Source organism: Pseudomonas sp. SWRI81 (assembly GCF_014268545.1).
Taxonomy (GTDB): domain Bacteria; phylum Pseudomonadota; class Gammaproteobacteria; order Pseudomonadales; family Pseudomonadaceae; genus Aquipseudomonas; species Aquipseudomonas hamedanensis.
Window position 1 is genome coordinate 1 of record NZ_JABWQS010000022.1, and the last position, 57,671, is coordinate 57,671.

The following is a 57,671-nucleotide window of genomic DNA, read 5'->3' on the forward strand; positions in this document are numbered from 1 at the left end:
CAGGCTCACTCCTACAATTGACCGCGTTCTGGCTGGAGGAATGCGGTCGAAACTGTGGGAGCGGGCTTGCTCGCGAAAGCGCCAGAAGCCTCACCCCAGACTCCGGATCAGACAGAAAGCCGCAACCGCGCCAGATCTCTTAATGGCGGCGCACCAAACAAGCGGCTGTACTCGCGGCTGAACTGCGACGGACTTTCATAGCCGACCCGGTACCCCGCCGCCGAGGCTTCCAGGCCTTCGGTCAGCATCAACCGCCGCGCCTCTTGCAGACGCAGCTGCTTCTGATATTGCAGCGGGCTCATGGCCGTCATCGCCTTGAAGCGGTGATGCAACGTCGAGACGCTGAGGTTCACGGTTTTGGCCAGATCATCGATGCGCAGCGGCTGCTCGAAGTTGCTGTTGAGCCATTTGATCGCCTGGCTGATGCGGTGGCTCTGACTGTTGGCAATCGCGATCTCATACAAGCGATGACCTTGGGGACTGCGCAGCAGGCGATAGAGAATTTCCCGGCGAATCAGCGGCGCGAGCATGGCGATGTCTTTCGGTGCATCGAGCAGCCGTGCCAGGCGCAGCACGGCGTCAAGCATCGAACTGTCGATCTGTTCGACGTACAGACCACGCCCGGTCGGTCGGGTCGGCACGCCCATCGGTCCGGCGTCGGCGATCAGGGCGGTGATTTCCGCCGGGTCGATATCCAGACGCACGGCGAGGATCGGTGCTTCTGGCGACACGTTGACCACGCGCCCGCTCAACGGCATCGAGACCGACACCACCAGATAGTTCAACGGGTCGTAATTGAAGTATTCATCGGCCAGTCGCACCTCTTTGCGCCCCTGGGCCATGATGCACAGCGCCGGCTGCGCGAGCACCGGGGCGAAGTCGTGGGACCGGGTGTGGCGCGACATGTACAGCGAACCGATGGCAGTTTCATAGCTGCCATCATCGCGGGTGTTGCGGCGTATGATTGCCGCCAGCTCCGCGCGCTGCTTTTCCATGTCAACGGTGGGTTGGGCTTGAAAATGATCGAATGACGTCATGCACGGCATCCTCGGCAGGGGAGGTGGAATGCAGCAGAGCATATGTTTGTGCAAGCAGCGGCGGTAGACACATTCTGCCAAATGCTTGCCTGATTCTGCCCGGAGCGGTGCCTGCGTCCGCCGCCATACGAACCTGTAGGCGCTGCCGAAGGCTGCGATCCGTTGATCTTCAAGACAAAATCAAAAGATCGCAGCCTTCGGCAGCGCCTACACAAAACGCGTATGACAGACGTGTGACACGGGTTTACAGGTTGTTACAGGTCGTCTGCGCAGTCTCGCAGGATTGTGCAACGCGACGGCAGGAATCGACTAACGGCGCAGATGCCCCGGCCCTTAACCTTTGCTCCAGTCGCAGCCCGTCCCCCGGCTGCCACGCGATTTCATGGAGGGTTGATCATGTCCAAGCAGATGCCTGTCAGTCATATGGCCTTCGTTCGTGCCCAGGCCGGCCGCTCGGCAGAACTCGGCGTGCGCCTGAGCGCGTTGATCGAAGTCTCGCGCGCCGCGCCCGGTTGCCTGAGTTTCTCGTTGCAGCAGTCGCAGTGCGACGCCGACCTGTGGCTGGTCAGTGGCTACTGGAGCAGTCAACAGACGATGACCGCGTATTTCAACAGTCCGTCGATGGAAGTCTTCGCCGAGCTGGTCCAGGACCTGGTGGTCAATAGCCTCGATTTCCACACCTTCAAGGACGTCTCGGCAGCGCAAGCGCTCGGTCAGTGCCCGTCAGCGATACACAAACTGGCCGGTTGAGGGTTTAATGTCCGGCTTGATTGATTGAGCCAGGATCCGCGACATGGCACGTAAAGAGTTTGAACGCTTCGAAGCAGTCTCCGCCGTCGTTCCCGTCGAACTGGGCGGCAACAAGGGGTATTACGCGGCAATCGCGGTCAAGGCCCTGGTCGATGGCGGCGCACCGCGCTTTCACAAATTGCTCGACGAGCAGGTGTTTCCCGGCGCCATCGCCGCCGATGCCGCAGCGACCGCCGAGCTGGAAAAACTCAAGGGCGTCACTGATGACGCCGAGTTGATCTGGTAATCACTTCTGCGCCCCCGGGCGCCACATTTTGAACAGCGCTTCAGGCCCCAGCTGGAAATAATCCGCCGGCCCGCCGCCGCGCAGAATCGGTTCTGCCGCGGCGGTGTCGTAGATGCCGTCCTTGAGCAGCCATCTGGCAATGTGCACGGCGACCACTTCGCCGAGGACCAGCCAGCTCGGCACGGTCTGGCCATCGGCGCGTTGCAGCTGAATGATCTGCGTGACCTTGCACTCGAAGGACACCGGGCTTTGCGCGACCCGTGGCACTGAAATCACCTTTGACGCCACCGTCGTCAGCCCCGCCAGTTCAAACTCGTTGACCTCTGGCGCAACCATCGCGCAGCTCTGGTTCATCTGCTCGGCCAACGGGCGGGTGGCGAGGTTCCAGGCGAATTCACCGGTCTGCTCGATGTTGTTCAGGCTGTCTTTGCGCCCGACGCTGGAAAAACCAATGATCGGCGGGACGTAGTTGAAGGCATTGAAGAAACTGTACGGCGCCAGATTGAGCTGGCCGTTGGCATCCTGCGAGGAAATCCAGCCGATCGGGCGCGGGCCGACGATGGCGTTGAACGGGTCGTGGGGCAGACCGTGGCCGTGGGCGGGTTCGTAGAAATGGATGTCATCGGGCATGGGCGGGTGTTCCTCAAAGGCATAGGGCAGAGGCCAATAGTGCTGGCCCGCAGAACCGATTTCCAGTCGATCACAAATATTCCTTTCCACGGCATGACCCTTGTCGGAGCGAGCTTGCTCGCGAAAGGGGCGTCACCTTCGACATTGATGGCGACTGACCTGCGGCTTTCGCGAGCAAGCCCGCTCCCACAGGTTTTGCGCTAATCGCGAAATCTGCAAACCTGAGAACGACAAAGCCCGGCCGAGGCCGGGCTTTGGCATCCAGCACAGCATTAGCTGATGGCAGCGGCGGTACCGGTTTTTTCGAAACCGTCGGCAGCAATCGCATTGGCAGTGCCGGTCTTGTCGAAGCCGTCTGCCGCGTAATGGGCAGAGCGGCCGGTGTCGATGGCAGCGCTGGCGCCGGAAATGAAGTCGGCTGTTTTGGTGCGGTCCGAACCGTCGGCAGCGAAGGTGTTGGCGGCCAGTACGGACAGGGTCAAGGCGAGGATCAGTTTGGTTTTCATGGCGGTTACTCCGGATTCGTTGGCGACGTGTGTTTCATGGGATTAATGCTACGCCAACTAAATTGATTAAAAAGTGCAAGATAATGCTAAAAACAATCGATTAAGTTGATATTAACAGCGATGCGTTGGGTTCGCTTACGGCGCGGCAGCGAGCGTTGCGCGGTTCATCGATTAGAGGACAGCAGGATGCGCGAGAAAGATTAATCAGCGATTAATTGCTTCTTGGCGGGCGTTGAGGCGGGAGATTGCGGTGGACCCATTCGCGTGCAAGCCCGCTCCCACAGGATTTGTGTCAATCATTGATCCAGTGTGGGAGCGAGCCTGCTCGCGAAGGTGTCCGAACAGCCGCCGTTGCAGTGGCTGTGTAATGCGGTCAGTCAGTCACGATGCGCGAGTGTTTCTGGGTGTCTTTCATGGTGATGTACACCAGCAGCGACACGGCAATGCACGCGGTGACGTACCAGTAGTAACCGGTTTCCATGCCGATGCTCTTGAACCACAGCGCGATGTACTCGGCGGTGCCGCCGAAGATCGACACGGTCAATGCGTACGGCAGGCCGACGCCCAGCGCACGGATTTCGGTCGGGAACAGCTCGGCTTTGACCACCGCGTTGATCGAGGTATAGCCGCTGACGATGATCAGCGCCGCCATGATCAGGAAGAATGCGCCCCACCAGGTCTGGATGGTGTGCAGGGTCATCAGGATCGGCACGGTGAAGATCGTACCGAGCACACCGAAAGCGATCAGGATCGGACGACGACCGATCTTGTCCGACAGGCCGCCGATGATCGGTTGCAGGCACATGAACAGGAACAGCGTGGCCGCCGAAATGGTGGTCGAGTCGGAAATGCTCATGCCGACGGTGTTCACCAGGTATTTCTGCATGTAAGTGGTGTAGGTGTAGAACGCCAGGGTGCCACCCATGGTCAGGCCGACCACGGTCAACAGTTCCTTGGGGTGACGCATCAAGGTGCGCATGGCGCTTTCTTTGGACTTCTCTTTTTTGGTGAACGACTCGGTCTCTTCCATGCCGCGACGCAGGTACAGCGCCACCACTGCACACAGCGCGCCGATGGCGAACGGAATGCGCCAGCCCCATGCGTACAGCTGTTCGGTGGTCAGTGTGTTTTGCAGCACGATCAACACGCCCAGCGCGATGAGCTGACCGGAGATCAGCGTTACGTACTGAAAGCTGGAGAAGAAACCGCGACGTTCCTTGGTCGCCATCTCCGAGAGATAGGTCGCCGAGGTGCCGTATTCGCCACCGACCGACAGGCCTTGCAGCAGGCGCGCGAACACCAGCAGGATCGGCGCGCCGATGCCGATGGTTTCGTAGTTCGGGCTCAGCGCGATCAGCAGCGAGCCGAAGCACATCAGGTACACCGAAGCCATCAGCGCTTTCTTGCGTCCGACCTTGTCAGCGTACATGCCCATCAGCCAGCCGCCGATCGGACGCATCAAGAAGCCCACGGCGAAGATCGCAGCGGTGTTCATCAGTTGCGCGGTGGTGGAACCGGCGGGGAAAAAGGTCTTGGCGAAGTACAGGGAGAAGGCGGCATACACGTACCAGTCATACCACTCGACCATGTTGCCGACAGAGCCGCTGAAGATCGATTTGATCCGGCTGGCGGTGGTTCTTGGTTTCGCCGGCGCGGCAGCCGACCCAAGGGGCAGGGCGTTGGAGTTATCCATTGAAGGATCCTTCATTTAATTGTTTTTGTGGAGCGCGTCGAAACGCAGCCTGCCTGAGCTATAGCAGGAGCTGTGCCAATGGGCAGAGGGCCGGTTTAGAGGGGGCGGCGGGATAATGTGAGCGGAAATCCGCTTACTGAGAGCTCAGGGTGAGCGGGAAATTGCTCATCGGGCTGAGCATTGTGCTGAGCCGGCTTCCCTCTTCGCGAGCAAGCTCGCTCCCACATTGGATCTGTGACCGGCACAAATCCCCTGTGGGAGCGAGCTTGCTCGCGAAAGGGCCTGTCCAGTCACCGCCAAGCTCCACTGTCAGGAACAAACATCTCCCGACTCAACCCATGCCGCTGCATCTTTTCATTGAAGGTCCGGCGCGGCAGTTGCAGCTCTTCAAGTACCGCTTTTACATCACCTTTATGCCGAGTGAGCGCCGATCGCAGGCACTGCGCTTCAAACGCTTCCTGCTGCGCCGCCAGCGATTGCCCCGGATCGATTCCCGGTGCCGGCTCGTCCAGGCCCAACACCTGACGCTCGGCGACGTTCGCCAGTTCGCGCACGTTGCCTGGCCAGTCATGGCTGAGCAGATGACTCAGTTGCGCTCCGGTCAGCGGCGGGAATGTCCGCCCCAGACGTTGAGCGGCGCTTTGGGCAAAGTTTTCGAACAATAGAGGAATGTCTTCACGCCGCTCACGCAGCGGCGGCAAGCGCAGCTCGGCGACATTCAGGCGATACGCCAGGTCTTCGCGAAAGCGTCCGGCTCGCGCTTCGTCGAGCAGGTCGGGCTTGGTTGCCGCGACGATGCGCAGGTCGACGCGGATACTCTGGTTCGACCCCAGTCGCTCAAGCTTCTGTTCCTGGAGGACGCGCAGCAGTTTCACCTGTTGGGCCAGCGGCATGCTTTCGATCTCATCGAGAAACAAGGTGCCGCCATCAGCGTATTCGAGCTTGCCGATGCGCTTGCCGGAGGCGCCGGTAAACGCGCCGCTTTCGTGCCCGAACAACTCGGCTTCAAACAGTTGTTCCGGGATCGCCGCGCAGTTCAGGGCCACGAAGGGTTTGTCGGCGCGCGGACCGAAATCATGCAGGCAACGCGCAACCAGCTCCTTGCCGCTGCCGGTTTCGCCACGAATCAGCACGTTGACAGGCAGCGCCGCCAGATCCAGCACTTGCCGGCGCAAAGTCTGCAAACCCCGGGACACACCGAGCAATGTCGCATCGAGTCGGGCGCGGTTGTCGGCCTGTTCGTGCAGGGCGCGGTTTTCCAAGACCAGTCGGCGTTTCTCCAACGCCCGACGCAAGCTGCCGAGCAGGGTCTCCGGGCTGAACGGTTTTTCCAGAAAGTCGTAGGCACCGTCACGCATGGCAGCGACCGCCATTGGCACATCGCCGTGGCCGGTGAGCAGGATCAGCGGCAGGTCGGCATCGCGTCGCTGCACCTGGGCGAGCAATTCCAGACCGCCCATGCCAGGCATGCGCACATCGCTGAGGATGACGCCGGGAAAGTGCGCGGGCAGGGCGGCGAGGCATTCCTCGGCGCGGCTGAACAGTTGCACCGCGAACCCCGACAGGCTCAGCCACTGTTCGACAGCGCTGCGAATGCTGCTTTCGTCGTCGACCACCATTACCGAATTGAGCATCAGACAGGCCCCTCCAGATCGATCGGCAAGGTCAGCGTGAACACCGCGCCGCCGTCGCCATTTTCGACGCTCAGGCGGCCGCCGGATTCATGCACGATGGCAAAGGATACCGCCAGCCCCAGGCCCAGACCGTCGCCCACCGGTTTGGTCGTGAAGAACGGGTCGAACACCTGATTCAGATGCTCGTCGGCAATGCCGCCGCCATTATCCATAACGCTGAGGCGCCACAATTGCTCGTCGGCTTCCAGACGAATTTCCAGACGTTTGCAGACTTTGCCCTGCATCGCATCCAGCGCATTGCGCAGCAGATTGATCAGCACTTGTTCGAGACGAATCGCATCACCGCGCATCCACGCCGGGCGCGCCAGGTGCAGGACCAGACTGACCTGCTCATCACGCAGCCGCGCATCGAGCAACTGTAGCGACTGATCGACCACTGTCGCCAGATCCAGCCGTTCGCGCAAGCCGCTCGGGCTTTTGCGGGCGAAGGTCTTGAGGTGGCCGGTGAGCGCGGCCATGCGCGTGAGCATATCGTCCACCGGTTTGAGCGCCTTGTACGCGTCATCGACGCGGCCATGTTCGAGTAGCAGGCGCAAGGTTGCCAATTGCATGCGCTGAGCGGTCAGCGGTTGATTGATTTCATGGGCCAGTGCCGCCGACATTTGCCCCAATGCGGCAAGTTTGGCCGACTGCACCAGACCCTCCTGCGCGGTGCGCAGGTCGCGGGTGCGTTCTTCTACCAGGCGCTCCAGTTCTTCGCGGTTGCGCTGACGGATTTTTGCCAGGCGCCAGCGCTGGCTGAGAAACAGCAACAGAAACACCAGCGCCAGCCACACCCCGGCGGCGGCGAGCCCGGCATTGCGCTGGTCTTCGAAGGCCACTTGCGGGCGCCGCAGCAGGTGCAAGGTCCAGCCTTCCGCCGCCAGCGGCAGTGATTCCCACAGATAATCCGCGGTGCCCTGTGGCCCTTCGACCCGGCGCAGATCGCTGTTGTCATCGAAGCGGCGCAGCGACAGATGCGTCAGCGGCACCAGCGATTGTTTGTCGTACTGACGGGTCGCCTTGATCTCGGCCAGGTCATCGGCGTCCAGCGGGCGTAACGCCCGATAGCGCCAACCCGGCTGGTTGGCGATGAAGATGATGCCGCGGGCGTCGCTGACCAGCAGGGTGTCGCTGCCCTGGCTCCACTCACGCTCCAGCTCGGGGAATTCCAGCTTGACCACCATCGCCCCGAGAAACGCATCGTTGTCGCCAAGAACAGCGCTGGACAGAAAGTACCCGGGAATGCCACTGGTCACGCCGACGGCATAAAACCGCCCGCTGCCCTGGGTGCGGGTCTGCCTGAAATAAGGCCGAAAGCCGTAGTTGTGACCGACGTAACTGCTGGGCAGGCGCCAGTTGCTCGCGGCCACGGCCAGACCGGTGTGATCGAGCAGCTCAAGCGTCGAGGACTGCGCCGCGCCATTGATCTTTTCCAGCTTGAGGTTCAACGCCGCCTGCTCCTCGGCGTCGACCGTGCCAGCCAGCGCCGCGCGTAATTGCGGGTCGAGCGCCAGCACGGCGGGCAGGGCGCGATAGCGGTCGATCAGGGTGTGCAGCGAGTTGGCATAGAGCGCCAGTTGCTGGTTGGCGCGCGCGGCATCCTCTTCCAGCGCCTGACGTTCGGCGTGGCGGATGGCCAATGTCGCGGCGAGCGCAGCACCGGCAATGATCAGCAGGGTATACAACGACAGACGCAGGAAACGGGAAGTCGGCAGCATGCTGGGCAAACGGATGGCAGGTCGGGCGGGCACGATAGCATGTCGCTCGGCAGGGTTGTCGTCACCCGCAAAAACCGGCTTGGCAGGTAATCTGGCGCACGGACAGGCCACGGCCGTCGCTCACCGCAAGTGTTGGCGTGTGCCAATGCACTGACTGATCCATCGCCCGTGGCCTTCGGTCCTGTTCAGGCGGCCTTTTTCCTGGCGGCTGCGTGTCTTTGCTTGAGCAAAAACTGATTGTCAGTGGTGCCCATCTCTTTGTACGCGCCCAGCCCGGCCTGTGCCCTGGCAATGTTCGCCAGTATTGCCTGGCTTTTCTGGCGCAGTGCCGAACGGCTGATGGGTGCCAGGGTTTCACTGGAGGTGGTGCCGTTGACGTTGGGCAGCACGCTGGCTGGAGCGACGACATCACTGCCCAGCGCATCGAAAGCGTTCTCGGCCCAGGTGGAACGTTGCTCGACGGCGGCTTTCCAGCCATCGAGCATTTTTTCGATTTTCTGAATTTTCGCCGGGTCGAGGCGGTTTTTTATGTCTTCGGCTTCCTGAGCGCGAGCGCCCATATTGAGCGCGCCGGGAATGATCCCGATGACTGAGGCCACGACCCTGTTCATAAGAAAAACCGGATTGAGTACTGCGTTGAGCGCCGGGTGCATTACCTCGTCCTTGAAGTCTCGCCAGGAGGTGATTTCCTTGACGGGGTCTTCGACTCCCAGACTTTTATCAATCGCGCTGACAGACATCTGTGAGGTTTGTGGAATTAATGGGCCGAAACGCGGGCCAACGCTCTTCACCACCGGATCCGCCATTGCACCGGCAAGGTCACCACCAATGTTGCCCCCGATCAATCCTCCCGGGCTCACAAAAGCCTGCACGTCTGCCAGCGAGGGAACCATGGCATTGAATTGATTGGTTCCCTGCCCCCCGCCTTCGTAGGCGGCTATACCGCTTAAAGTTTCCCCCAACAGATTCAGCGCCAGATTGGCCGCGATGTTTTTCTGATGGATGATGTCGTGCAGTTGCCCCAGGAGCAGTTCGGAGTTGTCGTGAACGGCTGAAGCGAACTGCGAATACAGCATGATCACGAACTCGGCCCGCGAATTGCCATCGGGGTCGGTAAAGCGCATGGGATTGTTGCCCACAAACCCATACAGATTCAGCCCGTCCACGTCCCCCGCCGAATCTGGACTGATCCAGCGCTGCAACCAAGGCGCGTAATAGCGTGCGCCGTAGTGAATCAGCCCGCTGACGTCTGTCTCCTTGCCCGAATAACGGACGAACCTGTAACTGACTTCAATGGCCGACTCGGCCGTCAGCCACGCGGTAGCGCCGAACGGGTAGTAGCCTTCGTGGCTGATGATCCGGGCGTTCTGATCCAGCTCCATCGCACAGGAACCCAGATGATCCTCAAGGCTGAAGCGCAGCTGGTCGTTGGCGATTTCCCTTGGCAGATTCTTAGCCCAATGCAGGCAGCGTGCACTGCCCACGCTGATGACGTGCAGTTCTTCTCCGTTGTCCTTGCTGCGAATTTCCAGGCCCGGCAGGTAGCGCACCTGATGGAAATGTTCAGTGCTGGCGGTGAAGGTTTCGTGGCGTTTGAACACCCGCACGCCCTGGCTGTATCCATAGTGCTCGGCGTCGTCGCGACCGCCGCGATCGACCAGCGTGATGGTTTGTACTTCGTCACGGACGTTCCAGGTCAGCGGTTGACCGGCCTGTACGTTCTGCTGGTTGCCATGGCGGTCGAACAGTTTGACGAAGTCCGGCGGCGGATCGTCGGGTTTGCAGCGCACGGCGCGGTTGCTGGTGGGGTCAATGCACATCTGCACGGTGTGACTGGCGCCGTCCCGTACGTGCACCAGTTTTTCCAGGTTGCCGCCCGCGTCGTAGGCGTAGGTCTGGGTGTAATTGAGGCGGTTGTTGGGGTCAGTCGGTTGTGGCAGGCCGGGGATGTCCGAGAGCGGGCCATCGTCGTAACCGCTGGCATGGATCAGGCGGTACAGCGAGTCATAGACAAAGTTGCGATGGCCATCGACCCGCTGGTTGGCAAACCAGCTCGGCTGGAAAGCGTGGTCTTCGATGCGGGTGATGTTGCCGACTCGGTCGTAGAAATACTCAAGGTTTTGCAGCACCGTCCCGGCGTCTTTACGGCTGGACTGGGTGTGCAGACGCCCATCGGCCGGATCGTAAGACCATAGGCTGCGCACACCGTTGCCGGCCTGTTGCTCGATGATCTGGCCGGCAGCGTTGTAGTGCGCATCGAGCAGCACGGATTGCCAGTCTGACTCTCCGTTGATCAGCAACTGCACCTGCCTGAGATGCCCGGCCAGTCCATAACGCGACTGCTGGCGGTGTTGGCCGGCATCGGTCTGTTCCAGCACTGCGCCCAGTGGGCTGAACACCCAGTGGCTGGTGAACGCCTCGCCATCGCCAAAGGTGCGGGTTTCGCGCAGTGGCTGACCGGTCAGGGCGAAGCTGTCGGTGCGCAGGGTACCGGAGCGGTCTTGCTGCTCGAGCAACTGTCCGCGCAGGTTGTGCCCGGCGTCGGCCTGGGCATCGGCGTAGGCAAACACCTCGACACCGGCTTCACCGTTCTCCTCGACCACGACCACGCGCAACTGCTCGTCGAAGGTCGTGCGCCACTGATTGCCACGGGCATCCCAGCGCCGCAGCGGCTCGCCCGCCAGCCCCGGCAGATTCAGACGCCATCCGGCGTCGACGCTGGTGGATTTGAGTACGGCGCCGTCCAGGCCATAAATCGTAGTCAGGCAGGGCTCGGGCAGGCGCGGATCCCACTGCGATACGAGTCGTCCAGCCAGATCGTGTTGCTGACGGTTGACCCGTGATTCGATCTCGCTGGCCGTGCGCAGATAGCCAATCTGGCGCACGGGCAGGCCACGGCCGTCGCTCACCGAAAGTGTTGGTGTGTGCCAATGCTCGCCGGTGTTCATGATGCTTGCGCCTTCGCTCTATCAGGTGGCGAGGCGGTGTCGTTAAAGTCGAGGTGCGTCTTATACCAGGGATGGTGGTGATCGAGGGCATAGTCGCCCTTGGCGTTGATCACTTTGATCAGCCGGCCCAGGGCGTCATAGAACAGCTGATCGAAATAACCGAGTTCACGCATGGACCGGTCATTGACGTAGCCGTGCACATCGGCGAAAAACGGCCGGAACTGGCGAATCGGCAAACCCTTGTTGTTGTATTCGACCCGCTCACTGACACGCCAGCGCGGATCGGCATACACCTCGACATACTTGCCATCCTCAATGACCAGCCAGCCATCCACGACCTTGTATGCCAGGCCCGGATCGACCAATTGCTGGGTCTGCAACGCCCGGCCAAAGCCATCCACGCACGCCTTGATGATCTGGATCTGTGCGGGCGTCTCGTCGTAGTAATCGCGGTCGGCACTGAGCACCACGCTATGCGCGGGCTCGCGATGAGCCGCTTCGATTGCCGCCAGTAATTGTTGTTCAGCCGGCGCCAGGGTGGCGCGCCGTGTAAGCCGCTGGCGGGCACTGGCGCGAATATGTCCGCTGGGCAGCAGATAGCCGTCAACGGCCCATTGGGCGAGCGTATCGGCAGGGGCGGCAATCTGTCCCATCCAGCTGAACAAATCGCGGCGCAGGGCGCTCGCGGCGTATTGCACGGCCGCTACCGGATCGGCAATGGCCGGGTCGGGTCGGTGATCTTGCGGGGGAACATATTCATCCAGCGGTCTGAATCCTGCGGCAATGCCGTTTGCAGTGCCATGGAAACTCGTCGCCAGAGGCTGTCCCGAAGGGGCACAGATGACCTCCTGGATGTTGTCGTTGAAGTCAATGATGCTCGACGGTTGCAGGAGGTGGTAGTCATGGGCGATGTGTGTCGTGCAGCAATCGGGCAACTTGACACGGACGAGGGCCAGCCCGTGGGCGTCGTATGTGGCGCAGGTGAAACCGTGGCTGAGGGTTTCGCGGTAGCGCAGGACCTTGTAAAAGCCGTCGATGCCAGCGTATTCGGCGAAGCCGAAATGCGCCGAATACAGCGCTGGATCGGCACCGGGTGGGGCGGTGGGTTCAAACAAAAACGCCATCGGCGTATAGCCGATTTCGATCAATTCGTCATGGATGTTAAACGGCGCAGGCAGGTCGCCGTACGCCGCCAGCGCGACCTTGTCCAGTTGTGCCAGTTCCAGCGGTCCGCGCAGCGCTTCGAACTCGGCAACGCCATCGTCCAATGGTGTGCCGTCCTTTTTTACATAGCGCTGCACGGACTGAGTCGTCAGAACGCGCTCGGTACGCCAGTGCGGCGAATCCTGATGAAGCTTCAACTGCTCATACGACACCTGCCCGGCACTGAGACCGGTCGGCAGTGTGCCCTTGGGCAAGACCAGGGCGTTACCGCGTTGCAGGTAAGGTAAGCCCAGCCGCCACTGCTGCGGATCGATCAGGTCAATAAATTGGGCAAGCATTTCGCTCAGATAAAACGATTGCTGCGCCGGGTCATGAGCGTCGCGCCACCATTGCTGTTCGTCTGGATCGGTAAATGGCGGCGGGCGGTCCTTCGTCAGGCGCCGGGCATAGCTCACGGTCAGGGCGTGGATCAGCGAGCCGAACGCGTTCCAGCGCATGTTGGTCTCGTGACGGCACAGTGGGTCGTCGATCACCCGGTCGTACTGATAGTTGATGCTTTCCACCAACAACGGCAGCAACACCGCGGCAGCATACTGGCCCTGTGGCCGGACCTCGCGTACCAGATAGCGCCGCTCTTCAACGCTAAACAGAGTGGCGACTCCCGGCTCGGCCACTTCGTTGTCGGCATAGGTTTCGATGCGAATGACCGAACCGACCAGCGCCCGCGCAATCTGGTATTGCGTATCGGCGTCGTGCGGGGGGAGAGGGTCATCGAAATCGTTTTCGTGCGGCGGCGTAAGGCTGAACAGCGTAGGGCCCAACGCAATGGCGTCCTTGTCGTCATTGAAGTAGCCGTCACGGGGGCGATCCATCGCTTGGCCGGTATGAAACCAGGTACACACCCGCACCGGCTGGCTGAAGCCGATATCGTCGTCGCCCGTGGCGCTTTCGCTGTCGACTTGCTGTAACTGGCCGAAGCCGCGGAACTCACGTTCCCGACTGTCGTAAACGCCTTCACGCCAGGTAAACAACTGCGTCAGGCAGTTACCGGTGATTTCATCCAGTTGTTGCTGTTTTTTGACCACGGCCACCGGGAATGGCAGATGTGAAGCCGGTGGACGACCGAGCTTGAGCAAGTTGTGTTTTTCATCGAGCCACTCCTGCGCTGAACTGCGATAGACCACGCTGGCACTGCATCCCATGTTGTTATTGCTCGTGATCAACAGATACGGCTTGGCCGCGACGAAATCGTAACGCCAGTGCTGCGGATGAACATGGGGCACCGTCAGAATCAGGCTGGCGCAGCCCAACCCCTGAAGGTCGGCGAAGCTCACCTGGCAAAGTGAGTCATAGCGCACGCCTTCGGGCCAGGGCACGCTGACCGGAATCTGCTCCAGTCCATTGCCACCGCGGTTCAGGTAGATCTCGAAGACATCGGATTTCAGATAAATCAGCGCCGGTGCCCCGGAACCATCGAGGTCGGCCAGGCGCACCCGCGAGGAATCGAACTGTTCATAGGCGAAGGGCAGTGCGCTGATTGTTTGGCCTTCGCCGAACCTGCCGTGGCCGAGGTTGGCCCAGCAGCGAATTTCATCGTGGCGAATGCGGCACAGTTCGGGCATGTCGCTGCTGAGCAAGTTGCCGAGCACCACCAGTTCAGAGCGCGAGTTGCTGAGCAATGGCAGGCGGTCGCGCTGATGGGGCACCTCTTGCGCTGCCGCGAAGCCTTGCTCGCGCTCGTTGCGATAAAGGCGCACAGCGTGCGTGCCGATCAGTGCCAGTGAAATCAAGCCATCGCCGCCGAAGTCACCTTGGGTCAACAAGGCGTGTGAATACTCCAGCGGGAATTTGTTGAACAAGACAAACCGCTCGAACTCACGCTCTGGCGTCAGGGCATGGAAGCCGCTCGATCCGGGCTGCGAAATGAGCAGATCGAGACGACCGCTGCCGGTCATGTCGATCAGTTGCGCACTGGCCCGGCCACGATCCGCGACGGGAATCTTGTCCAGCAGGGCCCAGGGTCCGTAGCTGATCTGGTCGGTGTCAGGCTCTGAGCGCATCGGTTCGCGGTAATACCAGGCCTGATCGTAGCGGCAGAGAAATCCCGGTATACCCTCCCCGTAAAGATCGACACACTGGTAAAACCCGCCGTCTTCCACGCCCGGCTGGTGGTCGGCGTCCAGCAGGCGCTGTGGGGTTTTGTTGATCTCGAATGTTGAATAATCGAACTCCACCGGCGGCGTATGTTCGACTTTGCCATTGGCATCAAAGGCCTGGTAATGCGCGGCGCTGATCTGGCTATAAGCCCACTGAGTGACATTTTGCGGGGTGTGGTATTCCAACAGCAGGCGTCGGGCCAGTAGCGGTTTTGCCCCCAGGTTGGCCGGGTTTTGATGAAACATCAGCACTTGTCGGCAAAGCCGCCGCGTGCCGATTTCAAAGCCTTGACCGTAAGTCGAAAAAGGATCCGGGCGAAGCGACCACGACCCTGATATGTCTGCATCGAACGGCGGGGTTTCGGTGAGCGAAGTCGTACGCTCGCCGTAGTCGAAGATCAATTGAAACTGCCAGGCCAGATCGCCCGGGTCGGCCACGGTCCAGGCGAACAGTTGCGCGCTGGCTGTGAAGTTGCCATAGCACACCCGCTCCAGATAACGCTGGGCGCGGTAGTCATGGATCGGATCGGGCTCCTCGTCATCGGCCTTGTAAAGGAAGCAGATGTGTTGGCCATGAGCGTTCATGCTCTCGCACAGCAGCCAACTGGCAATGCGTTGCGGATCATCCGGATCCTCGCGCCGGGACGCTGCGGTTTTGCCGTAGACGTGCAGCGAGCCATCCGCGCCATGGATCAGCCAGAACGTCGGTGGAGCGGCCTCGCGGCTTTGCCGTTGCCAGAACTCGCGCAAGGCAAAGTCACTCTCGACGCGCGGCCAGTAACGCACCACGCGGTGCAGGCCGATGTATTCACCGTTATAGGTCGATTCAACACGCCACTTCAGCGAGCCATCGGCTTCCAGTTCGGGCATCCACACTTCGCCGTCGTGACCGATGATTTCATCGTGTTCGGTATAGCGCGGCACGCCCTTATTGGTGCGTCGGCTGATCTGACTGAGCCCCAAGCCCCAACCGACACCGAACGGCCCGTTTCCGGTCTGGCTGCTGTAAGACAGGGACAACGTCGGCGCCAGGCCCCAGCCGCTGGTCAGCGGGATTGGCAACTCAAACGCCGCCGCCCCCGTCGGCCCCACGGCGCCCCAGCTTCTGCCGACGGTGGTAATCGATGAGCTCTTGGCGATGGACGGGGTGACGATGCTCAGCTCGGGTTCGGCCATGATTGCGTCCGTTGCAGGTTCGGTGGCGTAGGTGAGTTGACGCTAACAAAAAAAAGGTGGGACGTGACCTGTCAGATCTGACAGGTGCGCAAGATCGATTTGTGTGCTTGCCGGGATTTTTAATCGCGAAACCCACCGTTTAGGAGCGGGCAAGCTCCCACAACGGGTTTTGCGTGCTGGCGCGATTCTGAATACACCGATAAAAACTGTGGGAGTGGGCTTGCTCACGAAGAGGGCGTGTCAGGCAACGAATTCGTTTAATGACACCCTGCATTCGCGAGCAAGCTCGCTCCCACAATGGGATTTGCGTGTTGGCGCGATTCTGAGTACACCGCTAAAAACTGTGGGAGTGGGCTTGCTCACGAAGAGGGGGCGTCAGGCAACGAATTCGTTGATTGACACCCTGCATTCGCGAGCAAGCTCGCTCCCACAGTGGGTTTTGTGGGCTGTCGCGAATCTGGATACCACCCGCCCACAGGTTTTGGGCAGGGTGATCCGGGCACAAAAAGGCCGCCCCGGCGTTTGCCGGGGCGGCCTTTTCATTTCGGTGTCAGTGCTTACTGCACTTCTACCGCCAGGCTTTCGCTGATCTTCTGTTGCCAGATCGCGGGACCGGTGATGTGTACCGACTCACCTTTGCTGTCCACCGCCACGGTGACCGGCATGTCCTTGACCTCGAACTCGTAGATCGCTTCCATGCCCAGCTCGGCAAACGCCAGTACCTTGGACTTCTTGATCGCTTGCGCAACCAGGTAGGCGGCGCCGCCCACGGCCATCAGGTACACGGCTTTGTTGTCCTTGATCGCTTCGATTGCGGTCGGACCGCGCTCGGACTTGCCGATCATGCCCAGCAGGCCGGTCTGCTCGAGAATCTGCCGGGTGAACTTGTCCATCCGCGTCGCGGTGGTCGGGCCAGCCGGGCCAACCACTTCGTCACCGACCGGATCAACCGGGCCGACGTAGTAGATGAAGCGACCTTTCAGATCTACCGGCAGGGTTTCACCCTTGTTGAGCATCTCGACCATGCGCTTGTGCGCGGCGTCGCGACCGGTGAGCATTTTGCCGTTGAGCAGCACGGTTTCGCCCGGCTTCCAGCTCTGCACGTCTTCCGGGGTCAGGGTGTCGAGGTTGACGCGACGGGCCGACGGGCCGGCTTCCCAGACGATTTCCGGGTAGGCGTCCAGCGGTGGCGCTTCCAGCGAGGCCGGGCCGGAACCGTCGAGCACGAAGTGTGCGTGACGGGTGGCGGCGCAGTTGGGGATCATGCACACCGGCAAGGATGCGGCGTGGGTCGGGTAATCCATGATCTTCACGTCGAGCACGGTGGTCAGGCCACCGAGGCCCTGGGCGCCGATGCCCAGCTGGTTGACCTTCTCGAACAGTTCCAGACGCATTTCTTCGATGCGGTTCTGCGGACCACGGGCCTTGAGTTCGTGAATGTCGATGGACTCCATCAACACTTCCTTGGCCATCACCGCGGCTTTCTCGGCGGTGCCGCCGATGCCGATGCCGAGCATGCCCGGCGGGCACCAGCCGGCGCCCATGGTCGGCACGGTTTTCAACACCCAGTCAACGATCGAGTCGGACGGGTTGAGCATGGCCATTTTCGACTTGTTCTCGGAACCACCGCCCTTGGCCGCCACGTCCACTTCCACGGTGTTGCCCGGGACGATGGAGTAGTGAATCACCGCCGGGGTGTTGTCCTTGGTGTTTTTACGCGCACCGGCCGGGTCGGCCAGAATGGATGCACGCAGGACGTTTTCCGGCAGGTTGTAGGCGCGACGCACGCCTTCGTTGATCATGTCGTCCAGGCCCATGGTGGCGCCATCCCAACGCACGTCCATGCCGACACGGACGAACACGGTGACGATACCGGTGTCCTGGCAGATCGGGCGGTGGCCGGTGGCGCACATGCGCGAGTTGATCAGGATCTGCGCCATCGAGTCACGGGCCGCTGGCGATTCTTCGCGCAGGTAGGCTTCGTGCATCGCCTGGATGAAATCCACGGGGTGGTAATAGGAAATGAACTGCAGGGCGTCGGCAACGCTCTGAATCAGGTCGTCTTGCTTGATCACGGTCATGAGTCGCGCTCCTCTAAAAGACGGGAACATTCTATGGGGCAGCTTGAGGCTTGCGGCTCACAGCTGATCCTCTGGCACGCCGGGGCTGCTGGCGCGACGCTAAAAAGGCGCGGCAGTATAGCGCGCCTCGGTGGCAGGCACACATTGGCTTTTGGTCGGATGACGACCGTGGCGAGGGGATTTATCCCCGCTCGGCTGCGCAGCAGTCGTAAAACCTGTGAGCCCCGTGCGATCGACAGGTTGCAAGAGGCCGCTGCGCAGCCCGTCAGGGATAAATCCCTTCGCCACAGGGACCTTGCGCGGGCATCGATACAGCTCGGTCAGGTCATGCATTTGACGTCAATTTTCGAGCCTGAAAATCGGTGGTCATTTAGCGACCGGGCCTCTAAAGTGGCAGCCGGTCTGTGGAGTAGGACACTCGGTCAGCCTCTTATCGCACGGTGAGTCAACGATTGACCCATAACGCCATTCAACGCCTTTTGCTCAAACGCTTTGCCCTCGCTGCGGCCACCTACGGATTGGCTTTGCTGCTGCTGTGGCTGGCGTTTTTCACCGGGCATTACCAGCAATCCCTGAGCGGAGTGGCCATCGGCAGTGCCTTGGTGGTCATCAGCCAGGCGACTCTGTTCGGGCTATTCTGGAGCGGTCGCAACCAGCGCTTTGCCGACCCCAGCCTGACCGAAGCGCAAGTGCTGATGGGGCTGGGTTGGCAAACGTGGCTGATCGCCCATGTCGACGAGGCGCGCGGCGCGTTCCTGGTGTTTTATGTGCTGATCCTGCTGTTCGGCCTGTTCCATCTCACGCGACAGGTGTTCATCCGCTGCGCGCTGCTGGTGTTCTTCAGTTTTTCCGCGATTACCCTGTGGGACGCTTACCATTTCCGCCTGGCCGAGCCTGCGCTCGCCGCGCTGCAAGTGTGCATTCTGGCGATGGTGCTGGCATGGCTGGTGCTCTACGCGCGCTTCGTCCAGGTTTCCCGGCAACGTCAGCGCCAGCGCCGGTTTGCCTTGCAGGCGCATCAGGACACCTTGCGCGGGATGATGCGCCAGCTCGAAGACCTGGTCGCCACGGACGAACTGACCGGCCTGTTCAATCGCCGGCACTTTCTGCGCATCGCCTCACGCGAGCTGAATGCGCTGGACAGTGATGTGATGCACGGTCTGGCCCTGATCGATCTGGACCACTTCAAACGCATCAACGATCTGCACGGTCACGCCGCCGGCGATCAGGTGTTGCAGGCGTTTGCCGGCGTGGCGCAAGCGTGCCTGCGCGACGGCGATGTCCTGGCGCGCTATGGTGGCGAAGAATTCGTCGTGCTGGTGCCCGACTGCGATGCGGAGCGGCTGACCGCCTGCTGCGAGCGTTTGCGCATCGCCTTCACCGAGGTTGAATTGATGGGCTTGCAAGTGCGCAACCTGAGCCTGTCGGCCGGCATGACCCTGTTGGCCGTCGGCGATGATCTGGACGAGGCCCTGCAGCGTGCCGATCAGGCGCTTTACCGGGCCAAGCGCGACGGACGCAATCGCTGTGCAGCCGCGTGGGAGAACGTCGATGCCTGAACTTCGTGTCGGTGAACGGCAATGGTCGGTGGCGGCGGGCAGCAACCTGCTCGATGCCCTCAACCAGAACGGTGTCGCCGTGCCTTACAGTTGTCGCGCCGGCAGTTGCCATGCGTGCCTGGTGCAATGCGTGCGGGGCTTGCCCGCCGACAATCGTCCGGACGCCTTGAGTGCCGTGCAGCGTCAGGATGGCTGGCGTCTGGCGTGTCAGTGCCAGGTGATTGAAGATCTGCAAGTACACACTTTTGACCCGCTGACTGACGGGCGCCCGGCGCAGGTCGAAGCATTGGACTGGCTCAGCGACAACCTTCTGCGCCTGCGCCTGATCCCGCAGCGACCACTGCGCTACAGCGCCGGGCAACATCTGGTGCTGTGGATCGATCACATCGCCCGGCCATATTCGCTGGCGAGCCTGCCGGAAGAAGACCGCTTTCTGGAGTTTCATCTCGATTGCCGCCAGCCCGGCGAATTCGTTGATGCCGTGCAAAAGTTGCAGATCGGCGACTCGATCCGGCTCGGCGAACTGCGTGGCGGTGCGTTGCATTACGACCCGGACTGGCATGACCGGCCGCTGTGGCTGCTCGCTGCCGGCAGCGGTTTGGGGCCATTGTTCGGGGTACTTCGCGAAGCCTTGCGCCAGAATCACCAAGGCGCCATTCGCGTTATTCACCTGGCCCATGATGCACGTGAGCACTATCTGGCCAAACCCCTGGCGGCATTGGCCGCCCAGCGGGAAAACCTCAGTGTCGAGCTGTGGACGGCGGCCGACTCAGCCGCTGCTTTGGCGCAACTGCGCCTTGTTTCCCGGCAAACCCTGGCCTTAGTCTGCGGCTCGACCGCCAGTGTCGACGCCTTCGCCAAGCGTCTGTACCTGGCCGGACTGCCGCGCAATCAACTGCTGGCCGACGTATTCCTGTTCCGCAGTTAAGCGCTTGACTTTTTAGGGGCGAAGTTTGCTTGTGGCGAGGGAGCTTGCTCCCGCTTGAGTGCGCAGCGCTCATGGATTTTTTGCGACCGCTGCGCAGCCCAGCGGGAGCAAGCTCCCTCGCCACAGTTGATTTTCTTGAGCCCGACACCGTTGAGAGACGCCATGACCGAAGCCATTGAGCTGGAGCGCGAACGCGGTTTACTGACCCTGCGCCTCAATCGTCCGGACAAGAAAAACGCCCTGACCCGCGCGATGTACAGCCGCCTCGCTGAAGCGCTGAAACAGGCTGACAGCGACCCGCACATCAGCGCCGTGCTGATCACCGGCGGCGCCGAGTGTTTCACCGCCGGTAACGACATCGCCGACTTCATCCAGCAACCGCCGAGCGACCTCGACAGTCCGGTGTTCCACTTCATGCTAAATCTGCTCGAATGCCGCAAACCGGTGATTGCCGCTGTGGCCGGTGCAGCGGTGGGCATCGGCACGACGCTGTTGCTGCATTGCGATCTGGTCTACGTCGCGGGCGATGCGCGCCTACGCATGCCGTTCGTCAACCTTGGTTTATGCCCGGAGTTCGGCTCCAGCCTGATTTTGCCGCGCTTGCTCGGTCAGGCCCGAGCGGCGCAGTTGCTGTTGCTTGGCGAGGGCTTCAGCGGTGAGCAGGCCGCACAGTGGGGCCTGGCCACCGAAGCGTTGGTCAATGGCGAGGCAGCGTTGCGCAAGGCGCGGGAAGTGGCGCTGCGTTTTGATGAGCTACCGGCTGAAGCCGTGCGCATCAGCAAGCAATTGATGCGCGCGCCGGATCGCGAATTGATCCGCAAGGTGATCGAGGAGGAGGGCGCGTTGTTTACCCAGCGGTTGCGTACGCCCGAGGCGTTGGCGGCGTTGAGCGAATTCCTCAAACGGCATTGAGAACTTTGTCGGTCGGGCCGGCCCTTTCGCGAGCAAAGGGGACGATCGGTCAATCCCTCTGCTGGATCAGAAAACAAAAAGCCCCGCCATTCACATGGCGGGGCTTTTGCTTTTCAGCGCTTCACTCAGACCTGCGGATCACCGACATGCAGAATCTTCATGCCGTTGGTGCCGCCGGTGGTGTGGTAGCTGTCGCCCTTGGTCAGGATGACCCAGTCGCCTTTCTCGACCACGCCGCGCTTGACCAGCTCGTCGATGGCTTTCTGGCTGACTTCGTGCGGTTCCAGCGAAGCCGGATCGAACGGGATGGTGTACACGCCACGGAACATCGCGGCGCGCGCCTGGGTCTCGCGGTGTGGCGAGTAGGCGTAGATCGGCACCGAGGAGCGGATGCGCGACATGATCAGCGGCGTGTAGCCACTTTCAGTCAGGGCGATGATCGCTTTCACGCCCGGGAAGTGGTTGGCCGTGTACATGGTCGCCAGCGCGATGCTTTCGTCGCAGCGGGTGAATTCCTTGCCGATGCGGTGGCTGGAGGTCTTGCCGGTCGGGTGCTTTTCCGCGCCGACGCAGATGCGCGCCATCGCTTGCACAGCTTCCAGCGGGTACAGGCCCGCAGCGGATTCGGCCGAGAGCATCACGGCGTCGGTGTAGTCGAGCACGGCGTTGGCCACGTCGGACACTTCGGCGCGGGTCGGCATCGGGTTCTGGATCATCGACTCCATCATCTGGGTCGCGACGATCACCGCTTTGTTGTGACGGCGTGCGTGCAGAATGATTTTCTTCTGGATGCCCACCAGTTCGGCGTCGCCGATTTCCACGCCGAGGTCACCACGGGCAACCATCACCGCGTCAGAAGCCTTGATCAGACCGTCGAGGGTTTCGTCGTCGGCCACGGCTTCGGCGCGCTCGATCTTCGCCACCAGCCAGGCGGTACCGCCGGCCTCGTCGCGCAGTTGGCGGGCGTATTCCATGTCGGCGGCGTCACGCGGGAAGGACACCGCGAGGTAGTCGACTTCCATCTCGGCGGCGAGCTTGATGTCGGCCTTGTCTTTTTCAGTCAGGGCCGGAGCGGTCAGGCCGCCACCGCGACGGTTGATGCCTTTGTGGTCGGACAGCGGACCGCCGATGGTCACGATGCAATGCAGTTCATTGGCGGTGGCGGTTTCGACGCGCATCACCACGCGGCCGTCGTCGAGTAGCAGCTCGTCACCGACGCCGCAGTCCTTGACCAGATCCGGGTAGTCGATGCCGACCACTTGCTGGTTGCCTTCGGTCAACGGATGGCTGGTGGAGAAGGTGAACTTGTCACCGATCTTCAGCTCGATCTTCTTGTTGGCGAATTTGGCGATACGGATTTTCGGGCCTTGCAGGTCACCGAGCAGGGCGACGAAGCGGCCGTGCTTGGCCGCCAGGTCACGCACCAGCTTCGCGCGAGCCTTGTGCTCGTCGGGGGTGCCGTGGGAGAAGTTCAGACGGGCGACGTCCAGGCCAGCCAGAATCAGCTGTTCGAGAACTTCCGGCGAGTTACTGGCCGGGCCAAGGGTAGCGACGATTTTGGTACGACGGACGGACATGCAAAGACTCCTGAGTTCAAGCGCAGGCAGAGGCTACTATGCTCGAAGGGTGTAGTCATTGTTCGTTTGCACTACTTATTCGTTTTTATTTCTTATCGAACATGCTGAAGTGCTTCGGTGTAAAAACACACCGTTGGTCGGGACTGTCATTTATGTCAGGTAGGCAGATGTCAGCAGGATCGTTGTAATGCTCTGGTACTCGTCAATGACTGGCGAGGATATGGAGATGAAGAAAATGACTGCGGAAAAAAACGATCTTCCCGTTCCGGTAATCATTGAACCAGTGGAGGGGGCAAAAGTGGGGCGCTCACTAACAATTTCCGGTGCGGCAAAACCGGCTTTAAAGGGAGACATCCTACAAGTCTTCGATGTTGCGGGAGGCCTACTGTTTCAGGTCGGGATTATCACCACAGGCCAGTGGTCAGGAGTGGTTAGGAACTTGGCGCCTGGAGCGCATGGGGTCGTCGCTAAACTTGTACGCGCCGGCCAACCCTCAATAGACTCAGCTGTGCGTAACTTTATCGTTGAATGAAGGCTGGCAGGTTTTCGATCCAATGCCCCTGGATCCTCTCACCGATCAGGGGCTTTTTTGATGGAAGGACGCTGAGCGTTGCTGTTCGCAATACGGGTTGCAGTGGCTTCTATACTTTTGACTCGGTCATCGCCTTACTGAAGATTTCTGTGCAGGTGTCGATACAAAGCACAAGACAGGAGATCCCCCATGCGATTGTTGCCCATTGCCGCCCTTGCCCTTAGCGTTCTCGCCGTCACGGGCTGCACCCGTTGGTCGATGAACCATCATTTGAACAACGCTTACAGCGCCTATGATCGTGGCAATTGCGAGCAGGTCATGCTCGAACTGTCCAAAGTCGAGCGCGCCAGCCGTGCCCGGCCGTATGTGTGGCCGGAAGTGTCGATGATGCGCGGCCAGTGCCTGGAGCGGCAGAAGCTTTTCATCGACGCGGTGCAGACCTATCAGTTCATCATCGCCTCGTACCCCAACAGTGAATACGCCTACCGCGCCCGTGCGCGCCTGGAAACCCTGCAGAGCCTGGGCCATTACCCGACTCGTAGCGCGGCGGCCGTGGTGCGGCCGACCCGTTTCTGATCGGTTCGTCCTACAAAATCTGGCTGCTTGTACAAGCTGGGCTATAGTCCAATGAACCGGGTTTAGAGTTGAGTCTCTAACCGGGGCAACACCTGCAACTGGCAGTAGTAAGGTGACGGCGATGTCGCGACCGTCACACCGGAAGCGGGGAGAGCGTGCCTGCCACACCGGCGCGTTCCGAAGCAAAGGTGCGGCTCCGTGACGGGGCCTTGCATGGCGAACTGCGCATGTTTACCGACCGCCGGATCGAACGGCATCAACTGCCGTATTTCCTCAGAGTGTTCAACAGCGTTACCGACAAGCCCATCGGCTTTCTCGGTAACGTGTCCAACGACGGATTGATGCTGATCAGTCCGCTGCCGATGTGGGTTGGCGTGGATTTCCGATTGCGCTTGAAGATCCCTTGCGGCGACGGTTGCCAACAAATCATCGACTTGACCGCCTGTTGCCTGTGGTGTCACGAAGACGTCACGCCACTGCATTACGACGCCGGTTTCAGCCTGCAACAACCGCCGGCAGAATACGCGCAACTGGTCGGGGCGCTGCGCCAGTATTTCAGCTTCCAGCCACTGCCGGCCTCGGCCTGATGCATAACCGTCAAAGCTTCGCGAGCAGGCTCGCTCCCACCTTCAATCGCATTTGCAACTGAAGGAACGCAAACAACTGTGGGAGCGAGCCTGCTCGCGAAAGCGCCAGTACCGGCAACGCCTTTCCAGGCCCAGGCCAGCGTAATCGCCCGCTCGTGATCCAGCGCCTTCTGCGCAAGCAGCAAACCCGTCTCGCTCAATTAATAGATCGCCATCGCCAGGTGCCGCGGTTTACCTCGTCGCGACCTGAACGAACGAATGGGGTGGCGGCTGTAGGCAGGTTAGTCGGCCGGGAGTGCACAAACCGGCGCGCCCAAGGGCGCCCTGCGAACAGCCACCATCGAGTGCGGGGATAGGGAGTACCCGACTGGATGACGCTTGTACGCAATGCACATGACCCGGGCGACTAAACCCGACCACTGATTGGCAGCGGCACGGATCACGTTACGGGGCATCAGCAAGGCGCACAAGCCGGCGGATTCTGATTGATGTGTAGGCAAAGGCGCAGAGTGATAGAGCCGTGCGGGATTGGCTGACGGACATTGCCAGGTTGCTATGTGGGAAGAGTTACCGCTGGTCGGGACTGTCAGATCTTACAGGTGCCAAATCTTGTATTCCGGACTTTAAATGAAGCGCTCACTTGCCGACAGGACGTACAAGGAAACTCACCATGACCGAGGATTCAAATACAGGCCCCGACGCACCTGAAGACGCCCCTTCACAGCAGCCATCCTCTGCGCAAGGCGCCAAATCCGGTGCCCCGGGGGTGTTGATCAACGGGCCGGAGTATGGGCACACAGGCCCGGTACTGATTGATAAATGGGTAGATTTGACCTTCAGGATCCCACAGCGAGACGGTCTGGATCACCAGACCATAATTTGGTTCGTAACAAGCGGCGGCAGCGTAAAATTAATCGACCGTTATTTTCGCGATTACGACTGGCACACCGTTTACCTTGGCGAACTCGCGGAGGGATATCCGGGCAGATTTCATGCTCAGTGGAACTACAAGGGTAAGTGGTCAGATATGACCTACCTGGACGCGGTGGTCAGGCGTGCCGCCGCTTTTGATCCCGTTAATGTGGTTAGCGAGTGGGTGCATGGGACTGCCCGACAAGGCAGCGTCATCAAGCTTGTAGTTCCCAACAGCGCTGACAGTGCATTGAGTGAAGCGGCCACAGCCGGTGCGAACGGGCGATGGAGCGCGAGGCTGCTGCCGTCTGTAACGCAAGGCAGACGGACCTTCCTTATCCGGGAAGATCTCCCCGGGACGACAGGCCGATACACTCAAACAACGGTATTTACCGTAATCAAGCCTGTAACAGTCACTGACATTGGCGTTACGACTTTACAAAGGCCGCGTATTGAAGGTACCGGTGGCTTGCCCGATGCAACGGTAGATGCTGTCATCCAGAACACCTTAATCAAAGTGTTGGCAAACGCCACGGTAGAGAGCAATGGAGCCTGGGGAGGTACCAGCATTTATGACTTTGCACCCGGGCAAAGCCATGTCCTGGGCATTCGGCAAACTTACGGCGACGGTACCTCCGGGGCCACCATAAGCAACTTTTACGTATTGGGCCCACCTTGTATCGAGTCGCCGACATCGCTGCAAATCGTCGATACGACATCGCTGTTCAAGGGGGCCGTCCGAATCGCGGATGACAGTTCGGTCGTGATCCGTTCGGAAAATACTTCGGCCCAGATACAAACGCCGGTCAACTCCTCTTCGGGTGAATGGTCAACCTCGTTCACGCTGACGCCGGGGCCGCATTCAATTGTCTGCTGGCAAATCTACAAAGGCCAGCCATCGGTCAGCAACATCCCCTTCGGCATACGGGTACGCCCGGACAAGCCGACGGGTACGCACACGCAGCACGGCGACACCATCACCTTTTCCGGCACTGGGCATTACGATCCGAAACTCATTACACAGGTCCAGTTCTCCGTCACCGCGGGTGGAGGCGATGCGCCGCCTACTGTAACGATACCGGCGACTGGCAAATGGGAGTCATCCGTTGCCGGTTGGGACTTTGGCAGCTACACCGTCGAGGTGATCCAGAAAATTGGCGACGGTGCCAACGGCTGGATCGAGTCGCATCCCTTCCGATTCACGGTTAACCACCTGTTACCCGATGTCAGTGACGTCAAATACACCCGGGACTACCAGCCCACGTTCAGCGGCAAAGGTTATAACGGCGCCACGGTGCAACCGCGCAAACCAAATAGCGCCGATCTGGAAGCCCCCGCCGTGGTTGTCGCCAGCGGCCAATGGTCGAGCAAGGCGTTGGCAGTCTGGGGGCCTGTGTTCGAGCGTGAAGTTCACATCAAGCAGGTTCTCGACGAGCACGAGTCGCCCAACTGGGTCGTCCTCAAAGTCACCATTCCCCCTTTGGCTCCCGGCCTGGAACCGCCAGTCGAAGAGGGCCTTTCACCGTTTTTCAAAGGTACCTGCTGGCCGGGCGCTACGGTCAATATCACGTTCAGCGATGACCCCACCTCTTACGCGGCAACGGTTCAAGGTGAACTCTGGACCTTCAGACGGTCCACAGATTTTGACCCGGGTGTGCACACTGTTTCCGTCACCCAGTATTTTGCTCAGCAAACCTCGGTGGCAGTCGACGCAACCTTCACCGTCCAGATCCCCATGCTCAAACCGCGCATCACCGCACCCGCGGCGGGTGACGAGGTGGGGAGCGACGTAGAAATCTGCGGCAATAACGGTATGCAATTCGCCACGATGCAGTTGTACAACGCTCTGTTCGATCGGGCTGTGGGAAATCCCCTGCACCTGGAAAACAGCGGTGAGTGGCGCATAACGCTCAGCGACCTGGAGTTTGGTCAGTTCACGGTTTATGCCGTACAGACACTCGACTCACGCGATTCCGAGCGCAGCGAAAACCATGCTTTGAAGGTGGTGCTGTTGCCGCCGCGGATCACCACGCCGGAGGCTGGCGGCAAGTTGGCTCGCGAGGCAGCGCTTGAAGGCACCGGCAGGGCGGGAGGATGGGTCGACGTCTGGCTCGATGGCGATGACGAACCGTGGCAGCGCAATATTACCGTCGGCTGGAACAGTCTCTGGCGGCGCGAGGTGGAGTTGCCGGTGGGTAGCCATACCCTCCGGGTGCGGCAATCGTTTGATGACAACGGCACGGTGCACGAGTCCGCTTGCACCGATTGGATGTCATTCGATGTCGTCCCGGCCGCGCCTTTTATCGAGACTCCGGTCGAGGGCGAAGCGATTGGACGGCAAGCCGTGGTATCGGGTTTCGGGGTGCCTGGCGACACCGTCACGGTGACGCTGGCAGAGGGCGCGCGCTCAGTGCTGGCCAGTACCATTGTGCGTGAGGATCGCACCTGGTCGGTGATGTGCGACTGCGCTGCGGTGGCTGGAGGGCGTTACCAACTGCAAGCTGTCGCGTCTCTGGATACCTTCGAATCGGTTGAAGCGCGCCGAGCGGTTGTGCTGGGTATTTTTCTGCCCATCCTCGACGAGCCGGCCCCGGGAAGCTGGGTGGTCCATCCGTTGCAGTTTGCCGGTCGCGGCCGTCAGGGCATCGGCACCCTCGTGAGCTGGTACAACCCCGAGGTGTTCTGGGCGCCGGAGTTGGCCATCGTCGATGGGCAATGGCGCGGCGAGTCGATACGGGCACTCCCTGAAGGCGGTAACTGGTATCGGTTCAGGCAGACCATTACGGACGGCGCGGCTGGCGAGACGATTTCCGCTTGGGTCGACAGCGCACGCTTTGAAGTCGAACGCACGCGTGCGCCGGGGAGATATCATTCCGATGGACGGTCTTAATACCTGTCAAAAATGACAGTAGACACGGCGGTCGCCCGGGCGCTCAATCTTACTCATGAAACAGGCAGCCTGACGCGCAACGTCAAGCCGCCAGGGCCAGTTGCTGCCTCAAGGAATCTGATCATGGCTGATCCGCGTCGTCCCGCTCTTCGACTGTTTACTGAATTGTTTGGTGAGGAACAACAGATCCATGACGCCGGCTTGGCGAAACTCAAGGCTTACCTGAAAAACGGTGGATCGATTTTCCCTTTGGCGGAGAAGGGCGCCCGAGGTCTGAGGAGCGATTATCAGCTCGACCTGGATGCCGCGCAGCGATTCGCGCGCGGGGCCAACAGTATGGCCACGTATCTGCGCCGACAGTTCATCGAGCAGACACTGACTGGCAAGACCGCCGTATCACGCAATGGCAGCGGTTTGCTTTCAATGGTTGATGGCCCCGATTATCAAGGCTTGATCGGCACCGATTTCGCGCTGCTGTGCCCGCCGGACGCACTGGAGTCGATCACTTCGCCGGTGGCCTATCTGATTGACTTGTTACGGTGGATTCGCGACCGTATCGACAACAAGAGCCCGGAAGAAAAGTATCGGCTGCACAGTCGCCGCACCGATCTGTTGGCGTTGAATGTCGATTACAACGCGGTCTATCAGTCGGTTTCGTCGGTCGACATCATCGTGGCAGTAATGGAAGCGTTCATCGACGAAAATACAGAGTCCGCAGAAACCGTGTCGATAGAAGATGGATTGATCGAGGCGCGCTATCCCAATGGTCTGCCGTACTACCAGCATTGGGTCACGATTGACAGCATTGCGCAGTCACATGGCTTGTCGGTGGGGGATTTCGAGCACCGGACTGACCTGACTTTTCCCTATTTTCTTCAGGCCAACGCCCGTGGCCCCAACACCCGCGCCGGTTTCGCCCATGCGACGCGGTTGGGGCCCTATCAGCGGCAATTGCTCACGGAGGCGCGTGAGCAGTTTGACGATCGGGAGCTTTTTTATAACCGAAACTTCGGTACCGACAATCTCCAGAAGTACGCGAATCTCCGCCAGGTGGCGTTTCTGGGCGAGCGCACCAAGCTTGACAGCTCGCAGATCGAAGCCTTGCTGTCTATTCGAGACTTTTCCCCGGTGCGCTCACCCAATGTCAAATTTGCGGATCAGAAACCCTCGGCTCTGGAAAGTGAACGTTCAGGGTCGGTCTACATCAACAACGGCACGTCACCTGCGGTGCGGATTGACGACGAGATCGTATCGTTCCATCGATTGACCGAAAGTCCAGACGAGGAAATCGGTTTCAATCGCTATGACCGGATAAACCAAATGGTGCGACTGGCCAGTTGGATCGGACTACCATTCGACCAGGTGGATGCTGTATTGGTGGCAGCCATCAGGGCAACAGCGCTTGGTAATTCACCGAAACTTCTTCCGCTCGATCTGGATATATCGAGCGGCGCCGTGCATGCCTTGGGGCTATTTCAGACGTTGCGCGAGCGCTACGACTGCCCGGCCGCGGACTTCGCGGCGTTTATCGGTGATCTGTCGGTTTACGGGCGGGGCGAATCGCTCTCCTCGTTTGACCAGATCTACAATAATCAAGCGGGTTATCGCGAGCCCTTAAAGCTCGACAACGGTACGTTTGCGGTGACGCCGACGCCGGGCGAGGTGGATTTGACGGTCAGCCAGCTGTGCAGCGGCCTGGCGATCGACCTGCAGACTTACTCCTTCCTCGCAGCCACCGTGGCCCGGGCTCACGGCCTGACCGATACACTGCCGCGCGCTCTGCCGATCATTTCAAGCTTTTACCGTCTGGTGAAACTGCCCCGGCTATTGAACATCACACCGGTCGAAGGTGCGCTGATGCTGTCGCTGCTGGGCGGGGATGCCTGGCTTGAGCGCTTCGCGGGCATTCCTGTCATTTACGATGAGCCGGCGGATTTGCCGGATGCGCTGGAACTGATCGAAGCCATGCAAAGTTTCGTGCAGTGGTGCGCGCAAGGCAACTTGACAGTGTTGTGGGTGCTGCAACACGCCGTTGCGGCGCAACCGGCGCTGGAACCCACCACACAGGACCTGCAGTTTTTCGAGCAGGTTCGCAATTTGTTGCCAACGACCCTGTTATCCAACAGCGTATTCCTGATGGCTGGTGTACCGCGGGCCGGTGCTGCCGACTGGCTCGATTTTCTAGCGACATCCGCTGATGGCCTGAACCCGATTGTCGACGCCAATGGCGTGGTATTGCACCTGGAGGGGACATCCGAGGACTTCCTGTCCATCGTCCGCTCGAAAGTCACTTGGGCGGTCGACAATGCCTTGGGTCTCAGCGATACGATCCTGCGTCAGAGCATCATCGACATCATGGTCAGCGTGGTGGTGCAGATGCGCGATGCTCAGACATCGCTGGTCAGAGAGACCCTGGCTGTGTATGCCGAAGTGGGAGTGGAGCAAGCCATACCGATTTTGTACTGGGCACAGGCTACTGTTCCTCAATTCCTTAGCCTTGTGCATGAACAGGTGGGGATGAGTTCCGTGGGCTCGGGCCGCAATTCTGGCCGCAATGCCAATAAGCTGCTCGACCTGTTGGCTGAAGTGCGCCGACGCAGCGAGGTGGTATTGACGCTTGAACTCAGTGCCGAGCTGTTGCAGGACTATCTGGATTACGGCTATCTCGCCTGGCTCGATCAGTCGGACAAGTATGCGTTGACGATACGCACACTCTATTACCTGACGACACTCACCCGTGCTTTCGCCCTGGGCGACCAGCCGGCGCAGAAACTGTTGGATTACCTGCGCCAGGTCAATGCGCTGCCGTATGTCACGGGTGACGCCGCTGCGCTGGCGCGGCAGGCAGCTGCGATCAAGCTGGCTGACTTTTTTGGCTGGAGCGTGCAGGAGGTGCGCGAGTGTGTCAGCCGCATCGATTCCACCGATCTCAAAGTATTGAAAAGCCTCACTCAGCTCGATTTTCTGATACGTGTTCTAGAACTGTCCCGCGAAACCGGCATGGATGCACTGACGATTTTCCTGATCGGCAATTTGCCCGAGTCCATTGACAAACAAGCCTATGCCGATGCCGCCGAACTTGCTCTGCTGGGCGCGTCCGGTGCGCGAGCACCGTTGATGCCAGTGCCGGGTGATCTCAACGCGTTGGTCACGATCGTCTGCGAGGTGATGGGTGACAGTACCGTCGTCGCCAACAAGCCAGGGGAAAAAGTCACCTATAAAGTGACCCTCAAAAACGCCGCGGGGAAGGCGCTAAGCGGTGTCAGCGTCTACTGGCGGGCGGCTCTGGGCAAGATTGCAACCGGCCACACCGACCTGGACGGAGTACTGCTTGCCACGTTTACCCCCGGCAAGATCATGGGCATTGACACGCCACTGTTATGGCTGGACTTGTTCGAGCCGCAGTACGCGCCGCCTGTCGAGATCACCACCGATCACTCTTCGTTCTCTTTTCCGCTTGCCGAACTGTCGCCGACTCCTTTGACGGACGTGCCTGCCGGGCAGGAAGTCGAACTCTACGCGGTGCTGGAAGACGACTATGGGAACCGCGGGCAAAACTCGCTGGTGGAATGGTTTTGGAAAAGCACTCCGCCTTCAACACTCAATGGCGCAACGATCCGGCCATCGCAGGGGTTCACCGATCACCAGGGACTCACGCGGGTTTTTGTATCCAGCGCGTCGGGCGGCACGTTCACTTTTAAAGTCCGCACTCAGGCGGGTGACGCCGAAAGAGATTTCGTCGACCCCATCAAATTCGACGCTCCGTCGAACCCCGAGTAAGCGCGATCGCCTGACAAATGTTTGTTTCGGGTCATACCCCAGGAGCTGGATCATGACAGTGAATAACATTACCGGACTGCTGGAAAAACGCCGTTCGGCGCTGCTTGAATATTGCATCGGCAGAGCGGGCAGAGATCATTATCCTTTCCTGAGAACGCCGGCAGATCTGTTCGAATTGCTGCGCATGGATCCGCTGGATACTTACCAGGTGCAGAGTTCGTGGGTGGCCGAAGCAACGAGTTGTGCTCAGCAGTACATCCATGCGGTCTATCGCAAGCTGGAACCCGGATTTGAGAAGCAGGAGTTCGACAAGCGTCACTTGCTCGAATGGGAACTCTATAACAACTACCCCGACTGGGCAGCAGTGCAGATGATTGCGTGCTACCCGGAAAACTTCATCAATCCGTTTGTGCGTCTGCGCAAGACCAGCCTGTTCAAGAATCTGGAAAACAACCTCAACCAGGCGCGCTTGAGCGACGATTCCGTGCAGGCGGCATTGCAGGAATATCTGCAGGAATTCGAGCAAACCTGCGACCTGGACGTGATCAGTTGCTACATGGACGGGGCGACGCCTGCCAGAGCCGATTATTACTTTGTCGGGCGCCAGCGAGTGCAGCCGTTCCAGTATTTCTGGCGCAAGGCCGAGATTGAACTGGGTGCCACCAGCACGGTGGTCAGTCCGGCGGCCTGGAGTGAATGGCAAGCGGTGGATATCCCGACTGCCGACCAGGTGCTGGATGTCCGCCCGGTGTTCTGGAATGGCCGCCTGTGCCTGGTCTGGGCGCAGTGGCGCGACAAAGTCATCGCTCGGGAAGAGACGGATTCTGTCCCGTACAAACTGGATATCAACCTGGCGTTCAAGACGCAGAATGGCCAATGGTCGCCGCCGCTGAATGTTCACAGCTCGGAGCACGATCATGCACTTGCGCCGGGCACACGCTTGATTGCGAGCGTGCGCATCGATTACCTGAATCCCAAGGGCAAGCTGGGTATTTTGATGACGGGCAGGTTTACTGAGGTAAAGCTTGCAGACTTCAGGGTGCATGCGGTTTACGACGTGCTGATGCGCCCCGATCCCTATGATCCCGGCGACTGGCTGGAGCAGGCGTTGAATCGATTCATCAGTCGCGAAACCGTGCAACATTCGCTGAACAGTCAAGTGCCGGTGATAACCCGTACGAAGCCTGCGGGTAGCCTCACACCGTACCTGGGTCTGCAAGTGACGGCTCTGCGGGTATTTGATGAGGTTGCGGAGCTTGAAAAAGATGTACTGACCGTGCGTGGTTTTTGCTGGCCTACGGGGCTTCCCTCCGGGCAGCAAGAGCTGACACTCGAGCTGCTGCTGCTGCCAGCGGGTGGAGACCCGGCACCGATAAAGATAAATTTCGATCAGGCGGGCGGCTGGGTCACCGAGCCGCTGACCTTCAAGCGGGACAAAGGCACATGGCCGAATCCGAGCACTTTTTCATTTGGATCCTCCACTGCCGCGCTGGGAGTAAAGCTGTTTGATCTGACGGTCATCGATCTGCTGGACTTCGTCCCAGTGACGCTGCACAAAAACAGCGTCGATGCTGCACAGTTTCTATCCTTCAATCAGGATAAGCTGAAGCTGAAGTTTGTCCGGCTCAACTCATTGTTTGGCTCGGAGTTGGTGCGCAGTTCGCATATTTCCGTCGATGCTGTACTGGACTGGCACCTGCAGTTCATTCAGGAGCCTGCGCCGGTCGGACATAGTGTCGATGAACCCGATGGTGCCTTCAACGGCGCCAATGGTTTGTGCTTCTATGAGCTGTTTTTTCACCTGCCGCATTTGATGGCGACGCGCTTGCGCGAGGAAGATCGCTTCCGGGAAGCGCAACGCTGGCTACACTACGTGTTCGATCCCCAGGCGCCTGCCGACCCGCTCGACGATCCAGCCTTTCCCAATCCGAAACCAGCGTACTGGCGTTGCCGGCCTCTGGACGTCAAAAAGGGTTCCGGGGATCCTGGGTGTGAGAGCCAGAACCCCACGGATCCGGATGCTATTGGCTATGCGGCGCCGGCGCATTTCCAGATCCTGATGTTCACCGAATACGTGAAAAACCTGATGGCCTGGGGCGACTGGTATTACCGGCAACTGACCCGTGACAGTCTGGTGGCGGCCAAATTGTGCTACGTCCAGGCCGGCTTTCTGATGGGCAAGGCGCCTACCGCCAACACGGCCACCCGCTGGAAAACCGACACGGTTGCAAGCCTCCTGGCCCAAAGCGCCTCGCGGCCCTGGCTCGAAGCCTTGGAACAGGAGCTGGACTTCAGTCTGGAGGACTATCCCGCCGCCTCCGACATACCGCCGATGCTCGGGTTGCTGGGGTGCGAGCCCTTTAAAATTCCCATCAATCAAAGGCTGCTTGACCTGTTTGCCGCGCCTGAACTTCGGCTGCATAACTTGCGTAACAATCTCACTCTCGACGGCACGCCCTTGTACATTCTGCTGTTCAGTCCGCCCACGGACCCGAATCAATTGCTGCGCGATCTGGCGGCCGGTGGCGCGGCCGGGCCGAGACCGATGGGCGGGCGACTGGTGGTCAATGCTTTCCGTTGGCGCGTGACATTCGAAGTCGCATTGCGAGCGGTGCAGGCATTACAGGAGTACGGCAATCAGGTACTCAGTCTGCTGGAGCGCCGCGATCGCGCCGAACAGGAAGAGTTGCAGCAAAGTCATCTGGTCGAACTGGGTCACTATGCCCAGACGGTTCAGGAACAGTCCATTGCCCAGTTGGAGGCCTCTGTGACGGCGCTGCAGCAGAACCGGGCACTGGCGCAAGAGCGGGCCAGCGCTTACGCAGCGCGTTACGACGAAAACGTTTCTGCCATCGAGTATCAGGTCATGGCGAGCCTGAGCCAGTCGAAATCTCTGGCGTTGCAATCCACGATCCTGAAAACCGCAGGAGGCGTCGTCGCGGCGTTGCCAAAAATCTTTGGCATGTCCAATGGCGGCTTCAAACCCGAGCATACGCTGGATGCCGCTGCTTTTGTCTTGGAGGTCAATTCGTCATTGCTGCAAATCGACGCCGACCGACAGGCCACCACTGAAGGATACCGTCGGCGCCGCGGTGACTGGGCACTGCAACGCGATCAGGCGTTGGCGGAAGTGCGTGCCATCGATGCGCAGATTGTTGCGCAGGGCCACGCGGTCAGCGCGGCACGAACCAGCCTGGAACAGGCCGTGAGGGCCAACAGCCAGGTATTGACGGTGTTCAACTACCTGAAAAAACGCGCGGCCAACGCCGAGTTATTTGACTGGATGCTTGGTCAGCTCAAGGCGCTCCATTATCAGGCCTACGATGCGGTCATCAGTCTGTGCCTCAGCGCTCAGGCCTCGCTGGCTGCCGAAACCGGAGACTACGATGCACAAGCACCCTTGCCTCAGGTCTGGCTCGATCACCGCTATGGTCTGACCGCCGGTGACCAACTGCGTCACTTCATGATGGGTCTTGAGCAAAAATACGTGCAAAGCCGGGAGCGGCGCCTGGAATTGGTAAAAACCATCTCCTTGCGGCAGTTGTTCGAGGATTCGATCGATCGTCAAGCCGGCATTGCCGACTGGGCGCAAGCGTTGCAGCAACTGCGCGAAACGGGCGTGCTCGAATTCAAACTGACCCAACTGCTGTTTGATCGTGATTACCCGGGCCATTTCTGCCGGCAGATCAGTGCGGTAGAGATCGATCTGCCCGTGCTGACCGGACCGTTCGAAGATGTGCGGGCGACCTTGCTCCAGATCAGCAGCATGACGGCTACCCGGCCAACCACGCAGTCTGTGCAGTATTTGCATGACCCTTCAGGGGTAGCGCCTCTGGATGTGCTGATCAACCTGCGCAGCGCCCAGCAGATCGCGTTGTCGAAGGGGATTGCCGACGACGGCATGACCCACGTGAAACCTGATGAAGGGTTGCTCAATCCGTTTGAAAACACTGGTGTGATCTCTCGTTGGAGACTGACTTTCCCTTGGCCGAAGAAACAACCGCAAGCCGGCATGCTTCAGTCGTTGCCCGACATCATTATGCGTATTCGCTATACCGCCAAGCCTGGTGAACCCACCTTCGAGCAAAAAGTCGCGGGTCTGGTCACCCAGGCTGAAACCCCTGGCCTGAATAGGCCCGGCAAAGGAGTGAGCAGTCATGACTGAATCCGCCATCCAGGCGAATGAAAGTCTGGTACGCAATGGTTATTTCACCGAGGCGCTCAGTGAATGGAGGCGTAAAGGAATCGTCGGCCGGGGCAGTGAAATGTATGAAGGGTGGTTAACCGCATTTATGGAGCTAAATGCCGGGGGCTCGGCCACTCAGGTCATTACGCTCCCTAAAACATCCGCTGCCAACGCGAGTTACCGGTTTTCGTTTCTGTGCGAGCTGCGCAAAGGGGCGCAATGGTCGGGACAACCAGGCTGTTTGCGCATCCTCAATGGTGATGACGAGTTGCTGAGACTGGAACTTGTCGAGGGGCTCGATCGCGACCCCGAGCAAGATCAGGCACGCCTGGCGGAGGGGCAGCCGCTGGTTTTCGAGCCGCTTTACTATGAGGCCTCACTGGATCCTTTTGGCTTGGTCAGCGGTGACAAGATAACCGTGGAGGTCAACGGTGTTCCGGCGGATCCGCCAGATAATCGCTCGTCAGTCTGCATCACTCACATTGACCTCCAATTGAAGCTGGAGGCATTGGAACTCAAGGAAATAGATCTGGATGAACAAACCTTGGCACCGGGTTCAACCGTGTATCTCTGCCTGGGGGCATCGCTTGGTAACGGCCAGGGCAACCCGCTTTACATGCCGCACAATCTGTCGGTTAAAGCTGTGGCAGACAGCGCCTGGCTGGATACCAAAACTGCCTTGATCCAGCACGGTAACCCGATGGAAGCGGTTAAGGCCACCCCTGATTGGGGCGTCGAACATGAACTGACGTCGCGTTGGGTACTCGATTGCCCGGTAATCGGTGAAGAAAAAAGTCACGACTTCTCGATCAGCCTGGTTAATCAGTACAACGCTGAACCTTATGTAATCGATGTGTCGTTGGGACATCACCGTCTGGCTATCCGCAACGTGCAGAAAGCGGCTTATTACCCCGTTCTGGAATTGAAACAGAGTGTCCAGTTGGGCGTGCAGGTCATTTCGTTCTACACCAGTCAGGCGCTTGATGACCGGCAGGTCAGGTGGACGAGTGCAGCGCAGGGATTGCTGGGCACCGGCACTACCAATGAACAGGGTTGGGTGTACTTCGATTTTGTCCCTGAGCAAGCGGGCGAATTTGTCATCACGGCGTCGGTCGACAGCCCTTATTACGCCAGTGGCGAGGTGACTCATGAATTTCCCGTGACAGTGCTGCAAACCGATCCCTGGGACGAGTTGCGTTGCGTTGTCGAGGAGCAAGTTACCCTCTGGAATGTGACCGGCTATCCCAATCGTGGCACCGATTATCCCTTCGTCGTGCGTTGGCCGGTCGGCAGTGCTTTGCTGGGGACTGCCCTGTCGCTGCACTGGAGCGGCGTCGGACATGAAGAGCTGAAGGTCACGATCGCCCCGCCCCTCAAGCAACCGGTCGCCTTCGATGGGGACGATAATGTCTGGACGCTGGCCTGCGAGGACTGGCTCGACGGCCGCTTTGAACTGTCACTGGTCTGCTCGAAGCTGTTGTTGCCATCGCCGCGTAAACCCATGTCGCTGGCGCGCAACAAGGTCAGGATCGTTGACACGCGCGGACCGAACCTTTCGCCGGTAGTCGAGGACTCTGGAAAGACATTGATGCGGGTGCAGGTGGTGCATGTCACCGACAAGGGGGCCGGTGAGCCAGTGATTGATGCGCTGGTCGACTGGCAGACACCCGAGAGTATTGTCACGTCTCGTACCGGCAGTGGGGGCTGGGCCAGCCTGTACTACCAGCCCTTGACGGCTTTGAACAACGAGCCAGTCAGCGCAAGGGTCAGTGCCTACCAAGGCGGACCGGTAGATGAACACGTGTTTTTTGTTACGGCGTTTGAACACGACGAGTGGAAGGACAAGATCATCATCACCTTTGATGGCGCGCGACCTACCCTGGCAGGAATCGTTTGCAAGCGGGGCCAGACGCATATCCTGGCGGTCCGCGCGCTTGCTGACAGCCCGCTGATTGGCCAGGCAATCACGCTTGAATGGCGGGATGAAAAACCGGAGATCGGTCTGGAGGTGGGCGACCTGGGCGTACCCAAAATATTGCGCGAAGGGGAGGAACTGGAATGGACGTTCAGTTCTGATCGTATTGGAAGTACCAGCAGTATTTTCGAGGTGAAGTTGATGACCGACACTCTCGTGGATCGAGAGTTTTTTTGCCGACTGTTATCAACCGACATTCATGACGAAATGACCGTGGTCCTGGATCAACTGACCGACCTGAGAGGGCAGCCGCTCTTTCCGTGTATTGGCGCTGTGCATCGCTATATCTTCCGTACAAATGCGCTGAGTCCCTTGGTGGGTCTCGCCATCGATCTGGTATGGAATGGAAGCTCGGCCGAAGAGCTTGGAATCGCATTGAACCCACCACCGAAAAGCGTAAATATCGTAGATGACAGCGGGTTTTCCTGGACGCTGGACTGTTCAAAAAGTACGCACCCCGGGGTGTTCAATATTTATTTCACCAGTCCCTCTGGCTCGAGCGACGTTAACAAAATGTCTCTGGCCCACAATAAAATCACGATTGAGGACGCGCGCGGAACCGCGGTGGATCCGGTCATTGGACAAGAGCCAGCGTGGATGTGGCTGAAAGTAAGCTCCCCCTTTCTCCCCGATCTGGCTTTGGATCAAATACCTGTTCAATGGACGGTGGACGGCAACACCAAGGAGCATGCGACGGGTGCCGACGGCTGGAGTGGTTTTCCCGTTGTGCCAGACATCCCAGGTGAGCAGGTGGTGACCGCGTCGATTCGCAGCCCTTATGACGGTTTCGAAGAAAGTCGCTCGATGAAAGTCGTATCGCTGGCGGAGGATCCGTGGGCCGGGTTTGAATACAGTTTCGACTCCAGGCCATTCAAGCCGTTGGGGCAAAGCACTGAGTTCCCGCGGCGCAATGGTCAGCACAACCTGCGCGTGAGAGCCCCGGATGGCAACGCCTTGCTTGATCAATACCTGACATTGGGAATGACGGGCACCGGGCCGACGGAGCTGGGGATACGCTTTAAGGAGCCACGGCTGGGTGAACCCCGGTTGTTTTCAGGCGCTGGAATGACCTATCAGTTTGAGGCAAGCGACGTCATGGATGGGAGTTTTGCCTTGCTCTTTTCCTCTGCTCGGTTGGCGCGTTTGTCTCCTGTTATTGCAATGTCACTGGGGCAGGGCGAACAAACGGTGAAAATTGCGGAGCGTTCGCGAAGCAGTCAGACGCTGTTGTGGGGCGAGGCTGTGTCGGAGCAGATCACGCTTGTTTCCGCTATCAGTGGCAGGCCTATGGCTGGGATGAAGGTCCTTTGGCACAGTCCGGACCTTGGCGAGGTGACCACCACGACCAATTTCCATGGCGAGGCGCGGGTTCGGTTTGTGCCCACGACACCGGGAGCGGCGCAACTGACCGCCACGGTGGGTGGTGAGCAGTATTCGGAGTCGATTTCGTTGCCGTTTTTTCTGCACGAGCCTCGAGAAATCAAAGAACTGCTCAGCGACTCTTTCTCCGGTTATCCGGGTCAAGAGATCACGGCGCAGGCCTTGGTGGTGTCGGCCATTACCGGTCATCCCTTGGCAAATGTCAGCGTCGAATGGGCATTCCCTGGAGTCGACATCGCACCGACGACAACTGATAGCGAAGGTTTTGCAAGCGTCATATTCCGACTTTCGGCTGTTCAACCGAGTCTTCTCGATGCAGTCGTCCGGGGGGGCTTGGCTGGATGGGACGTCCGTTCAATTCCTTTTACGCTCAAAGCGCATGAGCGAATGATGACTGATATCAGGGGCGGTGGCAGTTATCCGATCAATCAGTCTGTGCCCATCTCGTTCAGGATCGTATCGATCCCCGACGGCACGCCGATTGTGGGCCAAAAAATTCTCTGGGTACTAAATAGCAATCCTGATGGCTCATCATTTTCAACAGTCGATGGATGGGTGAGAAAAAGTTATTCGTCGCAAGGAATGGTTGGCTACAAGATCATTCGTGCGTCTGTTGTCGATGAGCAGGGGGACCAACTCGATGAGGAAGTATTTCGACTTCAGTTTTATGACTCGGAGTTGCCTTGAATCACGGGCAAAAAGGGATCACGCCGTTCCGCTCTTTTTCCAGCTGAGATACTGCGTCACCAGTTCTGCCCCCAATTCTGTAGGCCGAACATCCACCACCTGAACTCCATGAGCGCTCAATCGCTCATGGAGTTCTGCGCGCTCATTCAAATAGCTTGCGGTGCCACAGTAGGCCAGCGCTTCGGGCAGGGTTTGCACCGGTGCATGGCGTAGCGTATCGAGTGCTGCTTCGCGCAGACTCGCGACCAGCACACGATGTCGGGTACTCAGGCGCTGCACCGCGTTCAGCAGTCCGTCATCGTCTTCCTCGCGCAGGTTGGTGATCAACACCACGAGTGCACGGCGTGTCTGACGAGTCAGCAACTGGTTGGCCGCCGTCTGATAGTCGGCGGCGCGCTGGCTGCTGTCGAGGTCGTAAACACTGTTGAGCAAGACATTGAGCTGCCCTCTGCCCTTGACCGGCGCGACATGGCGCGGTGGATCGCTGGCAAACGTACTCAGGCCCACGGCATCGCCCTGGCGCAGCGCCACATAACCGAGCAGCAGACAGGCATTGAGCGCGTGATCGAAGTGCGACAGCTCATCGTCCTGGCTGCGCATGCGGCGGCCGCAGTCGAGCATGAAGATAATCTGTTGGTCGCGCTCGTCCTCGTACTCACGGGCGATCGGCGTGCGCTGGCGGGCGGTGGCTTTCCAGTCGATCTGGCGCAGGCTGTCGCCTTCGCGAAACTCGCGCAATTGATGGAATTCCACACCCAGTCCACGGCGTTGCCGCTGGCGTACGCCCAGCTGGCTCAGCCAGTTGTCAACGGCCAGCAGCTCACCGCCGTAAAGTCGGGCGAAATCGGGGTAGACGCGAGTCTGGTCGATTACGCTGAGCAGGCGCTTGCCCGACCACAAACCCAACGGGCTTGGCAGGTTCACTTCACAGCGCTCGAAGCAGAAGTGACCGCGCTTGAGCGGGCGCACACGGTAGCTGATCCGGCTGGATTGCCCGGCCTGCAACTCGACGTTCAACGGCAGGTTTTCGAAACTCAGACCGTCCGGGACATGGTCGAAAAGCTGCAGATGGAGTGACGCGGCGAAGTCGTGTTCAACCTGCAGTTGCACCTCGCCCCAGCGACCCAGCGCGAGGCTGCCGGGCAGCTGCCGATTGACGCGGGGCGAGGGCCGCCGTTTGAGCCGCAATGCGTCGAGCAGCGCCAATGCCAGCAGGGCCAGCAGCAAGCCCCAATTGATTGAAACGAGGCTGGGCGGGATCTCGGCACCCAGGGCCTGCAACGTGCCGAGCACGAGACTGATGAGCAGCAGCAAGGCGAGCCAGATCAGCAGCAGGCGCGAGGGTTTCACAGGCGCGGCGCCGGCACTTGGTCGAGCAATTGCGCGAGCACTTGATCGACCTGCAGGCCTTCGATATCGAGTTCCGGCGCGAGGCGCACGCGGTGGCGCAGTACCGCCAATGCACAGCCCTTGACGTCATCCGGAATCACGAATTCGCCACCGCGCAGCAACGCCCGGGCGCGGGCACACCGCACCAGCGCAATCGAGGCCCGAGGTCCGGCGCCGAGCGTCAGTCCCGGCCAGGTGCGCGTGCTGCGTGCCAGTCGTACGGCGTAATCGAGTACCTGATCATCCAGCGGCAAGTCACTGGCGATGCGCTGCAAGGCTTGCACGTCCTTGGCCTGCAACACCGTGCGCAGGGGTTGCACATCGAGCATGTCGGCGCGGGTCGAACGACAGACCTGGCGCACCATGTTCAACTCCTGATCCGCGTCGGGGTAGTCCATGCGCACCTTGAGCATGAAACGGTCAAGCTCGGCTTCCGGCAGGGGATAGGTGCCTTCCTGTTCGATCGGGTTTTGCGTGGCGAGCACCATGAACGGTTGCGCGATCGGTAACGCCCGGCCTTCGAGGGTGACCTGACGCTCCTGCATCGCTTCGAGCAGCGCTGCCTGGGTTTTCGCCGGGGCGCGGTTGATCTCGTCGGCCAGCAACAGGTGGGTGAACACCGGGCCCTTGCGCAGCTTGAACTGCTCGGTCTGCAGGTCGTACACGGCGTGACCGGTGACGTCGCTGGGCATCAGATCCGGAGTGAATTGAATCCGCGCGAACTCGCCGCCGAAGCAGCGCGCCAAGGCCCGCACCAGCAGGGTCTTGCCCAGTCCCGGCACACCTTCGAGCAGCACATGGCCGCCAGCGATCAGCGCCGTCAACACGTCGTCGATCACGGCGCTCTGGCCGATCAGCGCTTTGTGCAACTCGCTGCGCACTGCCTGCGCCAGTTGACTGGCGCGCTGACGTTGCTGGGCCGCATGACTGGCGCTGCCGGGCTCGATGTGTTCACTCATAGCGTGTTCCTCAAGGTTTGCAGGTGGGCCACCTGACGGCAGAACTCGGCGCTGGACAGACGCAGGTTCCGGACCGGGCTCAGGGCCTGACTGATAGCGCGGGTGGGCTGGCGCGTGAGGCGCGATAGCGCCAGCCATTGTTCGGCAACGTTCAACTGATCGAAACCCGGGTGGCGGCGTCGGGCGCGACGCAGCACGTCCTGTTGCAAGGCCTGCAACAGCGCGCGCTGGCCATTGTGGCGCAGCAGGAAGTCGGCGCTGGCGCGCAGGTGTTCTTGCAACTGCCGTCGACCCGCAGGCGCAGGCATTTGCACGGGGCCGTGACGCACGCTGGCCTGCCACAACCACAGGCCGAGCAAGGCGAGCAGCGCAACCATCGCCTGTGCAAAATAGCGCCAGAGCAACGTCCACAAGCCATCGTGCGTCGTACTGAAAATTAGCGTGACGTCGGTGTCGGCGCTCAGATACCACAGTAGCCAGGCGTTGTCGTATTTGCCGATGTGCGGGTTTTTCCACAGCTCGGCATCGGTGACTACGGTGATGGTGCCGAGGCCGTAAGCCAGTTGCATCATGTGCGTGGCCTTGGCGCTGTTGGCCCACGCCTGAGCAAGATTGTGCGGATCGTCGAGATGAAAATCCGTGTCGAACCCGGCGTAGGCTGGCGCGTCTTCGTCTTCCAGATACAGCTTGGTCAGCGCCGGGTAGCGATCTTTTTGCAGATCCTCTGCTGGGGCCTTGAGGTCCTTGCTCAGTGACTGCTGCAGTTGCACCCGATCGAGCAACAGGTCGTGGCTTTGTTGGCGGCGCGCATCCCACAGTGACTCGGCAACAAACACCAGACGCCCGCCGGCACGGGTCCAGTTAAGTACCTGATCGACCTCACGCGGCGTCATCCGCGCACGCTCGCCAAATAACAGCAAGGTGTGGCCGTGGGGATCGGTCTGCGGCAAGACCGCCAGCGTTTCGGCGTGGCTGACCGCGAGGCCGCGTCCGCGCAAGAACAGTTCGGCCGCCAGATACGGGTTGGCTTGCGCGGCGGGCGAGGGGCCGTGATCGATGACTTGCTGATACGGCCGGGCCTTGAGGTACAGCAGCAGGCTCAAGCCGCCGACCAGCAAAACGGCCAGCGCGCCCAGCCACCACGCGGTGCGCCGGTTCAATGCGCACGACCTTTGGCGAACAATGCACGCCAGCCGTTGCACAGTTCTGCTTGCAGGTGCGCAGGCGGAATCCGGTGCCCGTAGGCCATGTTCTGCCAGTGGCCGGTCAGGCTTTTGCTGTAGGCGAGCAGGTCCGGTCGCTGCAAGTGTTCGATGCGCTTTAGTATCTGCTGCTCGGTGTCGGCGGGTTTGAGCGTCAGATCGAAGTCATGCAGCAAATGGCTCAGCAGCCCGCGGTAGAGCAGACCCAGCGCGGCACGCGGCTCGCTCAGCCACAACCGTTCGGCGCTGGCGGCGATGTCGGCGGGCAGGGTTTCGCGGCCCAGATCCAGGCCGAAGACCTGTGGCGGCGCTGGTCGTTGGCTGCGCTTCGGCAGGTTCGGGCGGCGGCTGACGAAGGCCTGGAGAAAGTCGCGGTAGCGCCAGATCAGCCAGCCCAGCCCGGCAAGCAGCGTGGCCCACAGCAGCACTTCGATGGCCTTGGTGAAAGCGTTGAGGTGTTGGCCGTCGAGCCAGTCCAGCAGGGTCTTGAGCCACTGCGGTGCGTCTCCCGCTTGGGCATCCCTGGCCGGGCTCGCCGGGCCGCCGCCAAAGCGGTAGCGGGTGACGGTTTCCTGGTTCTTGAACGGCGGTTGTTGCAGCAACGACTCGATGCTGTCACGCGAGGCCTGACTGCTCAGCGGCTGATTCAACAGGCGCGGCGCGTTCGGCGCGTCAGCGGCGCTGTCCGGCTCGGCGGCCCACGCCGGCTGCACGTTTGGCAACAACAGACAGGCCGCCAGCAACAAACCGAGTACGCCGTTATTCAGGCGTTGGCGCAAACGCCGGAAGACCAGTTCGATGTCCCAGGCTTCCAGTTGCGTGCGACGGTTCAGGTAGAGGCTGAACCCACAGGCGACATAGATCGGCCCCCACAGCACCAGGATCAGCGCATAAAAAGCATTGGTCAGGTGTTCCAGCCAGTGCCAGTCCTGATCGACCGCAAACAGCAGCGACTGCCAGTCCCAGTCGGTTTCGATCTGCTGGGGCAACAGCAGGTAGAACAGCAGCATCAGGCCGATCCACAGTGCGGTTTCCAGGTGCATGCCGATGACCGTCAGCCATTGCGCCGCGCCGCCGTTGCGTTGCAGCAGCACCTGCACCCGTTGCTGTCTGGCTTCGCCGTCAAGGCCTTCGAGTTGCAGCACCGGCAGTACAAAGCTTCGACTCAGACTCAGGCGCCGCCATGTCAGGCTGGCCAGCAGTTGCGGCCGGAGCAAGCGTGGCCACTCGCGCAAGGCTTGTTTGAGTGTCGGCGTTTCGCCAAACAGCGCTTTGGAGAGGATGTACAGCGGCAGGCGCTCATAGGTCGGCTTCAGCCACCAGAAAATAAACACCGCCAGCGACGGCGAATCCCACAGCAACAGACTGAGCAGGGCAAACAGCGGCAGGGTGATGATCGCCCAACTGGTCATCAGCAGACGGCGATGCTGCTGGCTCATCAGCACACCCAGGTCCATGGCTTCCCAGGTCGTGCGCGGGCGGATCACTACGCTGGCGTCACTCAGGCGCATGGCGGGTCCTTCCGGCGAACGACAAATAAACCGCCACGGCCAGCCAGAGCGCGCCACCGACCGCATATTTGGTCAGCGGTGTGACACTGGTTTTCGACGACCAATAGGCCTCGACAAACGCGGCGATCAACAGAAACAGCATGGCCCCGCACACCAGCCCGACGCTGGCACGCGCGGCCAGCCGCAGTGCCTCACCGCGCGGCAGGCGTCCCGGGGCAATCAGCGCCCAGCCCAGCTTCAGACCGGCCGCCCCCGCCAGCGCAATGGCCGGCAATTCAAACGCTCCGTGACCAATCACGAACGACCAGAAGGTCTGGCCGAAACCGATCTCGCTGAGGTGCCCGGCCACGGCGCCGATGATCATGCCGTTGTAGAGCAGATAAAAGCCACTGCCCACGCCCATCAACAAACCGCTGGCGAAGGTCTGGAAGGCAATGCCGATGTTGTGCATCACGTAGTAGCCGAACATCACCCAATTCTCACTCGCGGCGCGCTCGGCCGAGCGCCCGAGGTGACCGGCGACGGGATCGTACATGCCTTGCATTTCGCGCACCTGCTCGGCCGGGATCAGGTTGTAGATCAGTTCGGGAAACAGGTAAACCAGCACAGCGAAACCGCCCAGGCTGCCAAAGAACAGCAGGCTCGCGACCAGTATCAAGCGCCACTCCTGACGCACGCGTCGCGGGAAGTCGGCGAGGATGAACCCCAGCAGATTAGCGCCCAGATGGCTGCGATGGCGGTAAAGCTGTTGGTGGCCGCGCAGTACTTGTTGTTGCAGCGAGTCGATCAGAAAACTGCTGTAGCCGCGCTCCTGAGCCAGGGCCAGATGCTGGCACACGTGCCGATAAGCCTTGGGGAAATCGGCCACCTGCGCGGTGTCCTTGCCGCGTTCAAGGCGTTCGAGCGCCAGGGCGAAGCGCTCCCATTCAGCCTTGTGGCGGGTTTCGAACAGGCTTTGCTTCATGTCGGCCCCAACAAACCGCGAGCGATGCCGTTGAGTTCGGCCACGGCTTTGGGCGCGGAAATATGCAGGGGCTGGGCCAGTAAGGCCGCCAGTTCGCTGACTCGCGCCGGTGACAGTTCGGTCTGACGTTCGGCGAAACCGAGCAGGGCGCGTTGTTCGGCGAGCGTGAGGGACACCGGAGAGCGTCGCGGTTCGGCGTCAGGCAATGGCGGGCGGGCCAGCGGGCGTTCGCTGTAGACCACCAGGGTGCCGGCGGCCAGGTCGCCCAGGCGTTTGAAAGTCGGGTGTTGCAGGCAACTGATCGCGCCGAGGAAATAGCCGAACGGCAGCAGGTCGACGAACCGCAGCAGGTTACGCAACAACGAGGCCGACCAGCCGACCGGCGTGCCGTCATCGTGCACCACCCGCAGGCCCATCCATTGTTTGCCCGGCGAGCGGCCCTGACGCAGCACTTCGAACAGCACCATGTACCACCAACTGATGGCGAACAGCAGCAGCGAACCGAGGCCCATGCCGAGCTTGCCGAGAAACGCCAGGACGATAAACAACACCCCGGCGATCACTCCGCGGATACCCAGATCGATCGCAAAGGCAATGCTGCGCACCATCAGCCCGGCCGGCCGCAACGGCAGATCGATACCCTCCGGCGTTTCGACCTGATGGCGCGTATCCAGCGGTGCTGTCCTTGGCGGTGCTGTGGGTTCGAGCATGGGCTACCTGATGTTCGCCTGTTCGGGATGCAAGTGAGCCCGATGCTAGCAGCCTCTCGGGGGGAAACGACATCACTATGTATTGCACAGGATGTAACGCCGTCAGTTAGACGTCCTTTGTGGGAGCGAGCCTGCTCGCGAATGCGGTGGGTCAGTAAGCCCATTTGCAACTGACAGAAAGCTTTCGCGAGCAGGCTCGCTCCCACAAGGGAAATGTATTTACCTGTAGGAATCTGGAGAAATTGCTGTTCGAGGTCTGCAAGACTGGCCCTTGCATCCCTGTAAAGCCTAGACTTCGCCGATCTCAAGTTCAGGATCCGCCCGTGACTTCCATCTTCTGGTACGACTACGAAACCACTGGCATCAATCCTCGTAATGATCGTCCGTTGCAAGTGGCTGGCATTCGCACCGACCACGCGCTCAACGAAATCGACGCGCCGGTCAATCTCTATTGCCAGCCCAGCGAGGACATCCTGCCGCACCCGGCCGCGTGCGCGATTACCGGCATCACCCCTGGCCAGCTCGCCGAGCACGGTTTGAGCGAAGCCGATTTCATGACTCGCGTGCATGCGCAACTCTCAGCGCCGGGCACCTGTGGCGCGGGTTACAACACCTTGCGTTTCGACGACGAGATGACCCGCTACAGCCTCTATCGAAATTTCTTCGACCCCTACGCCCGCGAGTGGCAGGGCGGCAACAGTCGCTGGGACCTGATCGATGTCGTGCGCGCGGCCTATGCATTGCGCCCCGATGGACTGGTCTGGCCAACAGATGACGAAGGCCGCGTGACGCTCAAACTCGAACGTCTGACCGCCGCCAATCATATCGACCACGGGCATGCCCACGAGGCGTTGTCGGACGTGCGCGCAACGATCGCGCTGGCACGGCTGATCCGCGAGAAACAACCGCGACTGTATGACTGGCTGTTCCAGTTGCGCAGCAAGCAAAAGGTCATGGACCAGATTCGCCTGTTGCAACCGATGGTGCATATTTCCGGGCGCTTCTCGGCCGCCCGCAGCTACGTCGGCGTGGTGCTGCCGCTCGCCTGGCACCCGAAGAACCGCAATGCGCTGATCGTCTGCGACCTGCACCTGGACCCGCAGGGTCTGCTGGACGAAGATGCGCAAACCTTGCGTCAACGCTTGTATACCCGTCGCGAGGCATTGGCCGAGGGCGAATTGCCGGTGCCGCTCAAGCTGATTCACATCAACCGCTGTCCGGTCGTCGCTCCGTTGTCGGTGTTGCGCGCGCAAGACCAGCAACGCCTGGGGCTGGACATGGCGCTTTATCAGGAACGGGCGGTGCGGCTAACTGACGCACAACAAGTCTGGAAGGATAAAGTTGCAGCCATTTATGCCAGTGAAGATTTCACCCCGAGCGAAGACCCTGAGCAACAGTTGTACGACGGATTTATCGGTGATCGCGACCGGCGTCTATGTGAGCAAGTGCGAATGGCGGATCCGGCGCAATTAGCGCAAGAGCAGTGGCCTTTCGATGATGAACGTTTGCCCGAATTACTCTTTCGATATCGAGCGCGTAACTTTGCGCAGACGTTGAGTTCGGCAGAGCAAGAACGTTGGGAAATATTCTGTCGGCAACGTTTGTCGGACCCGCAAGCGGGCGCGCCAAATACCTTGAAAGCATTTATCGAGGCCGCCGAGCAATGGGCGCTTAGTGCGACACCGATGCAGAGAGAGGTGCTCAATGAATGGCAGAATTATGTCCAGGCATTACGCAAACGTTTGAATCTTTGAAATCGAACAGAGGTCCGGGCGATCGCCAGGCATAAAAAACGCCAGCGAATGCTGGCGTTCCTTTTAGCGCAGACGGGGCTGCGCAGGCGTTGCGGCTTAGCCCAGCAGGGTAGCCCAGCCTTCAACCACATCACCGCCCCACTTGGCTTTCCACTCTTTCAGAGTCTTGTGGTTGCCACCTTTGGTTTCGATGACTTCGCCGTTGTGCGGGTTTTTGTATTGTTTAACTTTGCGCGCGCGCTTGGTGCCGGTAGTTTTTACTGCGCCGCCACGAACGTTTTTGGTTTTTGCTTCCGGGTCCAGCAGCGCGATGATGTCACGCAGAGACTTGGAGTATTCGCCCATCAGGGTGCGCAGTTTGCCTTCGAATTCCAGCTCGGCTTGCAGTTTGTCGTCTTGCGACAGGTTCTTCAAACGGGCTTGCAGCTCTTTGATGGCTTCTTCGGTGGCACGGTATTCGTTGATCAAGGACATGATTACTACCTTTTGTAGAATGCTGAACGGCAGGGATACAGTGCCGCAATAATAGTCAGGCTGTTTCATCAAGTAAACATTTGTCCGAAGGTTTTATTTAATTTAGTTACGAGAATTAGCGCTGAATTGATTATTCAGTTAAATAATGTGATCCAGTCATCAGCCTATTCACAGTTATGCGATCAGTCGCTGCCTCATGCGCCATTGGCTTGACGATGAAGGGCGTCAAAAAGTCGCTTAGCCCCAGCGCTGCTCATCCCGCGGTCATCGATACTGCAGTTTTCCTGCGCAGTCGCTAGAATGGCGGCCTTTGCGAAGTTCTGGAGTTCCCCCCTCATGCGCACTTTTCGGCTGGTGATATCTTGCCCGGACCGCGTTGGCATCGTTGCCAAAGTCAGTAATTTTCTGGCAGCCCACAATGGCTGGATCACCGAAGCGAGCCACCACTCGGATAATCAGGTCGGCTGGTTTTTCATGCGTCACGAAATTCGTGCCGATTCGTTGCCGTTCGGTATCGAAGTCTTGCGCGAGAAGTTCGCGCCGATCGCTGAAGAGTTCTCGATGGACTGGCGCATCACCGACACCGAGCAGAAAAAGCGTGTGGTGTTGATGGCCAGCCGCGAATCGCACTGCCTGGCCGACCTGTTGCACCGCTGGCACAGCGATGAACTGGACTGCGAGATCTCCTGCGTGATCTCCAACCATGACGACCTGCGCAGCATGGTCGAATGGCATGGCATCCCTTATTACCACGTGCCGGTCAATCCGCAGGACAAGCAGCCGGCTTTCGCCGAAGTGTCGCGTCTGGTCAAACAGCACGACGCCGAAGTGGTGGTACTGGCGCGCTACATGCAGATCCTGCCGCCAGAACTGTGCCGTGAATACGCGCACAAGGTTATTAACATCCACCACAGCTTCCTGCCTTCGTTCGTCGGCGCCAAGCCTTATCACCAGGCGTCCCTGCGCGGCGTGAAACTGATTGGCGCGACCTGCCACTACGTCACCGAAGAGCTGGACGCCGGCCCGATCATCGAGCAGGACGTGGTCCGGGTCAGCCACAGCGACAGCATTGAAGACATGGTGCGTTTCGGCCGTGACGTCGAGAAGATGGTGCTGGCCCGCGGCCTGCGTTATCACCTCGAAGACCGCGTGCTGGTGCACGGCAACAAGACCGTGGTGTTCTGATCGGACACGATGTGCTTGAAATAAGAAGGGCCTGGGCGTTGAATCGCTCAGGCCCTTTGTTATTTCTGCGCGAGAAAAACCCATGAGCGATCCACGCGACAAAGCCACGTCGAAAGCACCCGCCACCCTCGGCGAAGGTTGCCTCAGTCGCTACGATCCGGACGACATGAGCCCCGAGGACGGCACCGAGTTTCCCGGCGCCGCCGAGTTGTGGGAGCAGCTTCAGCAAGAGCCGGACGAACCTAAGAAGCCTGCCTGACTTTCAGCAACTTCTTCAGCAGCGGCTTGCCCAGCATCAACACGAACACAGGCCCACCGACCAGCAGATAGAAGTAATAGGTCACCACCCGCCAGATCAGGATGGCCGCCGCTGCGGTGGATTTACCCACCATCGGCGCGAGCAGCGCAGCCGATGTCAATTCCGCCGCGCCCGCGCCGCCCGGCAACAGGCTGAACTGGCCCGCGCCCAGCGAAAGCATCTGCACCAGAAAGCTCCAGGCCCATTGCAACTCCGCGCCCAGCCCGCGCAAAGCGAGATACAGCACGCTGTAACGCAGCAGCCAGTGCACACAGGTCAGGGCGAAGACCTTGACCAGTGTCTGCCAGGGCAACTTCAACGTATCGGTGAACGCTGCGAGAAAGTGCAGCAGCTTGCGTGCCCAGCGGCGTCGGGTGCGGGCCGCAACATTCATTTGCGCCAATGCGCGTCCGCTCAGGCGAATCAATGCGCGGTGGTAGCGTGCAATCAATACGCAACTGAACAATCCGCCGAACAGCGAAACGGCGCTGACCATCAGCAGCCACTCCAGGCGATCGCTCAGGTGCTGGAACAACGCATAAATCAAGATCCCACTGAGGGCGCAAAGGAAGAACAGCAAGTCGCTGAGCTGATCCATCGCGAACACCGCGCTGCCCCGTGCCGGACGTACGCCGCAACGGGCCAGCAGGGCCATGATCGTCAACGGCCCGCCGCTGCCGCCGGGTGTGGCGCAGTAGGCAAACTCGGCGGCCATGACCACGCCGAGACTCTTGAGCGGCGGTACTCGCTCACGCTGATCGCCGAGCAACAGGCGCAAGCGCAAGGTGTTGATCCCCCAGCACAGCAGGATCATGCCAAACATGATCAACAGCCAGCTCAGTGGAAACCGTTGCAGGCGCGCCCAGGTTTCGCCGCCGCCGAGCACCACCGGAATCAGCACGGCCGCCAGCAGGCCGAGCAGCAATAACAGGCTGCGCTTCATGCGGCACGTTCCGATCGATTGCGCTGTTGTTGCACGAGCCAGTCGATTTTGGTCATCGGCACGCGTCCCTCCACCAGCAGGCGTTGCAGCGTGCGTAGCCAATAGTCGCGGGAAAAACGGTGACGCATATCGACCGGATGCAGGCCCAGGCGAATCACCGGTGCCTGACGCCAGCGCTGTTCACGCTGGTCGCTGACGATTTTCGACACGCCGCGCCGCCAGGCACTGCGCGCGCTCCAGACCAGGCCCGGCGCGGTGATCGCGGTGAAGTCCGGCAAACGGTAGAGGTGGCGGGGATCGCTGGTATAGCGCAGCGGCGTCTCGCGCAGGGCCCGGCGGGTGCCGTCGCTCATCAGCCAGGCCGGGGCGACGAAACCGTGCAGCGGCCAGTCGTAGCGCTGAAATAGCTCAATGCCGGCTTGCAGGCGGGTGCGGGCGGCCTCTTGTGACAAACGGTAAAACTCGCCTTCGTGGGTATAGACCCGGCGCATGAACCAGTCGCGCGGGGTGATCGGCGCGGGCTCGCCGTCGTCATGGTAGTAGCCGTGCAAGGCCAGTTCGTCACCACGGGCGACGCGCGCGTCGAGCAATCGCCGAAACTGCGGGTGTCCGGCGAGGGCATCGCGACGATGGAAGTCCGGCACCACCAGCCAGGTCATCGGCACGTTACCCAAGGCGTCGACGGCCTCGACGAAAGGCCGGTAATCGGCCCAGGTCGAGGGGGCGACATCGTGCAAAACCAGCAGCACCGCGGGGCGGGTCGTCGATTCAAGCATTGGCCACCCGCGGCAGTGTATGGCCGAGCACGGCGTGATAATGGCTGAGCAGGCTGTCGACCACGGTGTCCCAGGCGTAATGCCGTTCGACATGCCGGCGCGCTTGTTTGCCGAGTGTTGCACTGCCGCGACTGAACAGCTCGCGCACGGCATTGGCCATCGATTGCGGGTTGTTCGGCGCACACAGCAGGCCGCAGGCATCGTTGACGATCTCTTCGAACGCCCCGGCCGCCACTGCCACCACGGGAATCCCGCAGGCCATGGCTTCGAGGATGACCAGTCCGAAGGTTTCCTGATCGCCGGCATGCAGCAATGCGTCGGCACTGGCAATCAGTCGCGCGACCTGGGGCGCCGGGCGGAACTCATCGATCACGCTGACGTTGTCCGGCACCACGGCCGGCATCGACGAGCCGACCAGCAGCAAGTGATAACGCGGACCGAGGCGTTGCATGCACTTGAGCAACACCGGGAGGTTTTTCTCCTTGGAACCGCGCCCGGCAAAAATCAGCAGACGGGTGTCTTCGGCAATGCCCAGTTCGGCGCGCAGGCCCAGGTCGCGGGCATCCGGGTTGAATGTCTGCAGATCGACACCCAGTGGCTGTACATAGACATTGCGCACCCCGAGCCCGGTGAGCTTGTCGGCCATGACCTGGCTGGGCGCGAGGACCCGGTCGAAGTTGCCGTAGAGCCGGGTCACGTAGGCCTCGACATTCGGCGTAACCCAATGCCCCATGCGGTTGCCGACCAGTAGCGGCAGGTCGGAGTGGTAAAAACCGATTACCGGCACGTCCAGCTGACGCCGGGCGTCCAGTGCCGCCCAGGCCGTCAGATAGGGATCGCCGACTTCGATCAGGTCCGGCTGCAAATCCTGCAGCACGTTGCGCCACGGCGCCAGGCGCAGGGGAAAGCGATAGCCTTTGCCGAAAGGCAGCGCGGGGGCGGGAACCGTGTAGATGCCGTCGTGTTCACCCAGGCGCGCGCCGGGGATCAGCAAGCTGTGGCGAATTCCGTTTCGGTCGCCGAGGCGACGGTGTTTGGCGTCCAGATAAGTGCGTACGCCGCCGCTGGCCGGGGCGTAGAACATGGTGATGTCGGCGATATGCACGGTGAGCAACCCTCCGCTGTGTTGTTCTCCCTTGGTTGACCGTTATCCAGAATAGATGTTCGGTCGGGATTGCGCGGTGGGGTGTCAGTCGGATTTTGTGTTGTTTGAAGGGCCGTCTTCGCGAGCAGGCTCGCTCCCACAGGGATCTTTGGTGTTCACACAATTTGTGTTGCAACACAAGACACTGTGGGAGCGAGCCTGCTCGCGAAGAGGCCGGTAGGTGCGCCTCAGATTTTGAAGCTACCGACCAACTGCTTCAACCGCGAAGCCTGCTGCTCCAGATCCGAGCACGCGCGCAACGTCGCCTGCAGGTTCTCCACGCCTTCCTGGTTCAGGGTGTTGATCTCGGTGATATCCACGTTGATCGATTCGACCACCGCCGTCTGCTCCTCGGTCGCGGTGGCCACCGACTGGTTCATCCCGTCGATCTCGCCAATACGCTGGGTCACGCTGTTCAAGCGTTCGCCTGCCAGGTTGGCGATCTCGACGCTGTCCTGGCTGTGACGCTGACTGTCGCTCATGGTACTGACCGATTCACGGGCGCCGACCTGCAGCTCCTCGATCATCGTCTGCACCTGCTGCGCCGACTCCTGGGTGCGATGCGCCAGGTTGCGCACTTCATCGGCCACCACGGCAAAACCGCGACCGGCCTCACCGGCGCGCGCCGCTTCAATCGCCGCGTTGAGGGCGAGCAGGTTGGTCTGCTGGGAAATGCTGGTGATCACTTCAAGGATCTGGCCGATGTTCACGGTTTTGCTGTTCAGCGATTCGATGTTGCTGCTCGACGCGCTGAGCATGCTCGACAGTTGATTCATCGCCTTGATGCTGCGCTCGACGACTTGCTGGCCGTCTTCGGCCAGACCGCGGGCATCGCTGGCCTGATTCGACGCTTGCGCGGCGTTGCGGGCGATTTCCTGGGCGGCGGCACCGAGCTGATTGATCGCGGCGGCGACGCTGCTGGTACGCGAGGCTTGTTGATCGGAGTTGTACATCGACGAGTTCGACGCCGCGACTACGCGCAGGGCGACTTCGTTGACCTGCCCGGTGGCCGACGATACTTCACGGATCGATCCGTGAATGCGCTCGACAAAGCGGTTGAACGCGGTGCCGAGGATGCCGAATTCGTCCTGATTCTGGATGGTCAGGCGCTTGGTCAGGTCGCCTTCGCCGTCGGCGATGTCTTCCATGGCGCGGGTCATCACGTGCAGCGGCTGGATCAGCAGGCGGATCAGCATGCCGAGCAAGGCAATGATGATCGCCACGGCAATAAGGGTCGCGATCACCGCCGAGGTGCGGAACTCGCTGAGCATCGAGAAGGCCTGGTCTTTATCGATCGACAGGCCGATGTACCAATTCACCGACGGCAGGCCTTTGATTGGCGCGAAGGTGACGATGCGGGTCTTGCCATCGACGCTGACTTCACTGAAGTCGCTGCTGATGCGTGGGGTGTCCTGCGGATAAGCCTCTTTGAGCGACTTCATCACCAGAGCCTTGTCCGGGTGCACGAGGATCTTGCCGTCTGCACTGACCAGAAACACATAACCCATGCCATCGAAATCCCGCGCGGCCAGGGTGTCGACCAGCGATTGCAGGCTCAGGTCGCCGCCCACCACGCCGACGCTCTGGCCGGCTTTTTTCGAGGCAGTGGCAATCGAGATGATCAACTGGCCGGTGGCAGCGTCGATGTAGGGTTCGGTCAGGGTCGAGGTGCTGCTGCTCTCGGCCCCTTTATACCAGGGGCGCACGCGTGGATCGAAACCGTCCGGCATCTTCACGTCCGGGCGGATGGTGAAGTGCCCGGTGGCGTCGCCCAGGTAAGTGGCCATGAACGTCGAGGTCAGGCTTTTCTGCTCCAACAGGCTGGCGACGGTGGCGGGTTCGGGATTGATGGCGATGTTTTGGGCGGCGTTCTCGATCAGCAGAATGCGCCCGCTGAGCCAGGTCTGGATATTGCCGGCAGTGACCTCGCCCATTTCGTTGAGGTAGTTATTGAGGTCATCGCGGATCGCGTTGCGCTGCAACCAGTCGTTGTACAGCGTGAACGATGCGAAAGCGGCGATGACGATGAGAGCGGCGGCAAGCAAAATCTTATGGCTGAAGCGCAGGTTTTTGTTCATGGCTTGGGGTTCCGCTAAGGTCTTAATGTCCTGGGCGTGCTTTTATAAAGGCGCGCAATATGGGCAAAGTTGAAAAACTGATATTTCCGGCTCTCCTTAGGGAAATGTCCGACCCGAATTTCAGACGGGTCTGTCCAATTTATTTATCGGCCATGTGTCATCAAAGATTAACCATTGGGTGAGAAAATGCCTGACTCCTCGCAACTCGTTATCGGCGCTGATCCGGCCGCGCAACCGATCGCTCAGGCCATGCGCCTGGCGAATCGCCACGGACTGGTCGCCGGCGCGACCGGCACCGGTAAAACCGTCACGCTGCAGCGTCTGGCCGAAGCGTTCAGCGACGCCGGTGTCGCGGTGTTCGCCGCTGACATCAAGGGTGATCTGTGCGGCCTCGGTGCCGCTGGCAATCCGCAAGGCAAGGTCGCCGAGCGCATTGCCGGCATGCCATGGCTCAACCACACGCCTCAGGCTTATCCCGTCACGCTGTGGGACATCCACGGTGAGTCCGGTCATCCGTTGCGTACCACGCTGAGCGAAATGGGGCCGTTGCTGATCGGCAGCCTGCTGGAGCTGACCGACAGCCAGCAGTCGGCGCTGTATGCGGCGTTCAAAGTCGCCGATCGCGAAGGGTTGTTGCTGCTCGATCTGAAAGACCTGAAAGCGCTGCTCAATCACCTCAAGGACAACCCGCAATTATTGGGCGAAGACGCGGCGCTGATGACCACCGGCTCCAGTCAGGCGCTGTTGCGTCGTCTGGCGACCCTGGAGCAGCAAGGGGCTGAAGCCCTGTTCGGCGAACCGGCGCTGCAACTTGAAGACATTCTGCAACCGACTGCCGACGGCCGTGGGCGCATTCATTTGCTCGATGCGCGGCGTCTGGTGCACGAGGCGCCGAAGGTCTACGCGACTTTTCTGCTGTGGCTGCTGGCCGAGCTGTTCGAACAGTTGCCGGAGCGCGGCGATGCTGACAAACCGCTGCTGGCGCTGTTTTTCGATGAGGCGCATTTGCTGTTTGGTGACACGCCCAAGGCCTTGCAGGAACGCCTCGAGCAAGTGGTGCGATTGATCCGCTCCAAAGGCGTGGGTGTGTATTTCGTCACCCAGTCTCCGGCGGACTTGCCGGATGATGTATTGGCGCAACTGGGTTTGCGCGTCCAGCATGGCCTGCGCGCTTTCACGGCCAAGGAGCAGAAATCCCTGCGCGCCGTCGCGGAGGGCTTCCGGCCGAATCCGGCGTTCGACAGCCTGTCGGTCTTGACTGAACTGGGTATCGGCGAGGCGCTGGTTGGTACGCTGACCGAGAAGGGCACGCCGGAAATCGTCCAGCGCGTACTGGTCGCGCCGCCGCAATCGCGGATCGGGCCGCTGACCGAAACCGAGCGCACGGTGCTGATCGCCGGGTCGCCGTTCAAGGGCCGGTATGACAAGCCGATCGATCGCGAGTCCGCTTATGAAATTCTGATGGGCCGCAAAGGGCTGGCACCGGAGGCCGAAGCACCTGCCGCTGAGCAAGAGCCGAGTCTGGCTGACAGGGCTGGAGAATTCCTCGGCACCGCGGCAGGGCAGGCGTTGAAATCAGCGATGCGCCAGGCAGCGAATAACCTGGGCAAGCAACTGGTGCGCGGCTTGATGGGCTCCTTGCTCGGCGGCAGCAAACGCCGCTGATCTCAGGACAATCGGAGGTCAAAACTGTGGGAGCGAGCTTGCTCGCGAAGGGGGCGTGTCAGATAACCCATTCGTTGAATGACACAGCGCATTCGCGAGCAAGCTCGCTCCCACAGGGGATGGGGGATGTTTGGCTAGATGTCAGGTCTTGGCCTTGGCATGCGCCGCCAGGCGCTCCAGCGCCGCGCGCAGGCCCGGATCACTGATTCCGTCCGCCGTCGCCTGAATGGTCGCCGCCGCATCCGTCGACAGGTCCATCGTATGCCCGGCGGCACCGTGCTGGACAGTCGGCGGCTGCACCTTGAACAGAATCCGCG

Annotated in this window: 38 protein-coding genes and 1 pseudogene (1 of these 39 running past the window's edge); 17 read left to right on the top strand and 22 right to left on the bottom strand. The window is 60.3% G+C overall.

Annotation, left to right across the window (positions count from 1 at the left end; translation table 11 throughout):
* Positions 1–107 precede the first annotated feature (107 nt).
* A complete protein-coding gene (locus tag HU765_RS15285; RefSeq protein WP_186550118.1) occupies positions 108–1,037 on the bottom strand; it encodes an AraC family transcriptional regulator in 930 nt (309 codons plus the stop codon).
* Positions 1,038–1,433: 396 nt separating this feature from the next.
* Here HU765_RS15285 and HU765_RS15290 point away from each other — a divergent pair, with 396 nt between their 5' ends.
* Both HU765_RS15290 and HU765_RS15295 read left to right on the top strand, forming a co-directional pair.
* A complete protein-coding gene (locus tag HU765_RS15290) occupies positions 1,434–1,787 on the top strand; it encodes an antibiotic biosynthesis monooxygenase family protein (RefSeq protein WP_186550120.1) in 354 nt (117 codons plus the stop codon).
* Between the two features lie 43 nt (positions 1,788–1,830).
* The gene (locus tag HU765_RS15295; protein ID WP_186621514.1) at positions 1,831–2,073 is read left to right on the top strand and encodes a hypothetical protein; all 243 of its coding nucleotides are present in this window, start codon (positions 1,831–1,833) and stop codon (positions 2,071–2,073) included.
* Here HU765_RS15295 and HU765_RS15300 read toward each other — a convergent pair whose 3' ends face one another.
* The 8 genes from HU765_RS15300 to HU765_RS15335 all read right to left on the bottom strand — a co-directional run bounded on the left by HU765_RS15300 (position 2,074) and on the right by HU765_RS15335 (position 17,821).
* Positions 2,074–2,703, bottom strand: a complete 630-nt coding sequence (locus HU765_RS15300) for a flavin reductase family protein (protein WP_186621516.1) — start codon at positions 2,701–2,703, stop codon at positions 2,074–2,076. It abuts the gene before it with no gap.
* Positions 2,704–2,975: 272 nt separating this feature from the next.
* Positions 2,976–3,209 (bottom strand): hypothetical protein, encoded by a 234-nt coding sequence (locus tag HU765_RS15305; protein ID WP_186621517.1) that lies wholly within the window; start codon positions 3,207–3,209, stop codon positions 2,976–2,978.
* Positions 3,210–3,582: 373 nt separating this feature from the next.
* Positions 3,583–4,902, bottom strand: coding sequence for an MFS transporter (locus tag HU765_RS15310; protein WP_186550127.1), 1,320 nt, complete (start codon positions 4,900–4,902; stop codon positions 3,583–3,585).
* Positions 4,903–5,192: 290 nt separating this feature from the next.
* Positions 5,193–6,536 carry a sigma-54 dependent transcriptional regulator gene (locus HU765_RS15315; protein WP_186621518.1) on the bottom strand — a complete coding sequence of 448 codons (1,344 nt, stop codon included), beginning with the start codon at positions 6,534–6,536 and terminating at the stop codon, positions 5,193–5,195.
* On the bottom strand, positions 6,536–8,296 hold the full coding sequence (locus HU765_RS15320; protein WP_186621578.1) for an ATP-binding protein: 1,761 nt from the start codon (positions 8,294–8,296) through the stop codon (positions 6,536–6,538). The genes HU765_RS15315 and HU765_RS15320 overlap by 1 nt, the downstream gene beginning before the upstream one ends.
* Before the next feature lie 185 nt (positions 8,297–8,481).
* Positions 8,482–11,244: an RHS repeat-associated core domain-containing protein gene (locus HU765_RS15325; protein WP_186621519.1), complete on the bottom strand. Its 2,763-nt coding sequence runs from the start codon at positions 11,242–11,244 to the stop codon at positions 8,482–8,484.
* A complete protein-coding gene (locus HU765_RS15330) occupies positions 11,241–15,740 on the bottom strand; it encodes a SpvB/TcaC N-terminal domain-containing protein (RefSeq protein WP_186621520.1) in 4,500 nt (1,499 codons plus the stop codon). Before HU765_RS15330 ends, HU765_RS15325 begins: the two co-directional genes overlap by 4 nt.
* Positions 15,741–16,297: 557 nt before the next feature.
* Complete coding sequence (locus HU765_RS15335) at positions 16,298–17,821, bottom strand: fumarate hydratase (RefSeq protein ID WP_007916251.1); 1,524 nt, start codon at positions 17,819–17,821, stop codon at positions 16,298–16,300.
* 452 nt (positions 17,822–18,273) lie between these two features.
* Here HU765_RS15335 and HU765_RS15340 point away from each other — a divergent pair, with 452 nt between their 5' ends.
* The 3 genes from HU765_RS15340 (at position 18,274) to HU765_RS15350 (ending at position 21,220) form a co-directional block, all read left to right on the top strand.
* Positions 18,274–19,380: a GGDEF domain-containing protein gene (locus tag HU765_RS15340; RefSeq protein WP_186552216.1), complete on the top strand. Its 1,107-nt coding sequence runs from the start codon at positions 18,274–18,276 to the stop codon at positions 19,378–19,380.
* A complete protein-coding gene (locus HU765_RS15345) occupies positions 19,373–20,308 on the top strand; it encodes an iron-sulfur-binding ferredoxin reductase (protein WP_186621521.1) in 936 nt (311 codons plus the stop codon). Before HU765_RS15340 ends, HU765_RS15345 begins: the two co-directional genes overlap by 8 nt.
* Before the next feature lie 162 nt (positions 20,309–20,470).
* Positions 20,471–21,220, top strand: a complete 750-nt coding sequence (locus HU765_RS15350; protein WP_186621522.1) for an enoyl-CoA hydratase-related protein — start codon at positions 20,471–20,473, stop codon at positions 21,218–21,220.
* 125 nt (positions 21,221–21,345) lie between these two features.
* Here the strand turns inward: HU765_RS15350 and pyk are convergent, their stop codons facing one another.
* Positions 21,346–22,797 (bottom strand): pyruvate kinase, encoded by a 1,452-nt coding sequence (gene pyk, locus HU765_RS15355; protein ID WP_186621523.1) that lies wholly within the window; start codon positions 22,795–22,797, stop codon positions 21,346–21,348.
* A 187-nt stretch (positions 22,798–22,984) separates the two neighbouring features.
* On the opposite strand from pyk, the gene HU765_RS15360 reads away from it, so the two are divergent.
* The 7 genes from HU765_RS15360 (at position 22,985) to HU765_RS15390 (ending at position 40,302) form a co-directional block, all read left to right on the top strand.
* The gene (locus HU765_RS15360; protein ID WP_186621526.1) at positions 22,985–23,329 is read left to right on the top strand and encodes a hypothetical protein; all 345 of its coding nucleotides are present in this window, start codon (positions 22,985–22,987) and stop codon (positions 23,327–23,329) included.
* A gap of 189 nt (positions 23,330–23,518) precedes the next feature.
* Complete coding sequence (locus tag HU765_RS15365; RefSeq protein ID WP_186552220.1) at positions 23,519–23,905, top strand: tetratricopeptide repeat protein; 387 nt, start codon at positions 23,519–23,521, stop codon at positions 23,903–23,905.
* A 227-nt stretch (positions 23,906–24,132) separates the two neighbouring features.
* Positions 24,133–24,492 (top strand): PilZ domain-containing protein, encoded by a 360-nt coding sequence (locus tag HU765_RS15370; RefSeq protein ID WP_186621579.1) that lies wholly within the window; start codon positions 24,133–24,135, stop codon positions 24,490–24,492.
* Positions 24,493–25,162: 670 nt separating this feature from the next.
* Entirely contained in the window at positions 25,163–28,294 is a 3,132-nt protein-coding gene (locus tag HU765_RS15375) for a hypothetical protein (RefSeq protein WP_186621528.1), read from the top strand.
* Positions 28,295–28,417: 123 nt separating this feature from the next.
* Positions 28,418–32,074, top strand: a complete 3,657-nt coding sequence (locus tag HU765_RS15380; RefSeq protein WP_186621529.1) for a Tc toxin subunit A — start codon at positions 28,418–28,420, stop codon at positions 32,072–32,074.
* Entirely contained in the window at positions 32,013–36,239 is a 4,227-nt protein-coding gene (locus HU765_RS15385; protein WP_346727531.1) for a neuraminidase-like domain-containing protein, read from the top strand. The genes HU765_RS15380 and HU765_RS15385 overlap by 62 nt, the downstream gene beginning before the upstream one ends.
* On the top strand, positions 36,232–40,302 hold the full coding sequence (locus HU765_RS15390) for an Ig-like domain-containing protein (protein ID WP_186621530.1): 4,071 nt from the start codon (positions 36,232–36,234) through the stop codon (positions 40,300–40,302). The genes HU765_RS15385 and HU765_RS15390 overlap by 8 nt, the downstream gene beginning before the upstream one ends.
* A gap of 18 nt (positions 40,303–40,320) precedes the next feature.
* Here HU765_RS15390 and HU765_RS15395 read toward each other — a convergent pair whose 3' ends face one another.
* The 6 genes from HU765_RS15395 to HU765_RS15420 are packed head-to-tail and all read right to left on the bottom strand — an operon-like array spanning position 40,321 to position 47,037.
* Positions 40,321–41,652, bottom strand: coding sequence for a DUF58 domain-containing protein (locus HU765_RS15395; protein WP_186621531.1), 1,332 nt, complete (start codon positions 41,650–41,652; stop codon positions 40,321–40,323).
* Complete coding sequence (locus tag HU765_RS15400; protein WP_186621532.1) at positions 41,649–42,650, bottom strand: MoxR family ATPase; 1,002 nt, start codon at positions 42,648–42,650, stop codon at positions 41,649–41,651. Before HU765_RS15400 ends, HU765_RS15395 begins: the two co-directional genes overlap by 4 nt.
* The gene (locus HU765_RS15405) at positions 42,647–43,810 is read right to left on the bottom strand and encodes a DUF4350 domain-containing protein (protein ID WP_186621533.1); all 1,164 of its coding nucleotides are present in this window, start codon (positions 43,808–43,810) and stop codon (positions 42,647–42,649) included. The genes HU765_RS15400 and HU765_RS15405 overlap by 4 nt, the downstream gene beginning before the upstream one ends.
* Positions 43,807–45,363 carry a DUF4129 domain-containing protein gene (locus HU765_RS15410; protein WP_186621534.1) on the bottom strand — a complete coding sequence of 519 codons (1,557 nt, stop codon included), beginning with the start codon at positions 45,361–45,363 and terminating at the stop codon, positions 43,807–43,809. The genes HU765_RS15405 and HU765_RS15410 overlap by 4 nt, the downstream gene beginning before the upstream one ends.
* On the bottom strand, positions 45,350–46,327 hold the full coding sequence (locus HU765_RS15415; RefSeq protein WP_186621536.1) for a stage II sporulation protein M: 978 nt from the start codon (positions 46,325–46,327) through the stop codon (positions 45,350–45,352). Before HU765_RS15415 ends, HU765_RS15410 begins: the two co-directional genes overlap by 14 nt.
* On the bottom strand, positions 46,324–47,037 hold the full coding sequence (locus tag HU765_RS15420; protein ID WP_186552232.1) for an RDD family protein: 714 nt from the start codon (positions 47,035–47,037) through the stop codon (positions 46,324–46,326). Before HU765_RS15420 ends, HU765_RS15415 begins: the two co-directional genes overlap by 4 nt.
* Positions 47,038–47,360: 323 nt before the next feature.
* On the opposite strand from HU765_RS15420, the gene sbcB reads away from it, so the two are divergent.
* Positions 47,361–48,791 carry an exodeoxyribonuclease I gene (sbcB, locus tag HU765_RS15425; protein WP_186621537.1) on the top strand — a complete coding sequence of 477 codons (1,431 nt, stop codon included), beginning with the start codon at positions 47,361–47,363 and terminating at the stop codon, positions 48,789–48,791.
* Positions 48,792–48,887: 96 nt separating this feature from the next.
* Here sbcB and mvaT read toward each other — a convergent pair whose 3' ends face one another.
* A complete protein-coding gene (gene mvaT / locus HU765_RS15430) occupies positions 48,888–49,265 on the bottom strand; it encodes a histone-like nucleoid-structuring protein MvaT (protein ID WP_186550510.1) in 378 nt (125 codons plus the stop codon).
* Between the two features lie 336 nt (positions 49,266–49,601).
* Here mvaT and purU point away from each other — a divergent pair, with 336 nt between their 5' ends.
* Positions 49,602–50,450 carry a formyltetrahydrofolate deformylase gene (gene purU / locus HU765_RS15435; protein WP_186550512.1) on the top strand — a complete coding sequence of 283 codons (849 nt, stop codon included), beginning with the start codon at positions 49,602–49,604 and terminating at the stop codon, positions 50,448–50,450.
* Positions 50,451–50,532: 82 nt separating this feature from the next.
* A complete protein-coding gene (locus HU765_RS15440) occupies positions 50,533–50,709 on the top strand; it encodes a hypothetical protein (RefSeq protein WP_186550514.1) in 177 nt (58 codons plus the stop codon).
* On the opposite strand, the gene HU765_RS15445 is transcribed toward HU765_RS15440, so the two are convergent.
* From HU765_RS15445 to HU765_RS15460, 4 genes are all read right to left on the bottom strand, one after another.
* Complete coding sequence (locus tag HU765_RS15445; RefSeq protein WP_186550516.1) at positions 50,693–51,691, bottom strand: lysylphosphatidylglycerol synthase transmembrane domain-containing protein; 999 nt, start codon at positions 51,689–51,691, stop codon at positions 50,693–50,695. The genes HU765_RS15440 and HU765_RS15445 overlap by 17 nt on opposite strands.
* Positions 51,688–52,467: a DUF2334 domain-containing protein gene (locus HU765_RS15450; RefSeq protein ID WP_186621538.1), complete on the bottom strand. Its 780-nt coding sequence runs from the start codon at positions 52,465–52,467 to the stop codon at positions 51,688–51,690. The genes HU765_RS15445 and HU765_RS15450 overlap by 4 nt, the downstream gene beginning before the upstream one ends.
* Positions 52,460–53,551, bottom strand: coding sequence for a glycosyltransferase family 1 protein (locus tag HU765_RS15455; RefSeq protein ID WP_186621581.1), 1,092 nt, complete (start codon positions 53,549–53,551; stop codon positions 52,460–52,462). Before HU765_RS15455 ends, HU765_RS15450 begins: the two co-directional genes overlap by 8 nt.
* 248 nt (positions 53,552–53,799) lie before the next feature.
* Positions 53,800–55,689, bottom strand: coding sequence for a methyl-accepting chemotaxis protein (locus HU765_RS15460; RefSeq protein ID WP_186621539.1), 1,890 nt, complete (start codon positions 55,687–55,689; stop codon positions 53,800–53,802).
* Between the two features lie 186 nt (positions 55,690–55,875).
* On the opposite strand from HU765_RS15460, the gene HU765_RS15465 reads away from it, so the two are divergent.
* Together HU765_RS15465 and HU765_RS26840 are read left to right on the top strand one after the other, a co-directional pair.
* Positions 55,876–57,354, top strand: a complete 1,479-nt coding sequence (locus tag HU765_RS15465; protein WP_186550522.1) for a helicase HerA-like domain-containing protein — start codon at positions 55,876–55,878, stop codon at positions 57,352–57,354.
* Positions 57,351–57,470, top strand: a pseudogene (locus HU765_RS26840) (metal ABC transporter ATP-binding protein); the annotation flags it as partial. The gene HU765_RS15465 and the pseudogene HU765_RS26840, both read left to right, overlap by 4 nt.
* 25 nt (positions 57,471–57,495) lie before the next feature.
* On the opposite strand, the gene HU765_RS15470 reads toward HU765_RS26840, so the two are convergent.
* A protein-coding gene (locus tag HU765_RS15470; RefSeq protein WP_186550524.1) for a DciA family protein crosses the window boundary here: on the bottom strand, positions 57,496–57,671 show its 3' end. The gene runs 280 nt beyond the window's last position; 176 of the gene's 456 nt are visible here — the last part of the coding sequence; its start codon lies beyond the right edge, outside the window; it ends in the stop codon at positions 57,496–57,498.

Excerpts from the sequence above, each read along its gene's own strand:
- HU765_RS15415 (WP_186621536.1), bottom strand. The coding sequence starts at position 46,327 with ATGAAGCAAAGCCTGTTCGAAACCCGCCACAAGGCTGAATGGGAGCGC.
- HU765_RS15335 (WP_007916251.1), bottom strand. The coding sequence starts at position 17,821 with ATGACCGTGATCAAGCAAGACGACCTGATTCAGAGCGTTGCCGACGCC.
- HU765_RS15390 (WP_186621530.1), top strand. The coding sequence starts at position 36,232 with ATGACTGAATCCGCCATCCAGGCGAATGAAAGTCTGGTACGCAATGGT.
- HU765_RS15300 (WP_186621516.1), bottom strand. The coding sequence starts at position 2,703 with ATGCCCGATGACATCCATTTCTACGAACCCGCCCACGGCCACGGTCTG.
- HU765_RS15290 (WP_186550120.1), top strand. The coding sequence starts at position 1,434 with ATGTCCAAGCAGATGCCTGTCAGTCATATGGCCTTCGTTCGTGCCCAG.
- HU765_RS15330 (WP_186621520.1), bottom strand. The coding sequence starts at position 15,740 with ATGGCCGAACCCGAGCTGAGCATCGTCACCCCGTCCATCGCCAAGAGC.
- purU (WP_186550512.1), top strand. The coding sequence starts at position 49,602 with ATGCGCACTTTTCGGCTGGTGATATCTTGCCCGGACCGCGTTGGCATC.
- HU765_RS15360 (WP_186621526.1), top strand. The coding sequence starts at position 22,985 with ATGCTCTGGTACTCGTCAATGACTGGCGAGGATATGGAGATGAAGAAA.
- HU765_RS15285 (WP_186550118.1), bottom strand. The coding sequence starts at position 1,037 with ATGACGTCATTCGATCATTTTCAAGCCCAACCCACCGTTGACATGGAA.
- HU765_RS15455 (WP_186621581.1), bottom strand. The coding sequence starts at position 53,551 with ATGTTCTACGCCCCGGCCAGCGGCGGCGTACGCACTTATCTGGACGCC.
- HU765_RS15370 (WP_186621579.1), top strand. The coding sequence starts at position 24,133 with ATGTTTACCGACCGCCGGATCGAACGGCATCAACTGCCGTATTTCCTC.
- HU765_RS15310 (WP_186550127.1), bottom strand. The coding sequence starts at position 4,902 with ATGGATAACTCCAACGCCCTGCCCCTTGGGTCGGCTGCCGCGCCGGCG.
- HU765_RS15450 (WP_186621538.1), bottom strand. The coding sequence starts at position 52,467 with ATGCTTGAATCGACGACCCGCCCCGCGGTGCTGCTGGTTTTGCACGAT.
- HU765_RS15445 (WP_186550516.1), bottom strand. The coding sequence starts at position 51,691 with ATGAAGCGCAGCCTGTTATTGCTGCTCGGCCTGCTGGCGGCCGTGCTG.
- HU765_RS15380 (WP_186621529.1), top strand. The coding sequence starts at position 28,418 with ATGGCTGATCCGCGTCGTCCCGCTCTTCGACTGTTTACTGAATTGTTT.
- HU765_RS15440 (WP_186550514.1), top strand. The coding sequence starts at position 50,533 with ATGAGCGATCCACGCGACAAAGCCACGTCGAAAGCACCCGCCACCCTC.
- HU765_RS15315 (WP_186621518.1), bottom strand. The coding sequence starts at position 6,536 with ATGCTCAATTCGGTAATGGTGGTCGACGACGAAAGCAGCATTCGCAGC.
- HU765_RS15345 (WP_186621521.1), top strand. The coding sequence starts at position 19,373 with ATGCCTGAACTTCGTGTCGGTGAACGGCAATGGTCGGTGGCGGCGGGC.
- HU765_RS15460 (WP_186621539.1), bottom strand. The coding sequence starts at position 55,689 with ATGAACAAAAACCTGCGCTTCAGCCATAAGATTTTGCTTGCCGCCGCT.
- HU765_RS15320 (WP_186621578.1), bottom strand. The coding sequence starts at position 8,296 with ATGCTGCCGACTTCCCGTTTCCTGCGTCTGTCGTTGTATACCCTGCTG.
- mvaT (WP_186550510.1), bottom strand. The coding sequence starts at position 49,265 with ATGTCCTTGATCAACGAATACCGTGCCACCGAAGAAGCCATCAAAGAG.
- HU765_RS15420 (WP_186552232.1), bottom strand. The coding sequence starts at position 47,037 with ATGCTCGAACCCACAGCACCGCCAAGGACAGCACCGCTGGATACGCGC.
- HU765_RS15465 (WP_186550522.1), top strand. The coding sequence starts at position 55,876 with ATGCCTGACTCCTCGCAACTCGTTATCGGCGCTGATCCGGCCGCGCAA.
- HU765_RS15400 (WP_186621532.1), bottom strand. The coding sequence starts at position 42,650 with ATGAGTGAACACATCGAGCCCGGCAGCGCCAGTCATGCGGCCCAGCAA.
- HU765_RS15375 (WP_186621528.1), top strand. The coding sequence starts at position 25,163 with ATGACCGAGGATTCAAATACAGGCCCCGACGCACCTGAAGACGCCCCT.
- HU765_RS15305 (WP_186621517.1), bottom strand. The coding sequence starts at position 3,209 with ATGAAAACCAAACTGATCCTCGCCTTGACCCTGTCCGTACTGGCCGCC.
- HU765_RS15350 (WP_186621522.1), top strand. The coding sequence starts at position 20,471 with ATGACCGAAGCCATTGAGCTGGAGCGCGAACGCGGTTTACTGACCCTG.
- pyk (WP_186621523.1), bottom strand. The coding sequence starts at position 22,797 with ATGTCCGTCCGTCGTACCAAAATCGTCGCTACCCTTGGCCCGGCCAGT.
- HU765_RS15410 (WP_186621534.1), bottom strand. The coding sequence starts at position 45,363 with ATGCGCCTGAGTGACGCCAGCGTAGTGATCCGCCCGCGCACGACCTGG.
- HU765_RS15295 (WP_186621514.1), top strand. The coding sequence starts at position 1,831 with ATGGCACGTAAAGAGTTTGAACGCTTCGAAGCAGTCTCCGCCGTCGTT.
- HU765_RS15325 (WP_186621519.1), bottom strand. The coding sequence starts at position 11,244 with ATGAACACCGGCGAGCATTGGCACACACCAACACTTTCGGTGAGCGAC.
- HU765_RS15365 (WP_186552220.1), top strand. The coding sequence starts at position 23,519 with ATGCGATTGTTGCCCATTGCCGCCCTTGCCCTTAGCGTTCTCGCCGTC.